At 66.6% G+C, this 56653-nt stretch carries 52 protein-coding genes (2 of these 52 cut by a window edge); 29 read left to right on the top strand and 23 right to left on the bottom strand.

Annotated elements, in window-relative coordinates; all coding sequences use genetic code 11:
* The 6 genes in view from CSC94_RS15105 to CSC94_RS15080 are tightly spaced (at most 52 nt apart) and all read left to right on the top strand, a layout consistent with a single transcriptional unit that may run on beyond the window.
* Positions 1–563: the 3' portion of a carbohydrate ABC transporter permease gene (locus tag CSC94_RS15105; protein ID WP_099307186.1), read on the top strand. Its footprint begins 268 nt before the window's first position; only the last 563 of its 831 coding nucleotides appear in the window; its start codon lies beyond the left edge, outside the window; its stop codon occupies positions 561–563.
* Between the two features lie 13 nt (positions 564–576).
* Positions 577–1575 (top strand): ABC transporter ATP-binding protein, encoded by a 999-nt coding sequence (locus CSC94_RS15100; RefSeq protein ID WP_099307185.1) that lies wholly within the window; start codon positions 577–579, stop codon positions 1573–1575.
* Positions 1572–2348 (top strand): L-iditol 2-dehydrogenase, encoded by a 777-nt coding sequence (locus tag CSC94_RS15095; RefSeq protein ID WP_099307184.1) that lies wholly within the window; start codon positions 1572–1574, stop codon positions 2346–2348. The genes CSC94_RS15100 and CSC94_RS15095 overlap by 4 nt, the downstream gene beginning before the upstream one ends.
* A 1-nt stretch (position 2349) precedes the next feature.
* Complete coding sequence (locus tag CSC94_RS15090) at positions 2350–3816, top strand: mannitol dehydrogenase family protein (protein WP_099307183.1); 1467 nt, start codon at positions 2350–2352, stop codon at positions 3814–3816.
* A gap of 52 nt (positions 3817–3868) precedes the next feature.
* Complete coding sequence (locus CSC94_RS15085; RefSeq protein WP_245408370.1) at positions 3869–4561, top strand: HAD family hydrolase; 693 nt, start codon at positions 3869–3871, stop codon at positions 4559–4561.
* Complete coding sequence (locus CSC94_RS15080) at positions 4558–6147, top strand: FGGY-family carbohydrate kinase (protein ID WP_165784453.1); 1590 nt, start codon at positions 4558–4560, stop codon at positions 6145–6147. The genes CSC94_RS15085 and CSC94_RS15080 overlap by 4 nt, the downstream gene beginning before the upstream one ends.
* Here the strand turns inward: CSC94_RS15080 and xseA are convergent, their stop codons facing one another.
* Entirely contained in the window at positions 6148–7587 is a 1440-nt protein-coding gene (gene xseA / locus CSC94_RS15075) for an exodeoxyribonuclease VII large subunit (RefSeq protein ID WP_099307255.1), read from the bottom strand. It lies immediately after the preceding gene.
* A gap of 41 nt (positions 7588–7628) precedes the next feature.
* Positions 7629–8588, bottom strand: coding sequence for a LysR substrate-binding domain-containing protein (locus CSC94_RS15070; protein ID WP_099307180.1), 960 nt, complete (start codon positions 8586–8588; stop codon positions 7629–7631).
* 181 nt (positions 8589–8769) lie between these two features.
* Between CSC94_RS15070 and CSC94_RS15065 the strand changes: the two genes are divergently transcribed.
* Positions 8770–9063 carry a hypothetical protein gene (locus CSC94_RS15065; RefSeq protein WP_099307179.1) on the top strand — a complete coding sequence of 98 codons (294 nt, stop codon included), beginning with the start codon at positions 8770–8772 and terminating at the stop codon, positions 9061–9063.
* Positions 9064–9526: 463 nt separating this feature from the next.
* Here the strand turns inward: CSC94_RS15065 and CSC94_RS15060 are convergent, their stop codons facing one another.
* From CSC94_RS15060 to CSC94_RS15040, 5 genes are all read right to left on the bottom strand, one after another.
* Positions 9527–10414 (bottom strand): DUF937 domain-containing protein, encoded by an 888-nt coding sequence (locus CSC94_RS15060; protein ID WP_099307178.1) that lies wholly within the window; start codon positions 10412–10414, stop codon positions 9527–9529.
* A gap of 97 nt (positions 10415–10511) precedes the next feature.
* Entirely contained in the window at positions 10512–11885 is a 1374-nt protein-coding gene (locus tag CSC94_RS15055; protein ID WP_099307177.1) for a glutamate--cysteine ligase, read from the bottom strand.
* A gap of 131 nt (positions 11886–12016) precedes the next feature.
* Positions 12017–12754, bottom strand: a complete 738-nt coding sequence (locus CSC94_RS15050) for a 16S rRNA (uracil(1498)-N(3))-methyltransferase (RefSeq protein ID WP_099307254.1) — start codon at positions 12752–12754, stop codon at positions 12017–12019.
* Between the two features lie 49 nt (positions 12755–12803).
* A complete protein-coding gene (locus CSC94_RS15045; RefSeq protein ID WP_099307176.1) occupies positions 12804–13454 on the bottom strand; it encodes a hypothetical protein in 651 nt (216 codons plus the stop codon).
* 3 nt (positions 13455–13457) lie between these two features.
* Positions 13458–14102: a LysE family translocator gene (locus CSC94_RS15040; RefSeq protein WP_099307175.1), complete on the bottom strand. Its 645-nt coding sequence runs from the start codon at positions 14100–14102 to the stop codon at positions 13458–13460.
* A gap of 308 nt (positions 14103–14410) precedes the next feature.
* Here CSC94_RS15040 and CSC94_RS24670 point away from each other — a divergent pair, with 308 nt between their 5' ends.
* Positions 14411–14560 carry a hypothetical protein gene (locus CSC94_RS24670; protein ID WP_099307174.1) on the top strand — a complete coding sequence of 50 codons (150 nt, stop codon included), beginning with the start codon at positions 14411–14413 and terminating at the stop codon, positions 14558–14560.
* A gap of 78 nt (positions 14561–14638) precedes the next feature.
* On the opposite strand, the gene CSC94_RS15030 is transcribed toward CSC94_RS24670, so the two are convergent.
* The 5 genes from CSC94_RS15030 to CSC94_RS15010 are packed head-to-tail and all read right to left on the bottom strand — an operon-like array spanning position 14639 to position 19060.
* Positions 14639–15379 (bottom strand): metallophosphoesterase family protein, encoded by a 741-nt coding sequence (locus CSC94_RS15030; protein WP_342585961.1) that lies wholly within the window; start codon positions 15377–15379, stop codon positions 14639–14641.
* Positions 15376–16056 (bottom strand): LutC/YkgG family protein, encoded by a 681-nt coding sequence (locus tag CSC94_RS15025; protein WP_099307173.1) that lies wholly within the window; start codon positions 16054–16056, stop codon positions 15376–15378. Before CSC94_RS15025 ends, CSC94_RS15030 begins: the two co-directional genes overlap by 4 nt.
* On the bottom strand, positions 16053–17489 hold the full coding sequence (locus CSC94_RS15020; protein WP_099307172.1) for a LutB/LldF family L-lactate oxidation iron-sulfur protein: 1437 nt from the start codon (positions 17487–17489) through the stop codon (positions 16053–16055). Before CSC94_RS15020 ends, CSC94_RS15025 begins: the two co-directional genes overlap by 4 nt.
* A gap of 4 nt (positions 17490–17493) precedes the next feature.
* Positions 17494–18261, bottom strand: a complete 768-nt coding sequence (locus CSC94_RS15015) for a (Fe-S)-binding protein (protein WP_099307171.1) — start codon at positions 18259–18261, stop codon at positions 17494–17496.
* Between the two features lie 16 nt (positions 18262–18277).
* Positions 18278–19060, bottom strand: a complete 783-nt coding sequence (locus CSC94_RS15010) for an FCD domain-containing protein (RefSeq protein ID WP_099307170.1) — start codon at positions 19058–19060, stop codon at positions 18278–18280.
* 227 nt (positions 19061–19287) lie between these two features.
* Between CSC94_RS15010 and CSC94_RS15005 the strand changes: the two genes are divergently transcribed.
* Entirely contained in the window at positions 19288–20592 is a 1305-nt protein-coding gene (locus tag CSC94_RS15005) for a DUF3422 family protein (protein ID WP_099307169.1), read from the top strand.
* Between the two features lie 322 nt (positions 20593–20914).
* Here the strand turns inward: CSC94_RS15005 and CSC94_RS15000 are convergent, their stop codons facing one another.
* Positions 20915–21841 (bottom strand): LysR family transcriptional regulator, encoded by a 927-nt coding sequence (locus tag CSC94_RS15000; protein WP_099307168.1) that lies wholly within the window; start codon positions 21839–21841, stop codon positions 20915–20917.
* A gap of 224 nt (positions 21842–22065) precedes the next feature.
* Here CSC94_RS15000 and CSC94_RS14995 point away from each other — a divergent pair, with 224 nt between their 5' ends.
* The 3 genes from CSC94_RS14995 to glcF are packed head-to-tail and all read left to right on the top strand — an operon-like array spanning position 22066 to position 26076.
* Entirely contained in the window at positions 22066–23520 is a 1455-nt protein-coding gene (locus tag CSC94_RS14995) for an FAD-linked oxidase C-terminal domain-containing protein (RefSeq protein ID WP_099307167.1), read from the top strand.
* On the top strand, positions 23517–24734 hold the full coding sequence (glcE, locus tag CSC94_RS14990) for a glycolate oxidase subunit GlcE (protein WP_099307166.1): 1218 nt from the start codon (positions 23517–23519) through the stop codon (positions 24732–24734). The genes CSC94_RS14995 and glcE overlap by 4 nt, the downstream gene beginning before the upstream one ends.
* A 4-nt stretch (positions 24735–24738) precedes the next feature.
* Entirely contained in the window at positions 24739–26076 is a 1338-nt protein-coding gene (gene glcF / locus CSC94_RS14985) for a glycolate oxidase subunit GlcF (RefSeq protein ID WP_099307165.1), read from the top strand.
* Between the two features lie 158 nt (positions 26077–26234).
* On the opposite strand, the gene CSC94_RS14980 is transcribed toward glcF, so the two are convergent.
* Positions 26235–27125, bottom strand: a complete 891-nt coding sequence (locus tag CSC94_RS14980) for a sensor histidine kinase (RefSeq protein ID WP_099307164.1) — start codon at positions 27123–27125, stop codon at positions 26235–26237.
* Positions 27126–27411: 286 nt separating this feature from the next.
* Positions 27412–28203 carry a L,D-transpeptidase gene (locus CSC94_RS14975; protein ID WP_099307163.1) on the bottom strand — a complete coding sequence of 264 codons (792 nt, stop codon included), beginning with the start codon at positions 28201–28203 and terminating at the stop codon, positions 27412–27414.
* A 237-nt stretch (positions 28204–28440) separates the two neighbouring features.
* Here CSC94_RS14975 and CSC94_RS14970 point away from each other — a divergent pair, with 237 nt between their 5' ends.
* The 6 genes from CSC94_RS14970 (at position 28441) to CSC94_RS14945 (ending at position 33606) form a co-directional block, all read left to right on the top strand.
* On the top strand, positions 28441–29097 hold the full coding sequence (locus CSC94_RS14970; protein ID WP_099307162.1) for a DNA-3-methyladenine glycosylase I: 657 nt from the start codon (positions 28441–28443) through the stop codon (positions 29095–29097).
* Between the two features lie 81 nt (positions 29098–29178).
* On the top strand, positions 29179–29628 hold the full coding sequence (locus CSC94_RS14965) for a BA14K family protein (protein WP_099307161.1): 450 nt from the start codon (positions 29179–29181) through the stop codon (positions 29626–29628).
* 165 nt (positions 29629–29793) lie between these two features.
* Entirely contained in the window at positions 29794–31290 is a 1497-nt protein-coding gene (gene hisS / locus CSC94_RS14960; RefSeq protein ID WP_099307160.1) for a histidine--tRNA ligase, read from the top strand.
* A 1-nt stretch (position 31291) separates the two neighbouring features.
* Positions 31292–32410 carry an ATP phosphoribosyltransferase regulatory subunit gene (locus CSC94_RS14955; protein ID WP_099307159.1) on the top strand — a complete coding sequence of 373 codons (1119 nt, stop codon included), beginning with the start codon at positions 31292–31294 and terminating at the stop codon, positions 32408–32410.
* 3 nt (positions 32411–32413) lie between these two features.
* Positions 32414–33115: an ATP phosphoribosyltransferase gene (gene hisG / locus CSC94_RS14950; protein WP_099307158.1), complete on the top strand. Its 702-nt coding sequence runs from the start codon at positions 32414–32416 to the stop codon at positions 33113–33115.
* Positions 33116–33315: 200 nt separating this feature from the next.
* Positions 33316–33606, top strand: coding sequence for a hypothetical protein (locus tag CSC94_RS14945; RefSeq protein ID WP_099307157.1), 291 nt, complete (start codon positions 33316–33318; stop codon positions 33604–33606).
* A gap of 64 nt (positions 33607–33670) precedes the next feature.
* On the opposite strand, the gene CSC94_RS14940 is transcribed toward CSC94_RS14945, so the two are convergent.
* The 6 genes from CSC94_RS14940 to CSC94_RS14915 all read right to left on the bottom strand — a co-directional run bounded on the left by CSC94_RS14940 (position 33671) and on the right by CSC94_RS14915 (position 41473).
* Positions 33671–34084, bottom strand: a complete 414-nt coding sequence (locus CSC94_RS14940; RefSeq protein WP_099307156.1) for a DoxX family protein — start codon at positions 34082–34084, stop codon at positions 33671–33673.
* A 102-nt stretch (positions 34085–34186) separates the two neighbouring features.
* Positions 34187–35575, bottom strand: a complete 1389-nt coding sequence (gene fumC / locus CSC94_RS14935; protein WP_099307155.1) for a class II fumarate hydratase — start codon at positions 35573–35575, stop codon at positions 34187–34189.
* A 392-nt stretch (positions 35576–35967) separates the two neighbouring features.
* Positions 35968–37602, bottom strand: a complete 1635-nt coding sequence (gene groL / locus CSC94_RS14930; RefSeq protein WP_099307154.1) for a chaperonin GroEL — start codon at positions 37600–37602, stop codon at positions 35968–35970.
* A gap of 65 nt (positions 37603–37667) precedes the next feature.
* Positions 37668–37964 (bottom strand): co-chaperone GroES, encoded by a 297-nt coding sequence (gene groES, locus CSC94_RS14925; protein ID WP_099307153.1) that lies wholly within the window; start codon positions 37962–37964, stop codon positions 37668–37670.
* Positions 37965–38221: 257 nt separating this feature from the next.
* Positions 38222–40093 carry a vWA domain-containing protein gene (locus tag CSC94_RS14920; RefSeq protein WP_133122906.1) on the bottom strand — a complete coding sequence of 624 codons (1872 nt, stop codon included), beginning with the start codon at positions 40091–40093 and terminating at the stop codon, positions 38222–38224.
* Between the two features lie 177 nt (positions 40094–40270).
* The gene (locus tag CSC94_RS14915) at positions 40271–41473 is read right to left on the bottom strand and encodes an EAL domain-containing protein (protein WP_165784446.1); all 1203 of its coding nucleotides are present in this window, start codon (positions 41471–41473) and stop codon (positions 40271–40273) included.
* A 185-nt stretch (positions 41474–41658) separates the two neighbouring features.
* Here CSC94_RS14915 and CSC94_RS14910 point away from each other — a divergent pair, with 185 nt between their 5' ends.
* The 6 genes from CSC94_RS14910 (at position 41659) to CSC94_RS14885 (ending at position 49038) form a co-directional block, all read left to right on the top strand.
* Positions 41659–42522, top strand: a complete 864-nt coding sequence (locus tag CSC94_RS14910) for a TIGR01459 family HAD-type hydrolase (RefSeq protein ID WP_099307150.1) — start codon at positions 41659–41661, stop codon at positions 42520–42522.
* A complete protein-coding gene (locus CSC94_RS14905) occupies positions 42519–43535 on the top strand; it encodes a bifunctional riboflavin kinase/FAD synthetase (RefSeq protein WP_099307149.1) in 1017 nt (338 codons plus the stop codon). Before CSC94_RS14910 ends, CSC94_RS14905 begins: the two co-directional genes overlap by 4 nt.
* Positions 43522–44241, top strand: coding sequence for an SDR family NAD(P)-dependent oxidoreductase (locus CSC94_RS14900; RefSeq protein WP_099307148.1), 720 nt, complete (start codon positions 43522–43524; stop codon positions 44239–44241). Before CSC94_RS14905 ends, CSC94_RS14900 begins: the two co-directional genes overlap by 14 nt.
* On the top strand, positions 44238–45002 hold the full coding sequence (locus CSC94_RS14895) for an SDR family NAD(P)-dependent oxidoreductase (RefSeq protein WP_099307147.1): 765 nt from the start codon (positions 44238–44240) through the stop codon (positions 45000–45002). The genes CSC94_RS14900 and CSC94_RS14895 overlap by 4 nt, the downstream gene beginning before the upstream one ends.
* A gap of 244 nt (positions 45003–45246) precedes the next feature.
* Positions 45247–48156, top strand: coding sequence for an isoleucine--tRNA ligase (gene ileS / locus CSC94_RS14890; RefSeq protein ID WP_099307146.1), 2910 nt, complete (start codon positions 45247–45249; stop codon positions 48154–48156).
* A gap of 156 nt (positions 48157–48312) precedes the next feature.
* Entirely contained in the window at positions 48313–49038 is a 726-nt protein-coding gene (locus tag CSC94_RS14885) for a hypothetical protein (protein ID WP_245408369.1), read from the top strand.
* A gap of 34 nt (positions 49039–49072) precedes the next feature.
* Here CSC94_RS14885 and CSC94_RS14880 read toward each other — a convergent pair whose 3' ends face one another.
* The gene (locus CSC94_RS14880) at positions 49073–49507 is read right to left on the bottom strand and encodes a nucleoside deaminase (RefSeq protein WP_099307251.1); all 435 of its coding nucleotides are present in this window, start codon (positions 49505–49507) and stop codon (positions 49073–49075) included.
* A 201-nt stretch (positions 49508–49708) separates the two neighbouring features.
* Here CSC94_RS14880 and CSC94_RS14875 point away from each other — a divergent pair, with 201 nt between their 5' ends.
* The 5 genes from CSC94_RS14875 to CSC94_RS14855 all read left to right on the top strand — a co-directional run bounded on the left by CSC94_RS14875 (position 49709) and on the right by CSC94_RS14855 (position 55680).
* Entirely contained in the window at positions 49709–51316 is a 1608-nt protein-coding gene (locus CSC94_RS14875; protein ID WP_099307145.1) for a pseudouridine synthase, read from the top strand.
* Positions 51317–51319: 3 nt separating this feature from the next.
* On the top strand, positions 51320–51877 hold the full coding sequence (rsmD, locus tag CSC94_RS14870) for a 16S rRNA (guanine(966)-N(2))-methyltransferase RsmD (protein ID WP_099307144.1): 558 nt from the start codon (positions 51320–51322) through the stop codon (positions 51875–51877).
* 115 nt (positions 51878–51992) lie between these two features.
* Positions 51993–53351 carry a M16 family metallopeptidase gene (locus CSC94_RS14865; RefSeq protein ID WP_165784445.1) on the top strand — a complete coding sequence of 453 codons (1359 nt, stop codon included), beginning with the start codon at positions 51993–51995 and terminating at the stop codon, positions 53349–53351.
* A 5-nt stretch (positions 53352–53356) separates the two neighbouring features.
* Complete coding sequence (locus CSC94_RS14860; protein WP_099307143.1) at positions 53357–54718, top strand: M16 family metallopeptidase; 1362 nt, start codon at positions 53357–53359, stop codon at positions 54716–54718.
* Between the two features lie 29 nt (positions 54719–54747).
* Positions 54748–55680, top strand: a complete 933-nt coding sequence (locus CSC94_RS14855) for a patatin-like phospholipase family protein (protein ID WP_425356524.1) — start codon at positions 54748–54750, stop codon at positions 55678–55680.
* Positions 55681–55707: 27 nt separating this feature from the next.
* Here the strand turns inward: CSC94_RS14855 and CSC94_RS14850 are convergent, their stop codons facing one another.
* Positions 55708–56653, bottom strand: the 3' portion of a protein-coding gene (locus tag CSC94_RS14850; RefSeq protein WP_099307141.1) for a monovalent cation:proton antiporter-2 (CPA2) family protein. 884 nt of this gene lie beyond the right edge of the window; only the last 946 of its 1830 coding nucleotides appear in the window; the start codon falls outside the window, past its right edge; it ends in the stop codon at positions 55708–55710.

The following is a 56653-nucleotide window of genomic DNA, read 5'->3' as shown; positions in this document are numbered from 1 at the left end:
CCATCCCGGCCGCCTGGGCCATGGCGTTCGCGCCCGGCAAGCGCACCAAGGACGTGCTGATGTGGATGCTGTCGACCAAGATGATGCCGGCGGCCGGCGTTCTGGTGCCGATCTACCTCATCTTCCGCGACTTCGGCCTGCTCGACACACGCACCGGTCTCGTCGCCGTCATCATGCTGGTCAATCTGCCCATCATCGTCTGGATGCTCTACACCTATTTCCGCGAGATCCCCGGCGAGATCCTCGAGGCCGCCCGCATGGACGGCGCCAGCCTGCGCGAGGAGATCGTCTACATTCTCACGCCCATGGCCATCCCCGGCATCGCGTCCACGCTGCTGCTCAACATCATCCTGGCCTGGAACGAGGCCTTCTGGACCCTGCGCCTGACGGCGGCCAAGGCAGCACCGCTCACCGCCTTCATCGCCTCCTATTCCTCGCCGGAGGGCCTTTTCTACGCCAAGCTCTCCGCGGCCTCGACCATGGCCATCGCGCCCATCCTGGTCATGGGCTGGTTCAGTCAGAAACAGCTCGTGCGCGGGCTCACCTTCGGCGCCGTCAAGTAAGGACACCGCACCCATGGGAAAGATCACGCTCAACAAGGTCAACAAGACCTTCGGCTCCACCGAGGTCATCCCCGGCATCGACCTGGAGATCGAGGACGGTGAATTCGTCGTCTTCGTCGGTCCCTCCGGCTGCGGCAAGTCCACGCTGCTGCGCCTGATTGCAGGCCTCGAGGATGTCACCTCCGGGACCATCGTCATCGACGGAACCGATGTCACCGATGCGGCGCCCGCCCGCCGCGGGCTCGCCATGGTGTTCCAGTCCTATGCCCTCTATCCGCACATGACCGTGCGCCAGAACATCGCCTTCCCGCTGAAGATGGCCAAGGCGGAAAAATCCGTCATCGACGCCAAGGTGAACGAGGCGGCCCGCGTCCTGAACCTGACCGACTACATGGAGCGCCGCCCGGGCCAGCTGTCCGGCGGCCAGCGCCAGCGCGTCGCCATCGGCCGGGCCATCGTGCGCGAGCCCGAGGCCTTCCTGTTCGACGAGCCGCTGTCCAACCTGGATGCCGCGCTGCGCGGCACCATGCGGTTGGAAATCTCCGAGCTTCACAACCAGCTTGGAACGACGATGATCTATGTCACCCACGACCAGATCGAGGCCATGACCATGGCCGACAAGATCGTCGTTCTCAACCGCGGCAACATCGAGCAGGTCGGCACGCCGCTGGAGCTCTACCGCACCCCGCGCAACCTCTTCGTGGCCGGCTTCATCGGCTCGCCGCGGATGAATTTCCTGACCGGCGAGGAAGCGCGCAGACGCGACGCGGCCACCGTTGGCATCCGCCCTGAACACATCGACCTGTCGACCACCGAGGGCGCCTGGAAGGGCCGGGTCACGGTGTCCGAGCACCTTGGGTCCGACACCATGCTGCATGCCGAAGTCGATGGCCTGGGCACGATCACGGTGCGCGCCGATGGCGAGGTCGGGGCTCATCATGGCGACACGGTCTGGCTGACACCCCAGACTGACAAGATCCATCGCTTCGACGACAAGGGGCTGGCGCTGTGAGCGGACGGCTCAAGGGCAAGGCGGCGCTGATCACCGGTGCCGCGCGGGGCATCGGCCTCGCTTTCGCGAAGGCCTATGTCGCGGAAGGCGCCCGCGTTGCCATCGCCGACATCGACATCGGCCGCGCCCGGCAGGCCGCCGCCGGCATCGGCGACGCCGCCATCGCCGTCGAAATGGACGTGACCCGGCAGGACAGCATCGATGCCGCCGTGGCGCAGACCGTGGACGGGCTCGGCCGCATCGACATCCTCGTCAACAACGCCGCCCTGTTCACCGCCGCGCCCATCGTCGAGATCACGCGCGCCGACTACGACCGCGTGTTCGCGATCAATGTGGCCGGCGTTCTCTTCACGATGCAGGCGGTGGCCCGCCACATGATCGCGCGCGGCGGTGGCGGCAAGATCATCAACATGGCCTCCCAGGCCGGGCGGCGCGGCGAACCTCTGGTCGCCGTCTATTGCGCCACCAAGGCCGCGGTCATCTCGCTCACCCAGTCGGCGGGCCTCAACCTGATCGGCCATGGCATCAACGTGAATGCGATCGCCCCGGGGGTCGTCGACGGCGAACACTGGGACGGCGTCGATGCCTTCTTCGCCAGGTACGAGAACAAGGCGCCGGGCCAGAAGAAGAAGGAAGTGGGAGAGGCCGTGCCCTATGGCCGCATGGGGCGCGCCGAGGACCTGACAGGCATGGCGGTGTTCCTCGCCTCGCCGGAATCCGATTACATCGTCTCCCAGTGCTACAACGTCGACGGCGGACAGTGGATGAGCTGACATGAAACTCTGCAACGCAAATCTCGCCAGGCTTCCGGCCGGTATCCGGGTGCCGTCCTATGACCGGTCGAAACTGACGCCCGGCATCCTGCACATCGGGCTCGGCAATTTTCACCGCGCCCACCAGTCCTGGTACCTGCATCGCCTCTTCGACCAGGGCCTCAATACCGACTGGGCCATCGTCGGCGCCGGCGTGCGGCCCTACGACGAGGAGATGCGGCTCAAGATGAAGGCGCAGGACTACCTCACCACGCTGATCGAGCTGGATCCCTCCGGCACGTCGGCCGAGGTGGTCGGCTCGATGATCGACTACGTGCCCGTGGAAGACGGCAATGGACCGCTGATCGAGCGCATGGCCGATCCGGCGATCCGCATCGTCGCGCTCACCGTCACCGAGGGCGGCTATTACATCGACCCCGCCACCAAGGGGTTCGACACGTCCCATCCCGACATCGTCCACGACGCGCAGAACCCCGACCGCCCGCGCACGGCATTCGGCGCCATCGTTGCCGCGCTGCGCCTGCGCCGGGATCGCGGCGTCGGCCCCTTCACCGGCCAGTGCTGCGACAACCTGCAGAACAACGGCGCCATCCTGCGCCAGACGGTGGTGTCGCTGGCCCGCCTCTCCGATCCCGACCTGGCCGCCTGGATCGATGCGAACTGCACCTTCCCCAATTCCATGGTCGACTGCATCGTGCCGGCGACCGGGCCGAAGGAACGCGCGCTGGCCGACGGATTCGGGATCGAGGATGCCGTGCCGGTGACCCACGAGAATTTCCGCCAATGGGTCATCGAGGACAATTTCTGTGCCGGCCGGCCGGACTGGGACAAGGCGGGTGCCACGTTCTCCGACCATGTCCACGATTTCGAGATCATGAAGATCCGCATCCTCAACGGCGGCCACCAGGTTATTGCCGATGTCGGCGAGATCCTCGGGATCGAGACCATTTCCGGCTGTATGGAGGATGCCCGGGTCCGCGCCCTGTTTCGCAAGGTCGAGCAGGAGGAAATCATGCCGCACGTCAAGCCCGTGCCCGGCATGACGCCGGCCGGATATGTCGACCTGATCGACCGGCGCTTCTCCAACCCGTCGATCGTCGATACCACCCGCCGGGTCGCCTTCGACGGCTCCAGCCGCCAGCCCGGCTTCGTGCTGCCATCCGTCATCGACGGGCTGAAGGCCGGTACGCCGGTGGAGGGCCTGGCGCTCGTCTCCGCGGCCTGGGCGCGCTACTGCCTCGGCACCCGGGAGGATGGCTCGACCGTGGAGCCGAACGACCCGTTCTGGGCCGACCTGACGGCCCGCGCGGCCGCGGCGAAGGACGATCCCGGCGCCTGGCTGGCCATGCGCAACACCTATGGCAGCCTTGCCGATGAGCCGCGCTTCGCCGATGCGTTCAAGCGCTGGCTGGCGCAGATCCACGCCGAGGGCATGGCCGCCGCCCTTGACCGCTATCTGTCGGGCTGACAAACACGGCGCCGGGATCGCGCTCGGCGCGAGGACAGGGAAGGGAAACGGCGTGGCCCACCGGAACGATGGCCTGGTGATTTTCGATTGCGACGGCGTGCTGGTCGACAGCGAGCCGATCTCCATTTCGGTCCTGACGGAAATCATCGCCGAGGCCGGTGGCCGCATCGACCTCGAGGAAGCCTACCGGCGCTTTCTCGGACGCTCGGTCAAGACCATCGTTTCCGACCTGGCCAACGAGAACGGCCTTGCGGTCACCGATCTTCACCTCGAAGCCATGCGCGACCGCCTGTACGCCCGCTTCCGCGACGAGTTGAAACCCATTCCGGGCATCGCCGAGACCCTGGGCCGCCTTGACAGGCCGTTCTGCGTTGCCTCGTCCAGCCAGCCCGAACGGATTCGCCTCTCGCTCGCAGTCACCGGACTGCTCGAGCGGTTCGAGCCTAACGTTTTCAGTTCCACCATGGTCGAGCGCGGCAAGCCCGCCCCGGACCTCTTTCTCCATGCTGCCCGGGCGATGGAGAAACAGCCCGGCCGCTGCATCGTGGTGGAGGACAGCCCGGCCGGCATCACGGCCGCCAAGCGTGCCGGAATGCAGGTGGTGGCCTTCGTCGGAGGCTCCCACGTCGAACCGGCAGGGCTTGCATCTGCCGTCGCGGCGCTGCACCCTGACGCGATCTGCGGCAGCATGACCGAACTGCCGTCGATTCTGGAAGGGCTGGACGGGAGGAATAGGGCGTCCTGATGAGTGAATATGTCTGTGCCGTCGATGTCGGGACAGGCAGTGCGCGGGCGGGAATTGTCTCCACGGCCGGAGCACTGCTGGGTCGTGCCAGCCACCCGATTACCCTGGTCCGCCCGGCCGCCGGCATGGCCGAGCATGATTCCGGGGATATCTGGAACGCGGTCTGCATCAGCGTGCGCGACGCCGTGGCGCAATCCGGAGTCGATGCCGCCGCCATCCGTGCCATCGGCTTCGACGCCACCTGTTCGCTGGTCATTCGCGATGCCGAAGGGCGGCCGGTCGCGGTCTCGCCCGATGGCCCGGACAATCGCGACACCATCTGCTGGATGGATCACCGGGGCAGGGCCGAGGCCGCCGAATGCACGGACAGCGGCCATCGCGTACTGGATTTCATCGGCGGCGTCATGTCGCCGGAAATGGAAACGCCCAAGCTCATGTGGCTCAAGCGCAGGCATCCCACCGGCTGGTCGCGCATGGCCATGGCCTTCGACTTGGCCGACTTCCTGACCTGGAAGGCCACGGGCTCCAATGCCCGCTCCCAGTGCACCCTGACCGCCAAGTGGACCTATCTTGCCCACGATGGCGGCTGGCAGCCGGATTTCTTTGCCGGGCTCGGTCTCGATGATGTTTTCGAACGCACCGGCGCCGACGCCCCGGTCATCGAGCCGGGCAGCGCGGTCGGCCGGCTCAGCGAAGAAGCCGCGCGGGACCTTGGCCTGACGACAGGCTGCACCGTGGCTGCCGGTCTGATCGACGCTTTCGCCGGTGCACTGGGCGCTGTCGGCGGACAGGCTGGCGAGGCCATCGACCGGCACCTGGCGCTGATCGCCGGGACGTCGAGCTGCGTCATGGGCCTGGCACCGGACCAGCGGCCCGCTGCCGGTGTCTGGGGTCCCTATTATGGTGCGGCCATGCCGGGCTACTGGCTGTCGGAGGGCGGCCAGTCGGCCACCGGCGCGCTGCTCGACCACGTGATCACGCAGTTCGGCGGCGGACTGACCGCGAACGCGGCGACCCACGAGCGCATCGGCGCGCGCCTCGCCGACCTGCTGGCAGCCGAGGGGCCGGACCTGGCCGGCGACCTGCACGTGCTGCCGGATTTCCATGGCAACCGCACGCCCTACGCCGACCCGGCGCCGGCCGGCGTGATTTCAGGTCTGTCGCTGGACGACAGTTTCGACGGCCTGTGCCGGCTCTACTGGCGGACCTGCGTGGCGATCGCCCTCGGCGTGCGCGAGATTCTCGATCACATGAACGGTCACGGCTACCGCATCGATACGCTGCACCTGACCGGCGGCCATGCCCGCAGCCCCATCCTGACCGCGCTCTATGCCGATGCAACGGGCTGCAGGCTGTCTATTCCGCAGGGAAACGATGCCGTCCTGCTGGGGTCCGCCATGAATGCTGCCGGCGCGGCCGGACTCTACGGCAGCCTCGCCGATGCCTGCCGCGCCATGATGGGGACCCCGACGACCATCGAGCCCGACCCGGCCCGCAGCCAGGCCTACGACCGGGATTATACCATATTCAGGCGGATGCGCGATCACAGGCGCGAATTGCTGGCGCTGAGATCCGCCCCGGCCTGATCAGAACAACTCGCCCTGCGTTTTCGGCTTCGCCGTCCTGGGCGGCGTCTTCTTTGAAGGCGCCGGTGGAGGAGCCGCGTCCCCCGCAGGGCCAAGCGCTCCGGCGCGGATCTGTCCGTCGAAGAACTCGATCGTCATCGCGTCGCCCGGGCGAATGCCGGCGGCGCGGCCGAGCGGCTGGCCGCTGTCGTTGCGGACAAGGGCGAAGCCGCGCTCCAGCGTGCCCTGGTAGGAAAATGATTTCAGAAGCCGGCCGGCCTGTTCGAGGCGCTCGGCCTTGCGAGCCAACACCTGGCCGGCCAGGCGCGGCAGTGCGGTCTCCAGCCGGCTCAGGTCGCGCCGCGCCTGCAGGACGCGCGCCTCCAGCGCCTGGGGGCGCAGCCGTGCCGAGACCCGCTCGAACCCGGCCTTCTTCCGCTCCACGTGGACACGCAGCATCCGCCCGAGGTTGATCGCGGCCTCGTCGAACCGCCTTCGCGGCATGGCCAGCAACTGGTCGGCCTGGGGCAGGGCGCGTGCGGCCGCGCGCACGGCTTCGCGCTTGCGGTCCATGGCGCGGCGCATGGCGCCGGCGTGCCGCGCCGCCAGGTTGGCGAGCGAGGCTTCCAGGTCGGTCTTCACCGGCACGGCCATTTCGGCTGCTCCGGTCGGCGTTGGCGCGCGAACGTCAGCGGCGAGATCGATCAGCGTCCAGTCGGTCTCGTGGCCGACGGCCGAGATGAGCGGGATTTGCGACGCCGCCGCGGCGCGCACCACCACCTCGTCGTTGAAGCCCCAGAGGTCTTCAAGGCTGCCGCCGCCCCGTGCGACGATGATCAGATCCGGCCGTGGCACCGCGCCGCCCGGTTCCGCCGCGTTGAAGCCGGCGATGGCCCGCGCCACTTCCGGCCCGCAGGTCTCGCCCTGCACGCGGACCGGCCAGACCACGACATGCACCGGGAACCGGTCGGTGATGCGATGGATGATATCGCGGATCACTGCGCCGGTGGGCGAGGTGACGACCCCGATGACGCGCGGCAGCGACGGCAGCAGCTGCTTGCGCCCGGCATCGAACAGGCCTTCGGCCGCAAGCTTGCGCTTGCGTTCCTCCAGCAGCGCCATCAGGGCGCCGGCGCCCGCCGGTTCCAGGCTTTCGATCACGACCTGGTATTTCGACGACCCCGGGTAGGTGGTCAGCTTGCCGGTGGCAATGACCTCCATCCCCTCTTCGGGCTTGAAGCGCAGCTTCTGGAAGACGCCCCGCCAGATCACCGCCTCGATCCGCGCCCGGTCGTCCTTCAGCGCGAAATAGGCATGGCCGGAAGAGTGCGGGCCGCGATAGCCGGAAATCTCGCCGCGGATGCGGACATTGCCGAAGGCGTCTTCGACGACCCGTTTCAGGGCACCGGAAATCTCCGAGACGGTGAACTCGGTCGCGTTGGATCGTGATTCGTCTGCCATGGCCGCATTGGGCTTGCGCAGGTCAGCGGAGTCAAGCTGGCTCACCAGCCGGCCAGGATGTGCCCGGGCCGGAGGCGGGACGTCCGGGCCGTCCCGTTGGAGCCCGGAAGTTCTGCGGAGGCCATGGCCAGCGCGCCGGGAACCGACAGGTTGTCAAGGCTTTCGGCGATATGCTTCGCCAGCGCATCGACCAGGGCAGGGTGGCGGGTGCGCCCGCGCATCACCGCGATGCCCGTTTCGCCGAGCGACAGGAAGCCGTCCGCCTCGCCGAGAACCCGCATGCCAGGCCGCAGCGCGCATTCCGGCAGCAGCGATACGGCCTGGCCGGACAGCACCGCCGCCGCGATGACGGTGGCCGACCAGCTGTTGAAGATGATGCGGTGATCGCGGCCCATGGCGTCCAGCGCTTCCACTGCCCGGCGCCGCCAGGTGCAGGACGGCCGACCGACGGCCAGCGGCAGGACCGGCTCTTCATGGGTCGCATGGGCCGCCGAGGTCACCCAGAGCAGCGGCTCACGCCGCACGATTTCCATCGATCCGTCGGGATCGGTCTGGGAAATGAGCGCGATGTCCAGGTGGCCGCGCTTGATGTGCTCGATCAGCCCGTAGGTCGGTTCGCAGAGCACGGTGAGTTCCACCTTCGGGTTGGTGCGGGTGAACCGTCCGACGATCTCGGGGAGGAACCGCTCGGCATAATCATCCGGCACGCCGATCTGCAGGTGCCCGGCGAGCTGGTTGTCGTCGAAGGCCGCCAGCGTCTCGTTGTTGAGCCGGACGAGGCGGCGCGCAAAGGCGGTCAGCCGTTCGCCATCCTCGGTCAGCCGGTTCATGCGCCCGTCCTTCTCGAACAGCGACTTGCCGACCCGGTCTTCCAGCTTGCGCATCTGCATCGACACGGCGGATTGCGTGCGGTGCACGATCTGTGCCGCTTCGGTGAAGGAGCCGGTCTCGGCAATGGCAAGGAAGGTACGGATCTGGTCCAGGTCGAGCGCAGCGGGCATGGCACGTTCCATCAATGAAGTTGAAAGATGACATTAGAAACATTCGTTCGACTTATCAATTCCCGTGGCGCATTGTGCATTCATTCCGGAAGGCCAGTGACCTGCCGGCTGCCCCCGGGCCTTGGACCGGGGCAGCGGAAGCCTTGCGCCTTGGTTCCGGTCGTCAAAAGGAGATGATGAAATGACCACGTTGCATGAATCCGCAGTTGCCCCCGTTCGCTTCGCCGCTGTCTCGCGCGCCGTTGCGCGCGCTGCGGCCACCGTGGCAACCGTGGTCCGGAACTGGAAACACCGCGCGCGCCTCGTCGACCTCTACCGGCTCAGCGACTCCGAACTGGCGGACATGGGCATTACCCGCGGTGACCTGTTTGATGCCGGCGGTAGCCGCTGGAGCGAGGACCCGACGCGCCGCCTTTCGGTTTTGCGCAACGAGCGCCTGCTGTCAGCCGAGATGGCCGCGCGGCATATCCACTAGGCAATTCCAGTGAAAGCGGGCACCGGTTTCCGCGTCGGGACTTGCGCAAGGAACTCGATCCCACGGCAATTCCGCTGTTTCACCGAAAGGCGGAATTGCCCCGATCATTGAGATCGCTGACCCGCGGGCGCTGCGTGCACCCCATGACCGCAGGCCGGATCCCCTCCGGCAGTCCCGCGAACCTGACCCGGCCGTTCCCCCGCGGCCGGGTCTCTTTCCACGCATTTTGCAGTCAGGTGCTCGCACCTGGCGCAGCACAAATGCGACGCGGAATATCTCGTTTTGCAGTCAGGTGCTCGCACCTGGCGCAGCACAAATGCGACGCGGAATATCTCGTTTTGCAGGCAGGTGCTCGCACCTGGCGCAGCACAAATGCGACGCGGGATATCTCGTTTTGCAGTCAGGTGCTCGCACCTGGCGCAGCACAAATGCGGCCGGAAATGAAACCCCGGCCGCCGGGCCGTCAGCGCGAACGGTCCATTCCCTTCAGGAACTGGTCGAAAATGTTCTCGACGTTCCGCTGGTAGTCGTCGCGTGCGCGCCGCCCGCTTTCGAACATTTCGCCGAAGATGTTGTCGTAGGGGTTGGCCGTCCCGCCCGTCGCCCGTTCCTTGCCGGCAGTGTCGCCCGGCTGTTCGGGTGCCGCCGGGCTTCCGCCCTGCGCACTGCGCAGAAAATCCTCGAAGATGCGGCCAAGCGGATTGTTGGCCATCGGGTTTTGCGGCTGCTGCTGTGGCTGGGCACCGCCTCCGAACATGCCTTCGAGCATCTTGCCGAAGGGATTGTCGAACGGGTTCTGCGGCTCGGCACGCGGCGTGCGCTGTTGCTGCTGCCCGCCGGTCCACATCTCCGTTCCCTGCCGCATCATCTGCTCGATGATGTCGCCGATCGGGTTGCCGGCCGCACCGAAGCTGCCAGCCTGGGAGGCCTGGCCGGTGGATTGCTTGTAGAGCCCGCCCATCACCAGGTTGGCCAGCACGGGCATCATCTGCTTGTAGATTTCCTGGGCAATGCCCGTCGCTGCTTCTGCCTGCCGCGCGATGGCACGGCTCACGTCGGGCGATCCGAACAGGTGGCCGAGGATGCCGTTGCCGTTCTGGATGCCCTGCGGCTGGAAAGCCGCCTGCATGTTCTCCCAGTAGCGGGCATGCTGGCCGGTCGCCAGCGCGTTGAGGAAGTTGGCAACGCCGAAGGGATCCTGCGCATTGCGCTTGAGCCCTTCCGAGAAGGCCGGCATGAGGGCTTCCATCGCCCGGGTGGTCTGCTCCTGCGACAGCTGGAATTGCCGCGCCATCTGCCGCACGGCCTCGCCGTTCTGCATGTTCATCATCATGTCGAGCAACGGCGCCATGGCAAATCCTCCGGCATAGGGTCACATGCCACAAGGCTAGCCGTTTTGCTTCGACACGACAAACGCGAAGATGGCCTGACCGGCGGGCAAGGCCCGATCAATAGGCATATTCCGTGAACAGCGGCTCGACGGAGTGATCCCAACGGGTGTGCCAGGCTGCCAGCATCTCCTGCGCGTCGGTCGTGCCGCGGGCCACGATTTCCTCGAGCGGCGCGAGGAAATGGGCCTCGTCGAAGCCGTCGACGTTGAGGCATTTCCGGTTCTGCAGGCCGAGCCGGGAGATTTCCAGCACGTCGCGCGCCACCGTGTGCAGGGTCCGCCCGCCGATCTCGCTGTCGAGGCCGAGACGCGGCGCGGCATCGCGCAGCATCTGCGTTTCCTCCACCGTCCACGGCTTGACCAGGGCTTCGGCGGCGCCGAGCGCCTCGTCGTCGTAGAGCAGGCCGACCCAGAAGGCGGGCAGCGCGCAGATGCGCCGCCACGGCCCGCCGTCGGCGCCGCGCATTTCCAGGAAACGCTTGAGCCGCACGTCAGGGAACAGGGTGGAGAGATGGTTCGTCCAGTCGCCCATTGTCGGTTCCGGGTTGGGGACCTCGCCCTTCAGCGCGCCGTCCATGAACTGGCGGAACGTCACGTGGGTGGCATCGCGGTAGCGCCCCTCGCGGATGACGAAATACATCGGCACGTCGAGCGCCCATTCGGCATAGTCGGCAAAGCCGAAGTCGTCGGAGAAGACGAAGGGCAGCAGTCCTGCGCGCTGGTTGTCCACGTCGCGCCAGATGTCGCCGCGCCAGCTCTGCAGGCCGTTGGGCTCGCCTTCCGTGAAGGGCGACGAGGCGAACAGCACCGTGGCCAGCGACTGGAGCTTCATCGACACCTGCATCTTGCGCCGCATGTCGGCTTCGCTGTCGAAGTCCAGGTTCACCTGGATGGTGCAGGTGCGGTACATCATGTCCAGGCCCTGGCTGCCGACCTTGGGCATGAAGGCGGTCATGATGTCGTAGCGCGATTTCGGCATGCGCGGGGTGTCGGCCAGCGTCCATTTCGGGCTCGCGCCCATGCCGAGGAACCGGATGCCGAGCGGCTCGGCGATCTCGCGGACCTGCGCCAGGTGCGCATTGCCCTCACGGCACGTCTGGTGGATCGTCGCCAGAGGCGCGCCGGACAGTTCGAACTGCCCGCCGGGCTCCAGGCTGATCGCCCCCTGGCCTGTCGGTTCGACCAGGCCGATGATGTGGCCGGCGTCGATGATCGGTTCCCAGCCGAGCTTCTCGCGCATGCCTTCCAGCAGGGCGCGGATGCCCTTGTCGCCGCCATACGGCACGGGCCGGTTGCCGTCGATGTAGAAGGGAAACTTCTCGTGCTCGGTGCCGATTCGCCACTGGTCGCGGGGCTTGCAGCCCGCTTCCATCCAGCCCACCATGTCATCGAAGCCGCCAAGCGGCCGGTCGTCGGTTGTATCCCGCGCCATGAAACGCAATCCTTCACTCGTGCCGCACGGTCGCGGGCGCGCCGCGTCTTGGCGCGGCATCAATGGACGAGAACTGCCGCACCGATCAAGCGAAAAGTCCTGAACGTGGCGTCAACAGGAATTGATGTGGCTCATCTCCAGTCGCCGCGGGCGGCCTGCAACACGGCCAGCGCGGCCACGGCCGCCGTGTCGGCGCGCAGGATGCGGGGGCCCAGCGGGATGGCGGTCACGAAATCAAGCGCGTGAAGCTGGCGCCGCTCGTCCTCGGAAAAGCCGCCCTCCGGTCCGATCAGCAGGCCCAGCCTGGTTTCGTCGATCGCGGCGAGAATGGGCAGCGGGTTGTCGCTGTCTGCGCCCTCGTCGCAGAACACGAGCCGCCGGCCCGCCTCCCACGTCGCCAGCAGGCGGTCGAGCTTCACCGGTTCGCGCACGTTGGGAATGGCCAGGATGCCGCATTGTTCCGCCGCTTCCATGGCGTTGGCGCGCATGCGGTCCAGCCCAAGCTTGTGGACCTGCGTATGCTGGGTCAGCACCGGTTGCAGCACGCCCGCACCCATCTCGACGGCCTTCTGCACCATGTAGTCCAGGCGGCCGGCCTTCAGCGGCGCGAAACAGTAGACGAGGTCGGCGGCATCGGGCTGCGGCCGGGTCTGGACGGCAATCGTGATGGCAGCCTTCTTCTTGCCCGCGCGGGTGACATGCGCCAGCCACTCGCCTTCGCGACCGTTGAAGACCAGCAGTTCGGCGCCGTCGTCAAGCCGCAGCACGTTCAGAAGGTAGTTCGATTGCTGCGAATCGGCCTCGATCACGATGCCGCCAGCCATGGCGGAGTCGAGGAAGAGGCGGGGAAGCTTGTAATTGGCGCGCATGGCAGAAGGGATGGCCGAGGCCGTCAGAGAGGTCAAGGGGCGGGACGTTTCATGCCGCCGGATCCCCGCGCCAGACCGGCTGGTATCCGTTTCTGAGGGCGGATACCGTCGCGCGCGGCGTGATCAGCGTCACCGGTGCGCGCATCAGGTCCGAGAGTGCGGCCGGCGAGCCGTAACCGTCCGGCCGCCAGGCCAGTGCGCGGCGTTCCCGCAGGGCATAGGCTGTTCCGCCGGCCTCGACCATGGTGCCGTCCGGCAGTCCGGGCAGGTCGATGGGGGAGAGGCGTTGCGGCTCGCCGGCCATCGAAAGCCGCCGTTCCCCGTGCAGGATGGCGTCCATCTCGGGCGCCGGCATTATCTCCTGGCCGCTTCCCTGCGCAAAGGCGGCCTGGAAGGCCTCCGCATCCGCGCGGCGGCAGAAAAAGCAGGGCCGGTGGCCGGCGGCCAGCGCGGTCACCTCGTCGGCGAAGAACAACTCGGTCCAGCCAGCCGCGCCCTCCGGGCCGTTGCGCCCCCAGACGTCCCGCCGCCGGCCCTTGTAGTCGAGGCTGCAGCAGATCCAGGCCTTGGTGGTCCAGCGATTGCCGAGCAGCGTCTTCGTATCCGGATCGTGGATGATCCCGCGGTTGCCGGTGAAAAGCCCGCGCGCCGCATCCGCGAACAGCACGCCGAAAGGGTCGACCCGGTTTTGCAGCGCCATGGATCAGACCGCCCGGCGAACCATCAGCGAGGCAAGCCCGGCCGAGATCAGGAAGCCCGCCCCCGTCCGCGTCGCGGCCCGGAGCACCCGCGGGCGGCGGATGACCTGCCGTGCCGTGCCGGCGAGCGCGGCGTAGGCGGCCGCGTTGACGATACCGAGCGCGGTGAAGACGATCACGAACACCAGGGCCTGGGAGGCGAAGTCGTGCGCCGGCGTGATGAACTGCGGCACGAAGGCGAGAAAGAAGACGATGCCCTTCGGGTTGAACAGGGTGACGAGGAAGGCGTCGCGGAACACCGGCCAGCGGGCCGTTGCGCCCCCCGGTTCTGCCGGTCCGACGAGGACGGGTGACACCGGCGACCGCCACATCTTGATGCCGATCCAGACCAGGTAGGCCGCGCCGATCCACTTGACGATGGTGAACGCCGTGGCCGAGGCGGCCAGGATGGTGCCGACGCCGACGAGAGAAAGGCTGGCGGCGATGAAATCGCCCAGTGCCACCCCGGCGACGCTGGCCAGGGCGACGCGGCGCCCGTGGGCCAGTGCCTGCGCCACCACCATGATGATGGTCGGCCCGGGAATGATGAGCAGGGCCATGGAGGCCGCGCAAAAGGCGGCAAGGACCGGGAGATCGACGGGAAGGGACATGGCGGTGCTCCGGTGCGCGTTTCGAAGTCGAAAGCTAGGCCCGCCGGCCCCGGGCCTGTCAATGCGGTTTCTGGCCGCCGCACTTGGTTAGAAAAAGGTGAAAAGTTGCCGCGATGCAACACGGCGCGCCTTCTGTGTGGAGTCCGTCACAGACAACTGGTAATCGGTCGGTTAATGACATAAGCCAGCCGCGTCGGGGCAGGGAGCGCCTGCCGAAAGAATTTGGAACAAATCTTTAGACCATCGTGTTGTTGTGGCAACCGAATGGTAACCTTGTTTGGCGTACGTATTACGGAAAGCAAATCGAGATGAATCCCGTGAAAGCAACACTTCTTTCCGTCTTTATGCTGACCGCAGTCGCCATGTGGGGCATTGGGTTTTACGCCAGCGATGCCGCGGCCGGACGCATGAACGTCCATGCACACGACGGCTACGGGATCGTCGCGCTCAAGAACTGAACCTCCTGAATTTCGCTGGGCTTTCGACGCGCCATGACACGGCGGCGAAGTCGCTTGCCATTGTCGGCTATGCGCCGATCAGGTCTGCAGGAACCGTATTCCCCGGCCATCGATGGCAACCGCCGTCAGGCGCCCCGTCTTGAAGGCGCCGGTGTCGATGTTGATCCTGTTCGCGCGGCGTTCGGGGTCTTCCCGCGGCGTGTGGCCATGGACGATCACCTTCGGGTGCAGGCCGGTCCAGTCCAGGAATTCGTCGCGAATCCAGATCAGGTCCTGGCGGTCCTGGGCATCCAGCGCGGTACCGGGCCGGATTCCGGCGTGGCAGAAGAAGAAATCTCCGAAGGAAACCGAGAGCGGCAGGTCGAGCAGGAAGCGCGTATGCGCCTCGGGTATGGCGGCCTGGAGCCGGCGCGCGGTCTCGCGTGCCGCCGCGTTGTCGGCGAAGTCGGCCGTCACCCCGTAAGAGGCCGCGGTCGCCGCGCCGCCGTGGCGGGTGAACAGCGTGTTGTGGCGCGGGTCCGACAGGAACCACGGCAGACCGAGATCGTGATTGCCGGCCAGCGCGACAATCCGCCGGTCGGATCCGGTCAGGTCGATCAGGAAATCCAGCACGCCACGGGAATTGGGCCCGCGATCGATGTAATCGCCGAGGTGGATGATGCGCCAGTCCGCTGGCCGGTCATGCTCGATCTCCGCCCGGATCCGGCGATACAGGCCTGAAAGCAGGTCGAGCCGGCCATGAACATCGCCGATCGCATAGAGCCGCATGCCCGGCGGCGCCGCGGCATCGCCTAGCGCCAGTCCGACCGAATCGGTCACTTGGCCTTGCCGACGACGAGAATGTGCAGCGCCTTCGGGCCATGAGCGCCCAGGATGATCTTCTGTTCCACGTCGCCGGACCGCGACGGACCGGTGACCAGGTTGACCGCCCGCGGCATGCCCTTGCGCCTGGACGCCTTGCGCAGCCGGGCAAAGGCATCTTCCAGCGTTCCCTCGACATCGGCGGCATCGACCACCACGATGTGGTGCTCCGGCAGGAAGTTGATCGTCGTCGGATTGTCCGGCCCCGAGGTCAGCATCAGCGTTCCCGTTTCGGCGATGCCGCAAAGGCCGTGACTGACACCCGCCAGGTCGTCGCCGTCGGAAGGGCCGGTCTTGACCTCCAGCGCCTTCTGCTTGTCCCAAGGCATGGCCTTCAGCCGCTTGTCGCCGCCGATCCGGATGGAGGCCGGCAGGTTGCGCGAGCGCAGGTAGGTCGCCACGGCCTTCGGCACGTCATCGCCCGACTTCACGCTCTGCACGGTCGCCTGCACGCCTTCGGCCTTCGCGATGAACAGCTTGACCCGTTCGGCCGGTTCGAGCTGGCCGCGCTGCGGGATGACCCCGTGGGGATGCTTGGCCAGCCGGTCCGCGACGGCTTTCGCCCGGTCGCCGCGGCCGCTGCCGGCCGTGGCCTGGGCGCGGATCCGCTTGAGAATGGCGTCGCGCGCGCTCATGGCCGTGCCTCCTGCTTCAGCGCTTCGCGCTGCGCCCATTGCTGCATGAAGGTCCGCGATTCCGGTGCCGGCAATTCCCGGTGCTTCGTCCAGCCGCCGGCGAGCGGCAGCCAGGAAAAGCGCCGCTTCGCGCCGCCGAAGGCCGACAGGATCGGGATCGCCATCGACGTGGCGAAACGGTAGAGCCGCGGCCGCTTGGCGAAGAACGCCCAGCCCTTCAGGCCATAGCGCTGCGTCGCCGGGTTCAGCCCGCGTTCGAACTCCCGCTCCCGCCAGTGCCGCATCATCTTGGGCAGCGGGATGCGCATCGGGCAGACAGCCTCGCAGCGGCCGCAGAAGGTCGAGGCATTGGGCAGGTGGCCGGACTTGTCGACGCCCACCAGCGACGGCGTCAGCACCGCGCCCATCGGCCCGGGATAGACCCAGCCGTACGCATGGCCGCCGACCGTGTGATAGACGGGGCAGTGGTTCATGCAGGCGCCACAGCGAATGCAGCGCAGCATCTCCTGGAATTCCGTGCCGAGCATGGACGAGCGCCCGTTGTCGAGCAGAACGACGTGGTACTCGTCCGGCCCGTCGGGGTCCTTCTCGCGCCGCGGCCCGGTCGACAGCGTGGTGTAGACGCTCATCTCCTGGCCTGTCGCCGAGCGCGCCAGTACGCGCAGGATCTGCGACACGTCCTCCAGCGTCGGCACCACCTTCTCGATGGAGGCCATGACGATGTGGACCTTGCCCAGCGTCTGGGTCAGGTCGCCGTTGCCCTCGTTGGTCACGATGATCGAGGACCCGGTTTCGGCCACCAGGAAATTGGCGCCCGTGATGCCGACATCGGCCTCGAAATAGCGCGAGCGCAGCACGCGCCGGGCCTCGCCCAGCAGGTCCTCCGGCTCCGACAGGTCGCGGGACGGCGGCAGGTGGGTGTGAACGCGGCGGAAATCCTCTTCCACCTGGTCCTTGTTGACATGCACGGCCGGCGCGATGATGTGGCTCGGATGTTCCCCGCGCAACTGGATGATGTATTCGCCGAGATCCGTTTCGACCGGCTCGATTCCCGAATACTCCAGGAATTCGTTGAGGCCGATCTCCTCGGTGATCATCGACTTGCCCTTGGTCACCGTGCGCGCGCCGGCCCGCCGGCAGATGTCGAGCACGATGCCGCGCGCATCCGCTGCCGTCTGCGCCCAGTGCACCTTGCCGCCGGCTTCGGCCACTGCATTTTCATAAGCTTCCAGGTAGAGGTCGAGATGCGCGAGCGTGTGGTTCTTGATGTCGCGCGCCCGGTCACGCAATTCCTCGAATTCCGGCAGTCCGGCCGCGGCCTGGGCGCGCTTCTCGATGAAGCCGGAGCGCACGTTGCCGAGCGCGCGCTGCAACTGGCGGTCATCCAGCGCCGCGCGGGCGTTCTTCTTGAAGGTCGGAGAGGTGATCTGCATGGGGTCAGCCCTTCCCGGCAATCGGTGGCGTATCGGTCATGCCGGCCAGCACTTCCGCCACGTGGCGCACGTCCACCGCCGCGCCCTCGCGTTTCAGCTTGCCGGCCATGTTCATCAGGCAGCCGAGATCGCCGGCCAGCAGCAGCGAGGCGCCCGTGGATGTGATGTCGGCGGTCTTGCGCTCGACGATGGCGTTGGAAATGTCGGGATACTTGACGCAGAACGTGCCGCCGAAGCCGCAGCAGACGTCCGGGTCGCGCATCTCGCTGACCGTCAGCCCGTCCACGCTGGCCAGCAGCTTGCGCGGCTGCGCCTGGACACCCAGTTCGCGCAGGCCGGAACAGCTGTCATGATAGGTGGCCACCGCGTCCAGCCGGGCCGTCACGCTGTCCAGCCCCAGCACGTCGGTCAGGAAGCTGACCAGTTCGTGGCACTTGGCGGAGAAGGCCGTGGCGCGCTCCTCCCATGCCTTGTCGCCGGCGAAAAGCCCGGGGTAGTGCTTCTTCAGCATGGAGGCGCAGGAACCGGAGGGGGCGACGACGTAGTCGAAGTCCTCGAACGCGCGGATGGTCTGCTCGGCGATGGCACGCGTGTCGGCGCGGTCGCCGGAATTGTAGGCCGGCTGGCCGCAGCAGGTCTGCGCCCGCGGCACGTCCACACGGCAGCCCGCGTCCTCCATCAGCTTGATGGCGGCGAAACCGACGGCGGGCCGGAACAGGTCGACCAGGCAGGTCACGAACAGGCCGACGCGGGGAGGGGAACTCTCGGGCATGAAACGGGCTTTCGGGTTACTCGATGGATGTTTCGGTGCGCTGGCGCAGGCGCAAGCGGGAAATGCGCTGCCAGTCGACGGTGCGCTCCGCGTCGCGCATGGAATGCTCTACATAGGCCATGTGCGCTTCCGCCGCGGCGCGTGCCGCCGCCGGGTCGCCGCTCATCACGGCATCGTAGATCGCCAGGTGCTGTTCCAGCAGCTTCTCCCGTGCGCCGGGAAAATTGTAGATCATGGCGCGGTTGTAGAAAACGCCGTCGAGCAGCAGGCGGTAGCACGAGCGCAGCGTGTGCAGGAGAATGATGTTGTGCGCGCATTCGCCGATGGCATTGTGGAATTCCACGTCGATGGCCGCTTCTTCCTCGAAGTCGTCCTTCTGGTGGGCGGCCTTCATCCGCTCGATGATGCGGGTCAGCAGCGCCTTGTCGTCGTCCGTCGCGCGCCGCGTGGCATATTCGGCTGCCACGCCCTCGATCTCGCGCCGGTACTCCAGGTAGTCCGCCGTTGCCTTGCGGTGCTTTGAAATCAGCTCCATCACCGGCTTGGTGAACACCTGGCCGATGACGTCGGCCACGTAGGTGCCGCCGCCGTGACGCGTCACCAGGAGCCCGCGCGACTCCAGCACCTTCAGCGCGTCGCGCAGGATCGGGCGCGAGACCTCGAACTGTCGCGCCAGTTCCCGTTCGCCCGGCAGCTTGTCGCCCACGCGCAGGATGCCTTCAAGGATCAGGACCTCGATCTGCTCGACGACCTCGTCTGCAGTTCGCGAATGTTCGATCCTGGAAAAGATCTCGTTCAAGGCGCGTTGTCCATCCCTGCGGCATTTTCGCGCGATTCTATCGTCACGTGGCGGAACTGGTCAATTTGTTTATCCAGTTTCCGCCGCTTTTGTCGGCAATCCGCTTTTGCCGTGTCGCGCAGGGGCATGGATTGGGGGCTTGCCAATTCCCGGTTCCCACCCCATGCCTGTCTCAGTCCGGAAACAGACGCCGCCGGACGGGCGGGCCGGCAGGAGGGAAATGGCGAATGACATCTGGCGCTGAGCACCCGCATCGCTCGCTCGCGGCAACCGTTCTGGGCTTCCCGGTGCACCCGGGCCGCGCGGCCGCGCTGGGCGAGGTTCATGCCCGCCCGGCGCCGCTGGTCGAAACGCCGCACTGCCTGATCCAGCTGTCCTTCATGACCGAGGGCGGGACCACGGTCGACCATGCCGTTCTGGCCGAACTGTCGCGCGCCAACGGCGTCGCACCGCCCGATCGCGGCGCCCGCCACCATACGATCCTGCGCGGCAAGGGTGCGCTCCGCTGGGAGCGGCACACCGAGTTCTCCACCTATCTCTGGAATGGTCCGCTGTCGCCTGAAACGGGCCGTCCCGTGGAAGACCCGCCCTTCGGCGCCTCCTTCCCGGCGCCCGGCGTGGCGATCGGCGGTGTCCGCCTCGATATCCGCAAGTGGACCGATACCACGGAGAAACTGGTGGCCGGGTTTGACGCCGCCAGCCTCTGTTTCAGCCTGGTCGAGAACGGCCAGGCAGCCGCGATCACCGATTTCCGCCAGGATGGCGACGGACTGACGCGCATTCTCGTGCTGGACAGGGGGTTGACCCCGGCGCGCGCCGGCGCACTGGCCCAGCGCCTGATCGAGATCGAGACCTACCGCGTGCTGGCCATGCTGGGCCTGCCGCTGGCGCAGGAACTGTCGCCGCGCATCCGCCGCATCGAGGACCGCCTCGCCGACGTGACCAACCGAATGCGGGCCCGCGCCGATGCCGACAGCCAGGCGCTGCTGTCCGAACTGACCGACCTGGCTTCCGAACTGGAGGCCGATGCCGCGGCCAGCCTTTACCGTTTCGGGGCCAGCCGCGCCTATGACGGCATCGTCAATGAGCGCCTGTCGGCGATTGGCGAGCAGCCGGTGCCGGGCTACGACACGTGGACGGCGTTCCTGAAACGGCGGATGGCACCGGCCATGCGCACCTGCCGGTCGGTGGAGGAGCGCCAGGCCAACCTGTCGCGCAAGCTGGCCCGCGCCACGACCCTTCTCAGGAGCTGGGTCGAGGTGGACCTGCAACGCCAGAACAGCGCCCTGCTCAACTCCATGAACAAGCGGGCCCAGTTGCAGCTTCGCCTGCAGCAGACGGTGGAAGGTCTTTCGGTGGCGGCGGTGTCCTACTACGTCGTCGGGCTCATCGGCTATCTCGCCAAGGGCGTCAGCCTGTTCGGCCACGCGCTGAAACCGGAATATGTCACCGCCGCCTGCGTGCCGGTCGTGGTATTCGTCGTCTGGTGGATGGTCCGCCGGATCCGCCGCGCCCATGGTGAGCATGACTAGAGCAGTTTCAGCGGAAGTTGCAGAGGTCCGCGCTAGCGAAACTGCGGCTTGGGAAGAGCAGTTTCAGCGGAAGTTGCAGACGTCCGCGCTCGCGAAACTGCGGCTTGGGAAGAGCAGTTTCAGCGGAAGTTGCAGAGGTCCGCGCTAGCGAAACTGCGGCTTGGGAAGAGCAGTTTCAGCGGAAGTTGCAGACGTCCGCGCTCGCGAAACTGCGGCTTGGGAAGAGCAGTTTCAGCGGAAGTTGCAGAGGTCCGCGCTCGCGAAATTCATGCTTCCAAGGCAGGGAGTCAGCGAACGCCCTTTCCGCTTCCTGCTTTGAGCCTTACTCGGCGGCCAGCGCGCTCGGCGTCGTGCCGTCTTCCCAGTATGGCGATGAGCCGTAGAGCCCGGCCAGGTAGTCGATGAACAGTCGCACCTTCACCGGCAGGAAACGGCGCGACGGGTACACCGCGTAGATGCCGACATTGCGCGAGGCCGAGTAATCCGGCAGCACGCGCCGCAATTCGCCCGATGCCAGTTCCGGCCCGACGTCCCAGGTCGATCGCAGCGCGATGCCGATGCCGGCCAGAACCGCCTGTCGCAGCACTTCCGACGAATTGGTCAGCAGCGGGCCTTCCGGCCGGTAGACGAGGGGCCCGTCGGGGCCTTCCAGACGCCAAGGCTCGTTGTTGTGGGCCGGAAGCACCACGTGGTTCTGCAGGTCGGTGATGGAGGCAGGTTCGCCGTGCTTCTCGATATAGGAGGCCGAGGCCACGAGGAAGCGCTGCACCGGTGCGAGCCGGCGCGCGACAAGGCTGGAATCGGTCAGTTCCGCGATGCGGATGGCAAGGTCGAAGCCGTCGCCGACGATGTCGACGAATTCGTCGGAGAGCACGAGGTTGATTGCGAGGTCCGGGTTGTCGCGCATGAAGGCCTGCAGGTGCGGCGCGACGTGCATGCGCCCGAACGAGGTCGGCGCGGACACCTTCAGCGTGCCCTGGGGCTGTGCGGAACGGCGTGAAACGAAGCTTTCGGCTTCCTCGACGGCGGCGAGAATGGCGACGATACGCTCGTAGAAGCCCTGTCCGGCCTCGGTCAGCGCAATCTGCCGCGTCGTGCGCTGCAGAAGGCGGGTGCCGAGGCTGTCTTCGAGCCGGCGCAGCCGCTTCGAGACCACCGCCGGCGACAAGCCAAGTTCGCGCCCGGCTGCCGAGAGGCTGCCGGCCGAAACGACACGGGCAAAGATTTCATAGTCGGCTATATGGCTCATATGAGACTCACCGGGCATCTGAACCTCACTACGCCCGACGGCGGAGATGGATCACAGGATGCTGAAATTGTTTTTTTGCATGCATCAACTGCAGGCCTGACGCCGGATCGGCCTATTTTGTTCCGTAGAGAAAAATGCCTTTGCCCTGACGGAGGAAATTGCTTCAATTGCACAGCCGTCGGCAAAGTGGTAAAAGATTTTGACCAGTTCTGAGGGAGGTCCGCATGGCGAATATCCGGTTTCATGATCCCGATCCGGCCATTCTGGCGCGTCGCGCCCAGATTGTTGCCGACCTTGCCGATCTCGTGCCGGCGGAATGTTTCGTCAGCGATGAGCGCGAACTCGTGCCCTTCGAGACCGACGCCTTCACCGCCTACCGGCGCGTTCCCCTCGCCGTGGTCCTGCCCGAAACGACCGAGCAGGTCGCCCGGGTCCTGAAATACCTGGCCCGTGAAAAGGTGCCGGTCGTGCCGCGCGGCGCCGGCACCTCGCTGTCCGGCGGGGCCATCCCGCAGGAAGATGCCGTGGTCATCGGCCTGTCGAAGATGAGCCGCATTCTCGAGGTCGACCTGCCGAACCGCATGGCCCGCGTGCAGGCCGGCGTCACCAACATCAACATTTCCAACGCGGTGGATGGCGACGGCTTCTTCTATGCGCCCGATCCCTCGTCCCAGCTTGCCTGCACCATCGGCGGCAACATCGGCATGAATTCCGGTGGGGCGCACTGCCTGAAATACGGCGTGACGACGAACAACCTGCTCGGCGTGCGCCTCGTCACCTTCGACGGCGAGATCCTCGATCTCGGCGCCGGCGAACTGGATGCCGCGGGCTATGACCTGCTCGGCCTGGTCTGCGGCTCGGAGGGCCAGCTCGGCATCGTCACCGAGGCGATCGTGCGCCTCATCGCCAAGCCGGAAGGCGCCCGCCCTGTCCTGTTCGGCTTCGAATCCTCGGAAGTCGCCGGCAATTGCGTCGCCGACATCATCGCCGCCGGCATCGTTCCGGTGGCGATCGAGTTCATGGACAAACAGGCCATCGAGATCTGCGAGGCCTTCGCCCACGCCGGCTATCCGCTCGACGTCGAGGCCCTGCTCATCGTCGAGGTGGAAGGTTCCGATGCCGAGATGAACGACATGCTGGCCCGCATCATCGAGATCGCCCGCCGGCATGGCGTCAGCTCCGTGAAGGAGAGCCAGTCGGCCATGGAGGCGGCGCTGATCTGGAAAGGCCGCAAGTCCGCCTTCGGCGCCACCGGCCGCATCGCGGACTATATCTGCATGGATGGAACAGTGCCGCTCAGCCAGCTGTCCCACGTGCTGCGCGAGACCGACGTGATCGTCAGGAAATACGGATTGCGCGTCGCCAACGTTTTCCACGCCGGCGACGGCAACATGCATCCGCTCATCCTCTACAACGTCAACGACCCGGAAGAAGCGGAGAAGGCCGAGGCAGCGGGCATGGATATCCTGCGCCTGTGCGTCGATGCCGGCGGATGCCTGACCGGCGAGCATGGCGTGGGCATCGAGAAGCGTGATCTCATGCGCCACCAGTACGACGAGGTCGACCTCCTGCAGCAGCTTGCCGTGCGCGATGCCTTCGATCCGTCGCGCATCATGAACCCGTCGAAGGTTTTTCCCCTCGACATGACGAAGGGCCAGACACGAGGCAGGGCCGCATGACGACCATCCATCGCCCGCAGGACGAAAACGAGGCCGCCGGCATCATTCGCGCCGCCTGGGAGACCAGGGCGCCCCTGGCGATCGAGGGGGGCGGCACCCGCGCCGGCATCGGCCGGCCGCTCCAGGCCGCCGCGACCCTTTCGTCCACCGGCCTGAACGGCATCATCGAATACAACCCGGCCGAAATGGTCATCACGGTGGCCGCCGGCACGCCGGTCGCCACCGTCGAGACGGCCCTGGCCGAGGCCGGGCAGCGTTTTGCCTTCGAGCCGGCCGATTACCGCGCCCTGCTGGGATCGACCGGCGAGCCGACCGTCGGCGCCCTGGCCGCGGCCAACATTTCCGGCCCGCGCCGCTTCGTGGCAGGTGCTGCGCGCGATTCCCTCCTTGGCGTGCGCTTCGTCAACGGCCAGGGCGAGATCGTCCGCAACGGCGGCAAGGTGATGAAGAACGTGACCGGCCTCGACCTGGTCAAGCTGATGGCCGGTTCCTGGGGCACGCTGGGCTTCCTGACGCAGGTTACCTTCAAGGTCCAGCCGGTGCCGGAAAGCCGGATGACGCTGGCCATTCGCGGCCTGCTGGAGGAGGACGCGGTCAACGCGCTCGCCCACGCCATGGCGACCAGCGCCGACGTGTCCGGCGCCGCGCATCTGCCGGAACTGGTCGCCGACAAGGTTCTCGACGGCAGGCTCGGATCGGCGCCGGCGACCCTGCTGCGCCTCGAGGGCTTCGAGACGTCGATCCGCATTCGCGCCGAAAGGCTGAAGGCGCTGCTCGGGTCCCTGGGCGAGATCGAGGAGATCGGGGCGGAGCGGTCCGCCGCCCTCTGGACGCAGGTGCGCGACCTGGCGCCCTTCGCCGGCGGGCAGGAAGACAAGCCGGTCTGGCGCATCTCGATGAAGCCGTCCGAGGCGCACAAGGCCGTCATGGCGCTGCGCATGCAGGTGGGCGCCACCGCGTTCTACGACTGGCAGGGCGGGCTCGTCTGGCTGCGCCTGGAAACCGGCGACCCGGAGGACCAGGCTGTGCGCGCGGCGGTCGCCCGCTTCGGCGGCGGTCATGCCACGCTGGTGCGCGCCAGCGGGCCGGTTCGCGCCTCCATCCCCGTCTTCCAGCCGCAGTCGCGCGCCGTGGCGGCACTCTCGCGCCGGGTGAAGGAAACCTTCGATCCGGCGGGCATCCTCAATCCCGGCCGCATGGCGGCGGAGGCCTGATCCCATGCAGACCAGTTTCACACCCGAGCAGTTGCAGGATCCCGGCGTCGCCGAGGCGGAATCCATCCTGCGCAAGTGCGTTCACTGCGGCTTCTGCACCGCCACCTGCCCGACCTACGTGACGCTCGGCAACGAACTGGATTCGCCGCGCGGGCGCATCTACCTCATCAAGGACATGCTGGAGAATAACCGCCCGGCAGACGAGCAGGTGGTCACCCACATCGACCGCTGCCTCTCCTGCCTGGCCTGCATGACCACCTGCCCGTCGGGCGTGGACTACATGCATCTCGTCGACCATGCCCGCGCCCATATCGAGAAGACCTACCGGCGGCCGCTTCTCAACCGCCTGACACGCTCGCTGCTGGCCGCGGTCCTGCCCTACCGAGGCCGCTTTCGCGCCGCCATCGGCCTGGCGAAGATCGGCCGGCCCTTCGCCCCGGTCTTCGAGCGGGTCGGGCCGCTGAAGCCGGTCGCTGCCATGCTTCGCCTGGCCCCGAGGACGCTGGCCGCCGATGCAACGTCGGCCAAGCCGGGGCCGCGTCCTGCGCGCGGACGGAAGCGCGGTCGTGTCGCCATCCTGTCCGGCTGCGCCCAGCCCGTGCTGGACCCGGACATCAACCAGGCCACGATGGACCTTCTGAACCGGCTCGGCATCGAGGTCGTCGTGCCGAAGGGAGAGGGCTGCTGCGGCGCGCTCGTCCACCACATGGGCCGGGAAGAGCAGGCGTTCGGGCAGGCCCGCCGCAACGTCGATGCCTGGTGGCGGCTGATCGAGGACGGCGGCCTCGATGCCATCATCATCACCACGTCCGGCTGCGGCACGACCGTCAAGGACTATGGCCACATGCTGCGCCTCGACGGTGCCTATGCCGAGAAGGCGGCCCGGGTCTCGGCCCTGGCGAAGGATGTCACCGAGTACCTCGCCACGCTGGACCTGCCCGAACCGGTCAACGCGACCGGCCTGACAGTGGCCTATCATTCGGCCTGCTCCATGCAGCACGGGCAGAAGATCACCATGCAGCCGAAGGCCTTGCTGAAGAAGGCCGGCTTCACGGTGAAGGACCCGGCGGAAGGCCACCTGTGCTGCGGTTCGGCCGGCACCTACAACATCATGCAGCCCGATATTGCCGCCACGCTGAAGGAGCGCAAGGTCAGGAACCTGAAGGCGACGAAGGCGGAGGTGATCGCGGCTGGCAACATCGGCTGCATCACCCAGATCGGCGATGCGGCCGGCCTGCCCGTCGTCCACACGGTCAAGCTGCTGAACTGGGCCTGGGGCGGCGACAAACCCGCGGGCGTGCCGCAGGGCCGGGTGAAGAAGGACCTGCTGGCTGCGGAATAAAGCAATTCCAGCGAAAGTGGACGCCGGTTTCGCGTCCGGAATTGCGACTGGCAAGCCCGGATTCCAGCGAAAGTGGACGCCGGTTTCGCGTCCGGGTTCGCTCGGGAACAAGCGGATGAAGCACTGCGGCGAGTGGCGCAGATGCTCCGGACGGAACATCAACCGGCGAAGTTCACCGTGAAGGTCGTGCCGCCCGGACCGGTGGTGCGCTCCACCGTGCCGTTGCCCTGTTGCGCCAGCGCCTCGATCAGTCGCAGGCCGAGGCCGCTCTTGCCGCTCCTCATCGTTTCGTCCGAGATGCCCTGGCCGTCGTCGGCGATCGTCAGGACATGGCCGCCGTTGTCCGGACGGAACTCCACGCTGATGCGCCCCTTGCCCTCGCCGAAGGCATGCTTGATGCTGTTGGTGGCGACCTCGTTGACCAGCAGTCCGATGACGATGGCCTTGTCGCGGTTGATCGCGATGCGGGGCGCCTTGCAGGAAAACCCGACACGCCGGTCGGCTGTCGCCGTGTCTTCCAGCGCCGTGCACAGGTCGCGCAGGTATTCGTCGATATGGACCGAGCCGGTGTCGTCGAAGCGGAAGCGCAGGTAGCCGTAGGCCCGCGCATAGCTCTCGATGCGGCCGAGCGCGCTTTGCAGCAGCGCCTTGGCGTCGGGCGGCGCATCGCGCATCTGCATGCGCATGATCGACGCGATGGAGGCAAAACTGTTCTTGACCCGATGCTCCAGTTCCACCAGCAGCATCTCCCGGTCATGAAGCGCCTTGCGGGCGGCCCGGCGGAAGATCTCCGCCAGCAGCACGGAGATGAAGCCGGCGGCCAGGTTGACGAATACCCGCGGGCCGTCGCTGCTGTCCTCGAAACGGAAGCTGCCGGCAATCGGCAGGATGAAGTACCACGCGTGAAGGCCGGCGAGCGACTGGCAGACCACGCCCGCGATCCAGCCGCCGAACAGCGTGGCGATCAGCACCACCGGCACGGCCAGCGCGAAGGGGCCGGCACCGGGCAGGGAGATATCGGTCAGGGCGCGCAATCCCACCGCCACCACGCTGCAGACGGCGCCGAAAAGCGCCGCGCTGACGGGCGCGGGAAGCGGCTTTGCGATTTCGGTAATGTCGATGCGGGCAAGGCGATGCAGGGTGCGGTCTCCATGGGGCGAGGAACACCATTAGGATAGCAAGCACGGATGAAGTAGCAATATGGCGGCATTTTTCCGGTGGAACCCTGGCCGCGCACGAAAACGGCGCGGCCGTTGTCCAGGGCCGCGCCGTTTCACCGAAGCGGGTCGGCGGCCTGTTCCCCATGCCGCGCGACCCTGTCCCTCTCCGGTCAACTCATTTGACGATCACCCGGGTGCCCACGTCCACGCGGTTGTAGAGATCGATGACGTCTTCGTTGCGCATGCGGATACATCCCGAGGAAACGTTCCCGCCGATCGTCCACGGCGCGTTGGTGCCGTGGATCCGGTAGAGCGTTGAGCCCAGGTACATGGCGCGCGCGCCGAGCGGATTGGCCGGTCCGCCTTCCATGTGAACCGGCAGCACCCGTCCTTCCTGCCGCCGGACGCGCTCGATCATCTCGGCCGGAGGGCGCCAGTCGGGCCATTCCTTCTTCTGGGTGATCTTGTGCGTGCCGGCCCACTCGAACCCCGGCTTGGCCACCCCGACGCCGTAGCGGCGTGCCTGGCCGCCGGACTGGACGAGGTAGAGGAACTTGTTGTCGGTATCGATGATGATCGTGCCCGCCTTTTCCGGGCCGTCATAGGCCACGTCCTGGGGCAGGTAGAGCGGGTTCATCATCCGCTTGGGCTGCGCCGGCAGGGGCCGGACGGCATAACCGGCGGTGCGCACCTGGCGGTCGACCGTCCGGTGCTGCGGCGGCCGCTGGCGGACGATGCGCTTGGGCGGCGGCGCCACGCGGACACCGACGCCGGCCGGGAGGTTCTGGTAACGGCGCGCCCGCGGTGCGTTCACCGGCGCGCGCTGCAGTTGCATCACCCAGGGGGCGGAAAGATCGGGACTGACCACCACGGGTGGCCGGCTGGAATAGCGGCCGTCGGCCTGGGCCTCGCTGGCGGCGATCAGGCCGAGCAGGGCGGCGGACGCCAGGAAAAGCGATTTCAACATCAGACGTACTCTCAATTGGTTCGTCACAGGGGCTCGCCTGCCGGCCGGCCAGGGACGTGCCCGGTCGCAGGTTGACGGCGATCCTGCTCCCGTGTCGGAGTCGGAAAGGTGAATCGATTTTCATAAAATGCGATTCGGGACCGAAACCTTTCGATATGGTTATCCCGCCCTTCAGGGACGTGGTGAATCAGGGATGAATCCGGGCAGGACCCCGGTTAACGGGCAGGAGAGGACAGCATGGACGATGCGGGTGAGGGGCTTCTGGCCGGTCCGGACGGGCAGCCGCGCTGCTTCTGGCACGGCGGGCTGGAGGATTATTGCCGCTACCACGACGAGGAATGGGGCTACCCGGTTTCCGATGATGTCCGCCTGTTCGAGAAGATCTGCCTCGAGGGGTTCCAGGCCGGCCTGTCCTGGCTCACAATCCTGCGCAAGCGGGAGAATTTCCGTTCTGCCTTCGCCGGGTTCGACATCGACAGGGTGGCCCGTTTCGATGACGCCGACATCGCGCGGCTGCTGGCGGACAGCGGCATCGTGCGCCATCGCGGCAAGATCGCATCCACCATCAACAACGCGAAACGCGCGCAGGAAATGCGTGACGAGTTCGGCTCGCTTGCCGCCTTCTTCTGGTCTTTCGAGCCGGACAGGGCCGAACGCCCGGACCGCGTCACCCGCCAGGTCCTTGTGGCCAATCCCGTGACCGCGGCTTCGAAGAGGCTGTCGAAGGACCTGAAGAAGCGGGGCTGGACCTTCGTCGGCCCCACCACGGTTTATGCCTTCATGCAGGCCATGGGGCTGGTGAACGATCACCTCGAAGGCTGCATCTGCCGTGCAAGGGCCGAGGCGGCCCGTCAGGAGTTTGAACGCCCGGCCGCGACGCCAGCCGCATCCTGAGCCGGTCGGCCTGCCTGCTCTCGGAACAATCGCCCGGGTTGCGGATTGACCACCGAGGGACGAGAAGTTCAGGAGAAGACAATGCCGAAAAAGACTGGTTTCATGGCGTCGGCCCTGGCCGCCGCAGCAATGACGTTTGCTCCGATGGCAACGGCCGTCGCCGTCCCGATGACCCCGCAGACCGTGCAGACACAGGTCGGCACGTCCGACGTGATCAAGGTTCAGCGCCGGCATCATCGTCGCGGGTTCCATCGCCGCGGCGGCCGCGGCTTCTACAACGGCCATCGCGGATCGCGCCGCCACCATCGCGGCTGGCGCCGTCACAACGGCTGGTGGTTCCCGCCGGCGGCCTTCGCACTGGGCCTCGCGCTCGGTGCTGACCGGAGCTATGACCCGCCGCGCCGCCGTGGCCGTCATTCCCGCGCCCACTACCGCTGGTGTGACCACAAGTACCGGTCCTACCGGGCCTGGGACAACACCTACCAGCCCTACAACGGGCCGCGCCGCCAGTGCTGGTCGCCGTACGATTGATCGATCGGTTGATTAGCTGAAAACGAAACCCGGCCCGTCGCGGCCGGGTTTTTCATTTTACGCCCCCGAAACGGCCCCGCGGTTAGCCCGTTACCCTTGCCGGTTGAACCCTTGTCGGTTAGGAGAACGTCGATTTTTCCGTTTCCCGCCGCTTGGGGCCGCTCCATGTCTGACAAGAAAAAGAAGAAGCCGCAGAAACTGAAGGCGCGCCTGCCGCGCGGCTTCGTTGACCGCTCGCCGGAGGATATCCGCGCGACAGACGAGATGGTGGCGAAAATCCGCGAGGTCTACGAGCGCTACGGCTTCGACCCGGTCGAGACGCCGATGTTCGAATACACCGATGCGCTCGGCAAGTTCCTGCCCGACAGCGACCGGCCGAACGAAGGCGTGTTCTCGCTGCAGGATGACGACGACCAGTGGCTGAGCCTGCGTTACGATCTGACCGCGCCGCTTGCCCGTCACGTCGCCGAAAACATCAACGAGATCGCGCTGCCCTACCGCAGCTATCGCGCCGGCTGGGTTTTCCGCAACGAGAAGCCCGGCCCCGGCCGCTTCCGCCAGTTCATGCAGTTCGATGCCGACGTCGTCGGTGCCCCGGGCGTCCAGACCGACGCCGAGATGTGCATGATGATGGCCGACGCCATGGAAGCGCTGGGCGTCCAGCGCGGCGATTATGTCATCCGTGTCAACAACCGCAAGGTGCTCGACGGCGTGCTGGAGGCCATCGGCCTTGGCGGCGATGACAACGCGGAACGCCGCCTCACCGTGCTTCGCTCCATCGACAAGCTGGACAAGTTCGGCGTTGACGGTGTGCGCCTGCTGCTCGGCCCGGGCCGCTGGGACGGCGGCAAGGAAGGCGAGGGCGACTTCACCAGGGGCGCCGGGCTGGACGAGGCCCAGATCACGACCGTCCTGAAAGGCATCGGCCTGATCGCCGACGACACGGACGACTATCCCGCGTCCCAGTCCTATGCCCATGGCATGGCGGAACTGCGGATGATCGAAAGTCTGGTCCAGGCGGCCGGCTACGGGCCCGACCGGATCCGGATCGACCCGTCGGTCGTCCGCGGCCTCGAGTATTACACCGGCCCCGTCTACGAGGCGGAACTGACCTTCGACGTCGTCAACGAGAAGGGCGAAACGGTCCAGTTCGGCTCGGTCGGCGGCGGCGGCCGCTACGACGGCCTCGTCAAGCGCTTCACCGGCCAGGACGCGCCCGCGACCGGCTTTTCCATCGGCGTCTCGCGCCTGATGACCGCCCTGAAGAACCTCGGCAAGCTCGGCCGTACGCCGGTTGTCGCGCCGGTCCTGGTGACCGTCATGGACGGCGATACGGAAGCCCTCGGCCGTTACCAGAAGATGGTCCAGGACCTGAGAAATGCCGGTATCCGCGCCGAAATGTACCAGGGCAACTGGAAGAAGTTCGGCAACCAGCTCAAATATGCCGACCGGCGCCATTGCCCCATCGCCATCATCCAGGGCTCCGACGAGCGCGGGAAGGGAATCGTCCAGGTCAAGGACATGATCGAGGGACGTCGACAGGCCGAGGCCATCGCCTCCAACGAGGAATGGCGCGAGGCCCGTCCCGGCCAGTTCGAGATCGCCGAGGCCGACCTGGTGGCCGAGGTGAAGAGACTGCTGGCGGCGCAGGCGGGCGCATGACATGACCCCGCGCTTTCCCTCCAGTGCGCGCGACATCCTCGCCCTGTTCGAAAGGCGCGGCGCCGAGGCCGTGGACGTGCCGGTCATCCAGCCGGCCGATCCCTTTCTCGACATGGCCGGCGAGGACCTTCGCCGTCGCATCTTCCTGACCGAGAGCGAAACCGGCGAAAGCCTGTGCCTGCGCCCCGAGTTCACCATCCCGGTCTGCCGCATGCACATCGAGGCGGCCGAGGCCGGCCATCGCCGCTATGCCTATCTCGGCGAGGTGTTCCGGCAGCGCCGCGAAGGCGGCAACGAGTTCTTCCAGGCCGGCATCGAGGACCTGGGAGACACCGACATCAACAGCGCCGATGCCCGGTCGCTGGCCGATGCGCTGGCGCTGGTGACCATGCTCATGCCGGCCCAGGCGCTGACGGTCTCAATGGGCGACCAGGCGGTCTTCGAGGCCGTGCTCGCCTCGCTTGGCCTGCCGCGCGGCTGGCAGCAGCGCCTTGCCCGCGCCTTCGGGGCGCCAGACCAGATGGCGGCCGCGCTGGAGGCGCTCTCTTCGGGTAGCGGGCAGAAAACCGAGCTCGATGACGCCATTGCCGCGCTTGTCGCCCGGGATGATCGCGCCGAACTGGAAGCCCGTATTGCCGCCCGGATGACGGAGACCGGCATTTCGCCCTCCGCCGGCCGCTCGCCCGCCGAGATCGCGGGCCGATTGATCGACAAGGCCCGGCTGGCGTCCGTCCGGCTGGCGCCGGAAGCCATCGCCGCCCTCCAGGATTTCCTGTCGATCAGCGCGCCGCTGGCCGATGCGTCGAGCACGCTGCAGGGCTTCGCCGCCAGGGCGGGACTGAAGATCGATGCGGCACTGGCGGCCTTCGATGCCCGCGTTGCCGCCATCGCCAATGCCGGGCTCGATCTCGGCTTCATCCGCTATGATGCGGCTTTCGGCCGTCCCCTCGACTATTACACCGGCCTCGTTTTCGAGCTGCATGCCCCCGGGCAGGAACGGCCTGTCGCCGGCGGCGGCCGCTACGATCGCCTCCTGACGCTCCTCGGCGCACCGGCCCCCATATCGGGCGTCGGCTTTTCCGTCTGGCTCGACCGGACCGAGCAGGCAAGGGAGATCTGAGCCATGGCCGTCACCATTGCCCTGCCGTCGAAGGGCCGCCTGAAGGAACAGGCAATCGCCGTTTTCGAGAATGCCGGCTATTCGATCCGCCAGCCGGAGGATGCCCGCCAGTATCGTGCAAGCGTCGACGGTCATGACGGCATCGAGATCGCCTTCCTGTCGGCCTCCGAGATCGCGCGCGAACTGGGTGCGGGCACGGTGGACATGGGCGTTACGGGCGAGGACCTGGTGCGCGAGACGCTGGCCGCCTGGGACGAGAAGGTGGAAATTTCCGCCCGCCTCGGCTTCGGCCATGCCGACGTGATCGTCGCCGTTCCGGAAGTCTGGTTCGACGTCAACACCATGGCCGACCTGAACGATGTCGCGGCGGAATTCCGCATGGGCCATGGCCGGCGCCTTCGCATCGCCACCAAGTACTGGCGGCTGACCCAGCAGTTCTTCTCCCGCGCCCACGGCATCCAGGTCTACCGCATCGTCGAGAGCCTCGGGGCGACCGAGGGCGCACCGGCTGCGGGCTCTGCCGATGTGATCGTGGACATCACCTCCACGGGCTCCACGCTGCGCGCCAACCACCTGAAGATCCTCGACGACGGGGTGATCCTGAAGTCGCAGGCCTGCCTCGTGACGGGCAAGGGTGTGCTGGCCGGTGCCGAGGCCGCCCTGGCCCGCGAGATCGTCGGGCGGATCGGCGATAGCCTCCGCTGAAAGTCGCGCGCGGACCGATTGCTTTTCGCGCGGACTGGGATCAAAATATGAGAGTCGGACGATGTGTCCGGCCCGAACGCGTCCCCCGGCCTGTCCCAAGGGTCTGGTGCGGCTCCGCCAACCACAAAGCCAAAACACATGCGTTCCGTTCATGCGCATTCGCCGGATGGTCCGGCGTAGCGGATTTGCGGAGCTATTTCATGGAAATGACAATTGGACTGGCCGTTTACGGCCTGTCGGTCCTGCTGCTGCTCTGGTTTGCCACCCGGAGCGTCCCGGTGGGGGTCGCCGCCTTGCTCGAAAACGACCTCATGGCCGGCATTGCCTGCGCCTTGCTGACAGCCGGTCTGATTCTCGGCCTGCTGCTGGTCTATTTCGGCACCGAGGCAATCCTCGGCACGCCACGTCTCGCGGCAGCCGCTTCGGTTGGCGCTGTCGTCGCGACAGTCGCTCTCGGGCGGTTGGCGCGGCGCAGCGGCATCGCGGGCTGAAATGGAAAAGACCCGGCCGCCAGGCGGCCGGGTCTCCTGTTCTTCAAGCGACCGGTCGGATTGGTCAGGAGGCCAGCGCCAGCGGGGCCGCCTTGCCACGGCGTGCGTCCACCGACCAGGCACCGGCGCCCGTCACCGCCAGGAAGGCAAAGCCGCCGGCCATGGCGAGGTTCTTCATGAAGTTGATGAACTGCATCTGGTCGGCCGGGTCGAAGTGGAAGACGAAGCCGGTGAAGATGCAGAAGGCCGCCAGGGCCAGCGCCGTGGCGCGGGTCATGAAGCCGGCGAGGATGAACAGGCCTGCGACCAGTTCGAAGATCGCGGCCAGCCAGGCCAGGGCCGTCGAGGCAGGCAGGCCGACGGAGGCAATGTAGCCGGCCGTGCCGTCGATGCCGCCGGCAAGCTTGCCCCAGCCGGCCATGATGAAGATGAAGGCGGCCAGCACGCGGCCGACCAGCACGAGAAGATTGGCGTTCATGGATGATCCCTCGAGGATTGTTTTCGATGCGTGGACAATACTCGCGAAATTGTTCACGAATAGACACGTTATGGGCAACGCAGCGTAAACGTTTTGGAAACGTCAGCCGCCGCTGACCATCGTTTCAGGCCGCACCAGCCGGTCGAAGGTTTCTGCATCGACGTGGCCGCTTTTCAGCGCCTCCTCGCGCAGCGTCGTGCCGTTCGCATGGGCGGACTTGGCGATCGACGCCGCCTTGTCGTAGCCGATCTCCGGCGCCAGGGCCGTCACCAGCATCAGCGACCGGTCCACCAGGTCGGCGATATGCTGCTCGTTGGCCGTGATGCCGTCGACGCAGTTCTCGGCAAAGGATGTCATGGCATCGCCCATGAGGCCGGTCGATTGCAGCACGGCGTGGGCGATCACGGGTTTCATCACGTTGAGTTCGAACTGGCCCTGCGAGGCGGCGAAGGCCACGGTGGTCTCGTTGCCCATCACCTGCGCCGCGACCATGGTCAGCGCCTCGGCCTGCGTCGGGTTCACCTTGCCCGGCATGATCGAGGAGCCCGGTTCGTTTTCCGGCAGCGACAGTTCTCCCAGGCCCGACCGGGGGCCGGAGGCGAGCAGGCGGATGTCGTTGGCGATCTTGAAGAGATCGGCGGCCAGCGACGTCAGCGCACCGTGGAAATGGGCCAGCGCGCCATGGCTGGCCAGCGCCTCGAAACGGTTGCCGGCCGGGCGGAAATCAAGGCCGGTCAGGCCGGAAATCTCCTCGGCGAAGCGGGTCGCGAATCCGTCCGGCGCGTTGAGGCCGGTGCCGACCGCCGTGCCGCCCTGCGCCAGCGCGAGGACGTCCTTCAGGCTGGCCGCGATGCGGTGGCGCGCCAGGTCGATCGCGGCGGCGTAGCCGGAAAACTCCTGGCCGAGCGTCAGCGGCGTGGCATCCTGCGTATGCGTCCGCCCGATCTTCACGATGCCGGAAAACGCCTCCGCCTTCGCCTGGAGAGCCCGGTGCAGGTGGTCGAGGCCCGGAAACAGCCGGTCGCGCGCCTGCATGGCCACCGCCACGTGCATGGCGGTCGGAAACGTGTCATTGGACGACTGGCTGCGGTTGACGTGATCGTTGGGATGGACCGGGCGCTTCGATCCCATTGTCCCGCCGGCCAGTTCGATGGCCCGGTTGGCGATCACCTCATTGGCGTTCATGTTGGTCTGCGTGCCCGATCCGGTCTGCCAGACCACGAGCGGAAACTGATCGTCCAGGGTACCTGCGGCCACTTCGCCGGCCGCCCGCTCGATCAGGTTCGCCAGTTCGCCGTCGAGCGTGCCCAGTGCCGCGTTGGTCCGCGCCGCGGCCTGCTTCACCAGCCCCAGCGCGTGGATCAGGGCAGGGGGCATGCGCTCGCCCCCGATGCGGAAATTCTGCAGGCTGCGCTGGGTCTGCGCACCCCAGTAGGAAGACCCGGGCACCTCGATCGGCCCGAACGTGTCGGATTCGGTGCGTGTCGCCATGGCGTCTGCTCCTCTTGTCCCCTTGAACATATGGGGCCGGAGGGGCGCGAACCAAGACCGGGAAGGACGCTGGTCCGTCGATCGATGCGGCATGGCGGCATGCAAAAAGGGCGGCCCGTGAGAGCCGCCTTTCCTGTAGGTCTCGGATGGAAGTCGGGCCTGGAAGTCCATGCCGCCACGTCCGGCCCGCGCCGGACAGGTATGAAAGCATGGTGGCATGCAAAAAGGGCGGCCCGTGAGAGCCGCCCTTCATGTAGGTCTCGGATGGAAGCCGGGTCTGGAAGTCCATGCCGCCACGTCCGGCCTGCGCCGGACAGGTATGAAAGCATGGCATGCAAAAAGGGCGGCCCGTGAGAGCCGCCCTTCGTGTAGGTCTCGGATGGAAGCCGGACTTAGAAGTCCATGCCGCCCATGCCGCCGCCCGGCATCGCCGGAGCAGCCGATTCCTTCTTCGGAAGTTCGGCGATCATGGCTTCGGTGGTGACCAGCAGGCCGGCCACGGAAGCGGCATCCTGCAGGGCGGTGCGAACCACCTTGACCGGATCGACGATACCCATGGTGATCATGTCGCCATATTCACCGGTCTGGGCGTTGTAGCCGAAGGTCTCCGACGCGTTCTCGAGGATCTTGCCGACCACGATCGAGGCCTCGTCACCGGCGTTGGTGACGATCTGGCGGGCCGGCGACTGCAGGGCGCGGCGCACGATGGCGATACCGGCTTCCTGGTCGGCGTTGGCGCCCTTGACCGAGAGAATGTTGGAGGCGCGCAGCAGGGCGGTGCCGCCACCGGCCACGATGCCTTCCTCGACGGCCGCGCGGGTCGCGTTGAGGGCGTCGTCGACGCGGTCCTTCTTCTCCTTCACTTCCACTTCCGTGGCGCCGCCGACGCGGATGACGGCAACACCGCCAGCCAGCTTGGCAAGACGCTCCTGGAGCTTCTCACGGTCGTAGTCGGAGGTCGTCTCTTCGATCTGGCCCTTGATCTGGGCAACGCGGCCCTCGATCTCGGCCTTCTGGCCGGCGCCGTCGACGATCGTGGTGTTCTCCTTGGAGATCGCCACCTTCTTGGCACGGCCGAGCATGTCGAGCGTGACGTTTTCCAGCTTGATGCCGAGGTCCTCGGAGATCACCTGGCCACCGGTGAGGATGGCGATGTCTTCCAGCATGGCCTTGCGGCGGTCACCGAAGCCCGGAGCCTTGACGGCGGCGATCTTCAGGCCGCCACGCAGCTTGTTGACCACCAGCGTGGCAAGAGCCTCGCCTTCCACGTCCTCGGCGATGATGATCAGCGGCTTGGACGACTGCACGACGGCTTCCAGCACCGGCAGCATGGCCTGCAGGTTGGACAGCTTCTTCTCGTGCAGCAGGATGTAGGCGTCTTCCAGCTCGGCGACCATCTTTTCCGGGTTGGTCACGAAGTAGGGCGACAGGTAGCCGCGGTCGAACTGCATGCCTTCGACGACTTCCAGCTCGGTCTCGGCCGTCTTGGCTTCCTCGACGGTGATGACACCCTCGTTGCCGACCTTCTGCATGGCGCTGGCGATCATGTCGCCGATTTCCTTTTCGCCATTGGCGGAAATCGTGCCGACCTGGGCCACTTCGTCGGAGGTGTTGATCTTCTTGGCCGCAGAAACCAGCTTGGAGGCCACTTCGGCGACGGCGAGATCGATGCCGCGCTTCAGGTCCATCGGGTTCATGCCGGCGGCAACGGCCTTGGCGCCTTCCTTGACGATCGCCTGGGCGAGAACGGTCGCGGTGGTCGTTCCGTCACCGGCGATGTCGTTGGTCTTGGAGGCGACTTCGCGCACCATCTGTGCGCCCATGTTCTCGAACTTGTCTTCCAGTTCGATTTCCTTGGCGACGGAAACGCCGTCCTTGGTGATGCGCGGAGCGCCGAACGCCTTGTCGATGACGACGTTGCGGCCCTTCGGGCCGAGCGTCACCTTGACGGCATCGGCGAGAATGTCCACGCCGCGCAGCATACGCTCGCGCGCGTCACGGCTGAATTTGACTTCCTTGGCTGCCATGTTTCCTTACTCCTGGGCTTGTGCCCCAAATGAGGATTGTTGTTTGAACGTGTGGTTCCCGGCGATCAGCCGATCACGCCCATGATGTCGGCTTCCTTCATGATCAGAAGGTCTTCGCCGTTGAGCTTGACTTCGGTGCCCGACCACTTGCCGAACAGGACGCGGTCGCCAGCCTTGACGGCCATCGGGATCAGCTCGCCGCTGTCCTTGCGCGCGCCTTCGCCGACAGCGACGATTTCGCCTTCCGACGGCTTTTCCTTGGCGGTATCGGGAATGATGATCCCGCCGGCGGTCTTTTCTTCGGACTCAACCCGGCGCACGACAACGCGATCGTGAAGCGGGCGGAAATTCATCTCGGCCATGTCTGTTACCCTTGGGTGAATGAACTTGTGTTCGATCTCTCCGCTATCGCGGCATTAGCACTCGCGTTTGGTGAGTGCTAACGGCGCCGGAGATAATCACGCCGGGCATCGAAGTCAAGAAATCGTCGATGGAAAAATTCGTGCTGGTAAACGGCACCCGGAAGAACCGGCGTCAGGGACGGCAAACGCGGCGGACCCTACAGGCAAAACGCCCCGCCGGGAAGGGCGGGGCGCTCGATGGCAGGCGGGTGGCTTGATCAGCCGACGATGCGCAGGTTCGACAGCTCGTCGGCGATGGCCTTGAAGACGTCCATGAGCTCGCCGCCGGTCGCGTTGTAGAACAGCTTCTCGTAATTGCCGTTGGCATCCTTGCGGAACCGCGATTCCGACGCGCAGCTGCGCAGCTCGCTGATGGTGGAGGAACTCGACGGCAGGTCCAGCGCGATCGAGAAGATCGTGACTCCCTCCGATTTCGCGTTGGTGCACAGCTGCTCCATGTGCTCGTCCATCGCCTTGGTGTAGTTGGCGTCGCTGTAGGACCCGGTGGCGAAGGAGGAACTCAGGCCCTCGTAGAGCCTCGGCTTGCTGCCGCCGTCGTAATTCGTGCCCATGTAGCCGTGCGCAGCATAGGTCGACCGCTTGATGTAGTCCGGGTCGTAATAGGAGCTCGGCAGGTTGGTGTAGGTGTTGGCGCCGTCGGTCAGCACGATGATGACCTTGTCGTTGTTGTTGTCGCTGTCGGCCCGGCCCTGGTCGAAGGGCGGCGACTTGGTCAGCGTGTGCCAGCCCCAGGCCATGCCTTCCGGCACGTTGGTGTTGCCGTTGGCTTCCATGGCGTCAATGGCGTCCTTGACCGTCTTCAGTCCGGCCGAGGTCGTCACGTCCTGCAGCGGCGTGATCGCCGTCGTGGTGCAGGAGAAGTTCGGGCCGGAATCCATCGCCGAGGCATAGCTGCCCGGAAGCGGCTGGAAATACTTCACCATGTCGGTGTGGCGCTTGATGTTGGTGTAGCTGGAAGGCTCGCCCGTGTAGTCGTCGTCGATCCAGTTGTTGTGCCACCATCCTGTCGGACCGTTGTCCGTTTCGTCGTTGGCGAACATCGGCACGATCAGCGACTCCGGCTCGCTGGAATCGGCCAGCACGCCGTTGACGTTGTAGGGATAGGGACGGGCCTCGACGCAGCCCTTCCACGCCTCGGCAGCGCCGTAGATCGGCTCGGTGACCGGCGGAACCCAGACCGACGTGTAGTAGCAGTACTGTGAACCGTAATACCACTTGCAGACCCGTTGGGTCTCGTACTTGCCTGCCTGGATGACGTTTTCGCCGATCTGCTTCTTCATCGAGTTGTAGAGCGTGAAGCGGGTCAGCGGCTGGCCTTCTTCCGCGCCCCACCCGGCACCGGTCTTGATCCAGCGGTTGCCCTGCTTGACGGCCTTCTTGGTGTCGCCCCAGGCGTCCTTGAGCGAATTCCAGTTGAAATTCTCGTGGTGAACCGGGGAGTCGCCGTACTTGTCCATCCAGTCGGCGTCGGCATATTGCGACCCGATGTTCACCGAGGCCGCAAACGGAACGACCGAAAACTGAACCGGCTTGGAAATCTGCTTGATCTTCTTGGCGTCGGCTGCCAGTTCCTCGACCAGGAAGGTGGCCGCTTCCTTGAGCAGCGCCATTCGTTTCTTGCTGGACCCCGAGCCGGTCGAATCCATAGAACCGGAATTGTCCAGCACCAGGGCGATCTCCGCCGTGTTCTTGGTGCGGACCTTCACGGTCTCCTCGAAATTGAAGTGGGAGATGTTGTGGTACATGCTGGAAAGCGCCGGCGTCAGGAACAGCGGCTTGAAGTCCAGCGATGTCGTCAGCTTGATGTCGCCGCCGCTGCCCGCGTCGTTCGGCAGCAGGACCGTCAGCGTGGTCTGCGCCGGGTCGACCGGGCCAAGGTTGGATTCGAAGAACTGCTTGCCGAACGCCTTGAGTTCCTCGCCCTCCATGCCCTGTTCGATCTGACGGCCCATCGCGATGCCGGCGGCTTCCATGGCATAGACGGTCGCATGGCGCTGCCGGAGGATTTCCGTCAGGTCGATGCCGATCCCGACACTGAGAAGGAGCGCGGGAAGCACGAGCGCGGTCATGATGGCAAAATTGCCCGACTCGCTTTTTCTGAAAGAACTGAACACAGCAATGCTCCTGCCAATTGCATCAGCATCGCGTTATATAAAAAATCTATTTAATGAGGTTTTACGGAAATAGTGAATTATTGCAGAATAAGTTTATATCCTGTTTACCATGACTGCTGAGAGCCGGGCGTTTCAGCCGCCGGCGATCACGCCCTTGCCGTGTGGCGGCGTTGCCTTCAACCGTTTCGGGCCGTTGAAACGCTTCCCGGACATCCGGTCGATGCCGATGTCGATCAGGCTGACGGCTTCCTCGTCCGTGGTCACGTCCATGGCGACGAGCTGAAATTCCTTCTCGGCGCAGGCGGAAATGATGCTTTCGGCGTCGAGGTCGCGCGGGCGCAGCTTGTCGCGTCCGAGCAGGCGGTTGGCGCTGAGCCTGACGCAGTGAACGCCGAAGGCGCTCAGCTTGGCGAGCGACTCCTCGCCGCCAAGCCAGCCTTCGACCGCGAATTGCGCGCCGGCGCCGCGCAGGCGTTCGAGGGCCGGCCCGCATTTCCGGTTGGCGCCGATCATCAGGTGTACCGGCACGACGGGGATCAGCGACAGCGCGAGGTCGGGTTCGTTCCGGTAGAGCGTGGCCACGTTTCCCACCGCGTCTTCGTTTTGCAGCAGGCTGGCGGAAACGGGAACGTAGAGCGGCATGTCCGCCGCGCTGTCGCCGAGCTGGCGCCGCGCCACCGCCGCTGCCTGTCGCATCATCGAGGCTTCGAAGGCGAGCCGGCAACCGGGGCGCGGTTCGTGGGTCATCCGCGAAATGAACGCGTCCTGCGCCCCCACGGCGGCGTGAACGCTGAACCCGACGGCGCGCGAATCCGAGATCGAGAGAACCGGCTCCAGCGCCAGGTCGAAACGCCCTTCGCACAGCGCGGTTTCCGTTTCGTCGGCCGCTTGCGCGGCGGCGTCGCTCCCGGCGCTCTCGCTTTGCCGCGCGGCTTTCTTCACCTCGTCGGTGAGCCGGATGACGTTGGCCGCCGGTTCGTCCTCCGGTACCGCCTCATCCGCCGTGTCCTCGGCGTCTAACCGTCCCGGCAGCGTTTCGAGCTCCTGGCGCGCGGCCGCGGCCATGTCGACCAGCGCCCGCAGGTCGGTCTCGCTTCGCAGCGCCTGGTCGGCGAGCGAGCGTTCCACCATGGCGATCAGCCGCCGCTGCTCGCTGGCCGCCCGCCGTTGCAGGCCAAGCGCCAGGAAACCGGCAACGAAGCCCGCGATCGCCAGCGCCAGGGAAACGCCGATACCCGTGACCAGGAGCCCGTCCTGCAACGCCGCGTGGGCCGGGACAGCACCGGCGAGCAGCGCGCAGGGGGTGCCGGAAAACAAGGCGCTACGGCTGGACATGAGGTCGAAAGCTCCCTGGCGCGTTGCGCCAAATTCATCAGCAAGGTCTATTTTTCGCATGAGCACCCGCCGGTGTCAGCCGAAAGCTGGTGACAGGGTGAACGCCTTGGGTTAATTCCGGTCCAGTCACCCCCGGGCCGGTCCGCCGGCCTGCCGCGATGCCAATCACCAGGACCGGACACCCGATGACTGCCAGCCCCGCCATGATCGACCGACTGGATGACCTGGCCGGATCCTATGGCGCGATCCTGTGCGATGTCTGGGGCGTCATTCATAACGGCGTGCGCGCCTTTCCGCAGGCCTGCGCCGCGCTTGGGCGCATGCGCGCCGCGGGGCTGCCCGTCGTGCTCCTGACCAATGCGCCGCGCCTGTCGTCCGGCGTCATCACGCAGATCCGCGGCCTCGGCGTGCCCGACGACGCCTGGGACGCGGTCGTCACGTCGGGCGACGTGACCCGCGACCTGATCGCCGAGGGACCGCGCCGCGTCTTTCACCTTGGCCCCGATCGGGACCTGCAGCTCTTCGATGGCCTCGAGGTCGACCTGGTCGAGGAGTTCGAGGCGTCGGCGGTGGTCTGCACCGGCCTGTTCGACGACGAGACCGAAACACCGGACGACTATCGCGAGATGCTGCAGCGTCTGCGCTCCCGCGACCTGCCGATGATCTGCGCCAATCCGGACATCGTCGTCGAACGCGGCGACCGCATGATCTGGTGTTCCGGCGCCCTGGCGCGCGACTACGGCCAGCTGGGCGGACGCACGCTGATATCGGGCAAGCCACATGCCCCGATCTATCGCGCCGCCATGGCGAAACTGGCGGAGCTGAGCGACCGCCCGCTGGAGCGCGGCGAGGTTCTGGCCATCGGCGATGGCATGCTGACCGATATCAAGGGCGCCGTGAACGCTGGCATCGATGCGCTCTATGTTTCCGGCGGCATCCATTTCCGCGATTACGGCGATAGCGCGGACACGCCGGATCCGGTCAGGCTCGGCGAATTTTTTGAAAGGCACGCCCTGGCCCCCGTCGCCTCGATCACGAGGCTGGCATGACCGGCGCGGCGGAGAAAAAGCTGCTTCGTTTGTCCGACCCGGTTCACCTGCCGGCCGGCCTGCGCGGCGGCGTCGTTGCCATCGGCAATTTCGACGGTGTCCACCGTGGCCATCTGGCAGTGCTGGAGAAGGCGCTCGGCATGGCCCGAGAGCGCGGCGTGCCCGCGCTCGTTCTCACCTTCGAGCCACACCCGCGAACGGTCTTCCGCCCCGACCGGCCGGTCTTTCGGCTGACGCCTGCACCCATGCGGGCCCGCCTGCTCGGCGCGCTCGGCTTCGACGCGGTGATCGAGCAGCCCTTCAGCCGCGATTTCGCCGCCACAGAGCCGGTGGAGTTCGTCCGGGGCATCCTCTGTGATGGCCTCGGCATTACCCACGTGGTGACCGGCTTCGACTTCCATTTCGGCCGCAACCGTGCCGGCGGCCCGGCCTATCTCATGGCCGCTGGCGAGGAGCACGGCTTCGGCGTCACGCTGGTCGATGCCTTCCGCGACGAGGGAGCAGACGTGATCTCCTCCAGCCGCATCCGCGAGTGCCTGCAGCAGGGCGAGGTCAGCGAGGCGGCCGGCCTGCTGGGCTATCGCTACACGGTCGAGGCCGAGGTCGTGCGCGGCAAGCAACTCGGGCGAACGCTCGGCTATCCGACCGCCAACATGGCGTTGCCCGAAGACAACGGTCTCGCCCACGGCATCTATGCCGTCCGCTTCACCCGCGCCGACGGATCGGTGCATGATGGCGTCGCGAGCTTCGGCCGCCGTCCGACCGTCGACAGCGATGGCGCGGCTCTCCTGGAAACCGTCCTGTTCGATTTCTCCGGTGACCTGTACGGCGAGACGTGCCGCGTCTCCCTGTTCGGCTTCCTGCGCGGCGAGGTGAAGTTCGACGGCCTCGATCCGCTGGTGGCCCAGATGAAACGCGACGAGCAGGAGGCGCGCGCGCTCCTCGCCGGGGTGGAGCCGCTGTCGCCGCTCGACGGCGCGATCGCGTTCGGGGACCGGGATGACCCCCGGTGAGCGGCGCCGGATCCTGATCACGGGTGGCACTGCCGGTCTGGGTCTTGCGCTGGCGCGCCACCTCGCACCCCGTCACGATGTCATGGTCACCGGGCGCCAGGCGTCCGCCGCCGTCTCCGCGAACCTGCCCGCGACCTGCCGCTATGTCGAAGCCGATCTTGCCGCGCCGGTGGACGCCGCCGCCGCCGTGGAGGCGGCGCTCGAACAGGCCGGCTGGGACGGCCTCGACCACGCCGTGTTGAATGCCGCGACCGGCCATTCGCCGGCAGGCGGCCTCGAGGATGCCGCCACGATTCGCCGGACGCTCGATGTCAACCTGGTCTCGACGCTGCTTCTGGCGCGGATGCTTCATCCGCACCTGTCCGTGCGCAAGGGCCTGCTGACCCTTGTCGGTTCGGTGGCCCGCCGGGGAACCGCGCTGTTCCCTGCCTACGCGGCGTCGAAGGCGGGTCTGCACGGGTTCGGGCGCGCCCTGCGCAGCGAATGGCGCGGCAGCGTCGGTGTCCAGGTCATCCATCCGGGGCCCATGCGTACCGGCATGCACGAGAAGGCCGGCCACGATCCGGGCCCTCTCGGCCGTTTCTTTCTCGATCCCGCCGACGCCGCGGCCATGATGGCGCATGACCTGGCGACCCGCCGATCGCCGGTTACGCTCGGCTGGCTGCGTTATTTGTCCGGCGCCACGTTCTGGAGGCCAAGGCTGTGAGCGAACGCGAAAAGTGCGCCCTTGTCACGGGCGCTTCGTCCGGTCTCGGCGCGGCGCTGACGGACCGGCTGCTGGCCCGCGGCTATCGCGTCGTCACCGTCGACCACCGGGCGCCGCCAGGGTCTCCGGACCGACAGCGGCTTCAGGTCACCTGCGACCTGGCCGACCGGACCGCTCTGGACCGCACCTTGCCGGTGCTTCTGGACGCCGGGCCCTATGACGTCGTGCTGCTGAATGCCGGCATCAGCGCCACCGGGCGCTTCGAGGCGATGCCGCCTGCCGTGCTCGAGCGCGTCGTCCGCGTCGACGCCGAGGCACCCATGGTCATGGCCGCTGCGCTGCTGCAGGCCGAATCGCTCGCCCCCGGCGCGCGACTCGGCTTCGTCTCGTCGCTCTCCCATTTCACCGGCTATCCCGGTGCGGCTGCCTATGCCGCGGCGAAGGACGCGCTGGCCGTCTACGCCCGCTCGATCCGCAAGGCCGCGTCGCGGCGCGGCGTGACGGTCTCCACCATCTTTCCCGGCCCGCTCGATACCGCCATGGCGCGCCGCCACGCGCCGGCCGATGCCAGTGCGGAGAAGCGCCTGCCGCCATCGCAGGCCGCCCGCCTCGTTCTCGAGGGCCTGGAGAAACGCCGCCGTGTCATCGTTCCCGGCCGGGTGCCGCTGGTCTATGCCGGGCTTGGCCGGCTGTTCCCCGGTGCGGCCACGGCGCTGATGCGCCGCCTCGTCTTCGAGAAGCTGGACCGGGAAACCTGGTAACGGGAGAACGCGCTGCCCCGCCCACTTTTCAAGCCCGGCAAAAAGGACTAAGACCCGCGCCCATGGAAACCGTGAGAAACACGATATCCCGGCGAATTATTGGCCCGGCCTTCCGGGGCGCCTGACAGGGTGCGGGAAGGTCCGGGACATCTGCCGCGCGCCTCGAATTCTGCCGGCGGCGCGGCCTTCCGTTTCACGTCCGAATGACAGCCCGGCCGCCACTGGCCGCACGATTGGCAAGACAATGACCGACACGCCCGAAAAGCTCGACTACTCCAAGACCCTCTACCTGCCGCAGACGGAATTTCCCATGCGCGCCGGCCTTCCGAAGAAGGAGCCGGAAATCGTCGCCCGCTGGGAAGGGGTGAACCTCTACCGCAAGCTGCGCGAGAGCGCCGCCGGCCGGCCGCTCTACGTGCTGCATGACGGCCCGCCCTATGCCAACGGCAACATCCACATCGGCCATGCGCTCAACAAGATCCTGAAGGACGTCATCACCCGGTCCTTCCAGATGCGCGGCCGCGATTCCAACTACGTCCCCGGCTGGGATTGCCACGGCCTGCCGATCGAGTGGAAGATCGAGGAACAGTATCGCGCCAAGGGCAAGAACAAGGACGAGGTGCCGGTCAACGAGTTCCGCCAGGAATGCCGCGACTTCGCCAGCCACTGGATCGAGGTCCAGTCGGCCGAGTTCAAGCGGCTCGGCGTCGTCGGCGATTTCGACAATCCCTACACGACGATGAATTTCCACGCCGAGAGCCGCATCGCCGGCGAACTGCTGAAATTCGCCATGTCGGACCAGCTCTACCGCGGGTCCAAGCCGGTCATGTGGTCGGTCGTCGAGCGCACGGCCCTGGCCGAGGCCGAGGTCGAGTACCAGGACTACGAGTCCGACACGATCTGGGTGAAGTTCCCGGTCGCCGCCGGCGGCGACCTCGATGGCGCCTTCGTCGTCATCTGGACGACCACGCCCTGGACCATCCCCGGCAACCGCGCCATCTCCTATTCCCCGCGCATCGCCTATGGTCTCTACGAGGTGACGGCCACGGAAAACGATTTCGGCCCGCAACCCGGCGAGAAACTCGTTTTCGCCGACGCGCTGGCCGGGGAAAGTTTTGCCAAGGGCAAGCTGGAATACTGCCGCCTGCGCGATGTTTCCGCCGGTGACCTGGCCGCCATCACCTGCGCCCACCCGCTCAAGGGCCTCGCTGGCGGCTACGAGTTTGCCGTGCCGCTGCTGGAAGGCGATCACGTCACCGACGACGCCGGCACCGGCTTCGTCCACACCGCGCCCGGCCACGGCCGCGAGGACTTTGACGCCTGGATGCACCATGCCCGCGACCTGGAAGCGCGCGGCATCTCCAGCCAGATCCCCTTCACGGTCGACGATGCCGGTTTCCTGACCAGGGACGCGCCGGGCTTCGGCCCGGACCGCGAAGGCGGGGCGGTGCGCGTCATCGATGACAAGGGCAAGAAGGGCGACGCGAACCAGGCCGTCATCACCGCGCTGATCCAGGCTGACCGCCTGTTCGCACGCGGCCGGCTGAAGCATACCTATCCGCATTCCTGGCGCTCCAAGAAGCCGGTCATTTTCCGCAACACGCCGCAGTGGTTCGTCCACATGGACAAGACGCTGGACGACGGCACCACGCTGCGCGACCGGGCGCTCAAGGCAATCGACGCCACGCGCTTCGTGCCATCCGCCGGCCAGACCCGCCTGCGGGCCATGATCGCCGACCGGCCCGACTGGGTGCTCTCGCGCCAGCGTGCCTGGGGCGTGCCGATCTGCGTCTTCGCCGACGAGGACGGCAAGGTGCTGAAGGACGAAGCCGTCAACAAGCGCATTCTCGATGCCTTCGAGGACGAGGGCGCCGATGCCTGGTTTGCCGAGGGCGCGCGGGAGCGCTTCCTGGGCGAACGTGCAGGCGAACCGTGGAAGCAGGTCCGCGACATTCTCGACGTCTGGTTCGATTCCGGCTCCACCCACACCTTCACGCTGGAAGACCGGCCGGACCTGAAATGGCCCGCCGATGTCTACCTGGAAGGTTCCGACCAGCATCGCGGCTGGTTCCATTCCTCGCTGCTGGAAAGCTGCGGCACCCGCGGCCGCGCGCCCTACGACACGGTCATCACCCACGGCTTCACCATGGCCGAGGACGGCCGCAAGATGTCGAAGTCGCTCGGCAACACGGTCACCCCGCAGGACGTCATGAAGGATGCCGGCGCCGATATCCTGCGGCTCTGGGTCATGACGACCGACTACTGGGAGGATCAGCGTCTCGGCAAGTCGATCATCCAGACCAACATCGACGCCTACCGCAAGATGCGCAACACCATCCGCTGGATGCTCGGGACGCTGGCCCACGACGAGGGCGAGATCGTGCCGCTGGCCGACATGCCGGAACTGGAGCGGCTCATGCTGCACCGGCTGGTGGAACTCAACCGCGTCGTCAACGAAGGCTATGACAACTTCGACTTCAAGCGTATCGCCCGCGCCCTGATCGATTTCATGGTCATCGACCTTTCCGCCTTCTACTTCGACATCCGCAAGGATGCGCTCTACTGCGACGCGCCGTCGAGCATCCGCCGCAAGGCCGCCCTCCAGGTGGTCCGTACGGTCTTCGACGCGGTCGTCAAGTGGCTGGCGCCCATGTTGCCCTTCACCACGGAAGAGGCCTGGCTGGAAATGAACCCGGACGCCGTCTCGGTGCACCTGGAGCAGTTCCCGGACGTCCCCGCCGAGTGGAAGGACGACCGTCTGGCAGCGAAGTGGAAGAAGGTCCGCCAGGTCCGCCGCGTCGTCACCGGCGCGCTGGAGATCGAGCGCCGCGAAAAGCGCATCGGTTCCTCGCTGGAGGCCGCACCCTTCGTCCACATCACCGATCCCGCGCTGCGCGAGGCGATCGAGGGTCTCGACATGGCCGAGATCTGCATCACCTCCGGCACGTCGGTCTCCGACAAGGAAGCCCCCGCCGGGGCCTTCACGCTCGACGAGGTGAAGGGCGTGGCCGTGGTTCCGGCAATGGCCCGGGGCACCAAGTGCGCCCGGTCGTGGCGGGTTACCGATGACGTCGGTTCCGACCCGGAATTCCCGGACGTATCGGCCCGCGATGCCGCGGCCCTGCGCGAATTGCGGGACCTCGGGCGGATCTGAGACCGGCCGTGCGGGCGCGTTTCGCGCCCGCGTTGCCGATTGGGCACGGTTGCGCTAAAAGAAGCGCGGCCGATGAATGGTCATGATCTTGCCGGATTGTGCCTTCATCGCACGGACGGCTTTATGTACACAGGCGCAGGACGCCGGGGGAAGACGATGAAGGGCGCGCACCGCGACATGGTTCGAAATACGCGAAACGGCCAGAGCCTTGCGTTTGCCATCTTGGCTGCGCTTTCCGCGACATCGCTCGCCGGCTGCATGAGTTCTCCGACCTACGGCACCGACAAGACGGCCAACGAACAGCTCGTGGACGACCTCAGCGGCATGCTGTCGCTGGCCCCGAAAAAGGGCCCCAGGATCGACTACGAGCCGCGTCCCGAACTGGTCAAGCCGGCTGACACCAACCAGCTGCCGCAGCCGCAGGAAGATATCGTCTCGGCGCGCGAAGCCACCGGTCAGTGGCCGGAGTCGCCCGAGGAACGCCGCGCCCGTTACCGCAAGTATGCCACGGAAAACCGCGACAATCCGGATTTCGAGCCGATCGTCACCAGCGGCCGTGAGGCTGATCCGAACGAGCCGATGATCACATCGGGTGCGGCGGCCCAGCGCGGCCAGTACCGCCACCTCGACCCGAGCCAGACGCCGGTCTTCGGCAAGCGCGACTCGCAGGCGGAATTCCGCCGCCGCCGCGCCGAGAACATGCAGGGCAGCCCCGCGTCCCGCAAATACCTGTCCGAGCCGCCGCTGAAATACCGCGTTCCGGCCGCCACTGCGCCGGCCGGCGAGTTCGGCGAGGACGAGGCGGACAAGGAGCGCCGTCTGAAGGCGGAATCCCGCAAGAAGGCGGGCAAGACGAGCTGGCGGGACATGCTGCCCTGGTAAGCGGGGGGCTTGGCGGCAAGGCGCGATCCGCCGGTCAGTCGCCGCGCCGGTCCTGGAAGAATTGCCTCAACAGCCGCGCTGCCTCGCGTTCGCCGATGCCGGGATAGACCTCCGGCGAATGGTGACAGGTCGGCTGGCCGAAGAACCGGCCGCCATGGATCACCGCGCCGCCTTTCGGGTCTTCTGCGCCGAAATAGAGGCGGCGCAGCCGGGCAAAGGAAATCGCGCCGGTGCACATGGTGCAGGGCTCCAGCGTGACATGCAGGTCGAGGCCTGTCAGGCGTTCCTGGCCCAGCACCCGGCACGCCTCGCGGATCGCCAGGATTTCCGCGTGTGCGGTCGGATCGTTGAGTTCCCGGGTCCGGTTGCCGGCCCGTGCGATAATCGCCCCGTCGCGGGTGACGACCGCACCGACCGGGACCTCGCCGCGTGCCTCTGCGGCGCGCGCCTCGTCCAGGGCGATTTCCATCGGGCTTGGGTCAGGGACTGTCTTTTCGGCCATGCCTGATTTTCACTCGCAAGACGTTTCCGGGTTTGCTAGAGCAATTCCAGCGACAGTGGGAACCGGTTTCGCGTCCGGAATTGGTAAAAAACAAAGAGATAGAGCATTGGCGCGATTCATTGAATGGCGAAAATGCCCGACGTAGCCCCACCACGAAAGAATGACCAGATGACCGACGACAGGAAAGACAAGCCCCGGGGCCCGCGCAAACCGTTTGGTGACCGGAAGACAGCGCCCGCGGGCGGCCGCGGCAAGCCGGCGGGAAAGCCGCCGCGCCGTTTCGACCGCGAGCCGGAGGCGGAAGCCGCGCCGGCCGGTGAGCGGATCGCCAAGCGGCTGGCGCGCGCCGGTGTCTCCTCGCGCCGCGAGGCCGAGGCGCTGATCGCCGACGGCCGCATCTCGGTCAACGGCAAGGTCATCGAAAGCCCCGCGCTCAATGTCACCCGCGAGGATCGCATCGCCATCGACGGCAAGCCGATCCCCGAGATCGAGCGAACCCGTCTCTGGCTGTTCCACAAGCCTTCCGGTCTGGTCACCACCAACCGCGATCCCGAGGGACGCAAGACCGTGTTCGAGGCGCTGCCCGAAGGCATGCCGCGCGTTGTCTCCGTCGGCCGCCTCGACATCAACACCGAGGGCCTGCTGCTGCTGACCAATGACGGTGGCCTCGCCCGCGTGCTGGAACTGCCGTCCACCGGCTGGCTGCGCCGCTACCGCGTCCGCGTGCACGGCGAGATCGACCAGGCCCGCCTCGACGAGCTGAAAAATGGCATTGCCGTGGATGGCGTCTTCTACGGTGCCATGGAGGCCGTGCTGGACCGTGAACAGGGCTCGAATTCCTGGCTCACCATCTCGTTCCGCGAAGGCAAGAACCGCGAGGTCAAGAACGTCATGGGCGCGCTCGGCCTGGAGGTCACGCGCCTGATCCGCGTTTCCTACGGTCCGTTCCAACTCGGCGACCTGCCGGAGGGCGCCGTGCGCGAGATGCGCGGCCGGGCGCTGCGCGACCAGTTGGGCGAGGCGTTGATCGAGGAGGCCGGTGCCGATTTCGATGCACCGGTGCTCAACGAGTTTTCCAACAAGCCCGTCCGCAAGGGCGAGGAACCGGAGAAGCGGTCGACCTCAAGGCCGCGCCGGGACCGCGACGAGTGGCGTGCCGATGCGTTGGATCGCCTGCAGACGCGCCCCGCTCGCGAGGAATTGCGCGAGGAGGAAGGCGGTCTGATCCGCCGCCGGGGCCGCCATCCCGGTGGCCCGCGCCGCGACGATCGCTCCGGCGAAGACCGTCCGCGCCGTGACCGCGAAGGGGACCGCCCGCGCCGGTTTGGCAACGAGGACCGCCCGCACCGCGACCGTGACGACGACCGCCCCCGCCGTGACCGCGAGGACCGGCCGCCGCGCGATCGCGCAGCACCGCGTGACGGCGCCGGGCGCGATGGCGACCGTCCGCAGCAGAAGCGTTTCGGCGAGGAAAGCCGAGGCGCCCACGTCTGGCGCGCCCCGGGCGCCCGCCCGGCATCGGCCAAATCTGCGCCTGCCGCGAAGAAGGATGGCCCGGCAAGGCCTGCCGGCAAGCCGGCTGGCAAGGCCGGCTACCGTGGCAAGGCGGAAGGCGGCCCGAAGGGCAGGCCGGAAGGCTCCGGCGGCGGCAGGTTCGCGCGTGGTCCGGGCAGGAGCGAAGGCCCCGGACAGGGCAGGGGCCCTGATCGTGGCGGCCCGTCGAAGGGACGGCCCGGCGGCAAGCCGCGGGGGCCGCGCGGCGGCAGGGACGGCTGATCCATGCGCATCGTCGGCGGGGAGATGAAGGGGCGGGCGCTTGCCACGCCGAAATCGAATGCCATCCGTCCGACCACGGACCGTACCCGCGAGGCACTGTTCAACATCCTGGCCCACGGTCACGGCGAGGTGCTGCAGGGCGCGCGCGTGCTCGACCTGTTCTCCGGCACAGGCGCGCTGGGGCTGGAAGCCCTGTCCCGCGGCGCGTCCTTCGCCCTCTTCGTCGAGCAGTCCGCCGAGGGCAGGGGGCTGTTGCGCTCCAACATCGAGGCGCTCGGCCTGCAGGGCCGCGCCCGCATCTTCCGCCGTGACGCCGCCTCGCTCGGTGACATCGGCACCATGCTCCCCTTCACGCTGCTGTTCGCCGATCCGCCCTATGGCAAGGGCCTGGCGACCCGGGCTCTGGCGGCCGCGCGCACTGGCGGATGGCTGACGCCCGAGGCGCTCTGCGTTGTCGAGGAAGCTGCGGATGCGCCCTTCGAATGGCCCGGTTTCGACCTCGTCGATGAGCGCCGGTGGGGCGACACGGTCATGCGATTCCTGCGCCCGCAGCCAGCCTGACCGGCGGTTTCATTACGAAGATTTCATCTCCGTCGCATTTCTTGTGCCTTCACTTGGCCCTATCTTGGTGCTTGGTCTTCGCACGTCCGATTTGCTTCAGGGAGATATTCTTGCCATGGCGGTTCTTCGCAAAACCATGCTGGCGCTCGTCACGGGCGGCGCAGTCCTGCTGTCCGGTTCGGCCTTCGCAGATGCCAGAAAGCCCGAGATCACGGACTTCCGGCTGAAGAACGGCATGGAGGTCGTGGTCATCCCGGATCACCGCGCCCCCGTCGTCACCCACATGGTCTGGTACAGGATCGGCAGCGCCGACGAGGCGCCCGGCAAGTCCGGAATCGCCCATTTCTTCGAGCACCTGATGTTCAAGGGCACCAGCAACCATGGTCCGGGCGAGTTTTCCGGCGCCGTTGCCGCCATCGGCGGCCAGGAGAACGCCTTCACCTCGGACGACTACACCGCCTATTTTCAGAAGGTCTCGCCGGACGCGCTGGGCACGATGATGTCCTTCGAGGCCGACCGGATGCACAATCTCATCCTGACTGACGACGTCATCGGCCCCGAGCGCGACGTGATCCTGGAGGAACGCGCCATGCGCGTCGACAACGACCCGGCGTCGCTGCTGTCGGAGGAACTCGACGCCACGCTCTACCAGAACCATCCCTATCGCATCCCCGTCATCGGCTGGAAGCGCGAGATCGAGCAGCTCAACCGCACCGACGCGGTCGATTTCTATACCCGCTTCTACGCCCCCAACAATGCCATCCTCGTGGTCGCGGGCGACGTCACCGCCGACCAGGTGCGCAAGCTGGCCGAGGACACCTATGGCAAGGTCCCGCGCGGTCCCGACCTGCCGCCGCGTGTCCGCCCGCAGGAGCCCGAGCAGAACACCTCGCGCATCGTCACCATGCGCGACCCGCGCGTCACCGTGCCGACCTACCAGGTCAACTGGGTCGTCCCGTCCTACCACTCCGGCAACGATCTCCAGGCCGAAGCGCTCGATCTCCTGGCCGAGATCCTCGGCGGCGGCACGCGCTCGCGCCTTTACCAGGAACTGGTCGTCAAGCAGGGCATCGCGGCAAATGTCGGCGCCTGGTACCAGGGCACGGCGCTCGACCCGTCCCGCTTCTCCGTGTACGGCTCGCCGCGCGGCAAGGCCACGGTTGATGACGTCCAGAAGGCCATTCTCGCCGAGATCGCCAGGATCGCCGACAAGGGCGTCACCGCCGACGAACTCGAAAAGGCCCGCAACCGCTTTATCCGCGACATGATCTTCTCGCGCGATGACCAGGCCGGCATGGCACGCATGTATGGCAGCGTGCTGGCAACGGGCGGCACGGTCCAAAGCATCGCTGAATGGCCGGACCGTCTGCGCAAGGTGACACCCGAACAGATACAGGAGGCGGCCAGCCAGTGGTTGAAGGATTCCGATTCCGTTACCGGTCTGCTGCTGCCGTCCAAGGAGAACCGGTCGTGAGGAACATGACGATGATGACCCCCGTTCGCGCCATGGCCGGCCTGGCCACCGCCCTCTTGATCCTCGTGGCTGCCGCCCTCCCGGCGAGCGCCGAGATGAAAATCCAGCAGGTGGTATCCGACAAGGGCATCAAGGCCTGGCTGGTGGAAGACTATTCCGTTCCCATCATCACGCTCCAGATGGCCTTCAAGGGCGGATCGACCCAGGATCCGGCCGGCAAGGAAGGCATGGCCAACCTCATCACCGGTCTTCTCGACGAAGGCGCGGGCGATCTCGACAGCGATGCCTTCCAGGACAGGCTGGACACCTCCGGTGCGGAGATGAGCTTTTCGGAAGGCACCGACGCCATTTCCGGCAGCATGCGCATGCTCGCCGACAAGAAGGACGAGGCATTCAACCTGCTGCACATGGCGATCACCAGCCCGCGCTTCGACCAGGCGCCGGTCGATCGCATCCGGGAGCAGATCATCGCCGGTATCCAGTCCGACGAGCGTGACCCGCGCACCATCGCCGGCATCGAGTGGAACAAGGGCGTCTATGGCGATCATCCCTATGGCCGCCGCGGCGAGGGAACGCCGGCGACGCTGCGCACCATCACGCCGGACGACCTGAAGGCCTTCCACAAGCGCGAGTTCGCCCGCGACAATCTCTATGTCGGCGTTGTCGGCGCCATTGATGCCGAAACGCTCAAGACCGAACTCGACAAGCTGTTCGGTGATCTCCCGGCCAAGGCGGACCAGAAGGATGTCGGCCCGGCCAGCCCGAAGTTCGGCCAGCGCATGGAGGTCGACTACGATCTGCCGCAGACCTCCATCCGGCTCGCCTATCCGGGCGTGAAGCGTGACAACCCGGATTTCTACGCCGCCTACGTCATGACCCACATCCTCGGTGGCGGCACCTTCTCGTCCCGCCTCTATGACGAGGTCCGCGAAAAGCGTGGCCTGGCCTACGGCATCGGCGCCTGGCTCTCGCCGCGCGACTATTCCGCCGAGCTTCAGATATCGACGGCGACGCGGTCCGACCGTGCCGGCGAGACCCTGTCGGTCATCCTCGACCAGGTGCACAGGATGGCCAAGGAGGGTCCCACCAAGGCCGAGCTCGAGTCCGCCAAGAAGTACATTATCGGCTCCTATGCCATCTCCAACTTCGACAATTCCTCCGATATCGCCCGCACCCTCGTCGCCATCCAGCAGGAGGACCTTGGGATCGACTACATCAGCAGGCGGACCGGTTTCATCAACGCCGTTACCCTGGATGAGGTGAAGAAGCAGGCAGCCAAGCTGCTCTCGGCCGAGCCCGTCATCATGATGGTCGGTCCGAAGGAGGCCATAGCCGATGCGGCACCGGCCCTGAAGAGCGGGGGATAAGGGAAATGACCGGGGGCAAGGGTAAACCCGTGAAGAAGACAAGGCCGGCCGGCCCTGCCGGCAAGGCCGCGGACGGGATCGATCTGCCGCGTATCGGCATCGCCTTCGGCGGTGGCGGCGCGCGGGGCCTGGCCCATATTCACGTCATCAAGGAGCTCGACGCGCTCGGCATTCGCCCGGCCGCGATTTCCGGTTCCTCGATCGGCGCCATTATCGGCGCGGCCATGGCCGCCGGCATGAGCGGCGAGGAGATCGAAGCCCACGCCATGGCGGTGCTGGCCGATCGCAGCGAGGCGGCGGCCCGGCTCTGGCGGGCACGGCCCACCGGTATCGGCGCGATGATGGAAACCGGCATCCGGTTTTCCCAGTTCAACATCGAGAGCATTCTGAAGTCCTTCCTGCCGGAAGCGATACCCGCGCATTTCGAGGACCTGGAGATCCCGCTGACCGTGACGGCGACCGACTATTTCGGCCACCGGCTCTGCCTTTTCTCCGAGGGCGACCTGCGCAACGCGGTCGCGGCATCGGCGGCGATCCCGGCAGTGTTCCGGCCGGTCAGGCGCGACGGCATGACGCTGATCGACGGCGGCATCTACAACCCGCTGCCCTTCGACATTTTCGGCGATGCCGTCGACATGGTGATCGCCATCGACGTCGTCGGGGGGCCTGAGGATTCGGGTCGCAATCCGTCCTCGATCGACTTCATGTTCGGCGCGACGCAACTGATGATGCAGTCCATCATTGCCTCCCGTCAGAAGACCCATCCGCCGGCCATCATGATCCGGCCGCCGGTCTCGCGCTTCCGCGTGCTCGATTTTCTCAAGATCCGCCGGGTCCTCTCCGTGACCGAGCCGGTGCGCAGCCAGATCCGCGGTGCCATCGTGGAAAAGCTGCCGCAACTGGCTGCCCGCGCAGCCGCGCTGCAGGAGCCGGAAACGCCGGATCCGGCGCTGCCTGCGTGAGCTTTCGCCGACCGCGAAGCCGGTCTGTCACCCGTTGGCGCCGATGGCGTGTTCGCTGCCGTCGCGCCCGTCCGGGTCGTGGTCGAGGCGCCGCCCTTCGCGCGTCGGCTTGATCAGCGGCTCCGGCGTCACCGGCCGGGTGTGCAGCTTGTCGCGGCCGGCATAGATGCCTTCCACCTGCTGGATCGCCAGGCGTTCCTCGTCGCGCTTGCGCACGTCGGCCTGGATGTCCAGCGCCTCCGCTTCGTCCACACCCAGCGCCTCGATTGTCTTGCGCCCGAACAGCAGGCCGGATTCGAAGGTTTCGCGCGCTTCGTAATCGACCCCGCGTGCCCTCAGCGCCAGCGTGTGGGTTCGGTCATAGGCGCGTGCGAAGATCTTCGCGTTGGGATATTCCGACTGGATGAGTTCGATGATCCGGTCGGTGATCTCGCGCTTGTGGGTACACACCGCGACGATCTTGGCCCGCCGGATTCCGGCTGCCTCCAGCACATCCTTGCGCGTGCCGTCACCGAAGTAGATCCGGAAACCGAACTTCTGGGCGGCGCGGACGCGATCGGCCGAGTGATCGATGATGGTCACATCGCGCCCGCTGGCCAGCAGCACCTGCGACGCGATCTGGCCGAAGCGGGAAAAGCCGACCATCAGCACGTCGGCCCCGGCGCCGTCGAAATCCTCGTCCATTTCCTCCGCCGGGGCGGTGCGGACCAGGCGTCGCGCCAGCATCATGGAAACCGGCGTGAGCGCCATCGACAGCGTGACGATGGCGATCAGGATCGACGCGGTCGACGTCGTGAACAGGCCGCTGCCCGCGGCGATCGAGAACAGCACGAACCCGAACTCACCGCCCTGAGGGATCAGCAGCGACACGCGGATGGCGTCGTTGTAGTCGGCGCCGAACAGGCTGCACAGGATGAAGTTGACCCCGGCCTTGAGCACCATCAGGGCCAGGGTTGCCCCGGCGATCAGCACC

It is taken from the genome of Zhengella mangrovi (assembly GCF_002727065.1).
Classification (GTDB): Bacteria; Pseudomonadota; Alphaproteobacteria; order Rhizobiales; family Rhizobiaceae; genus Zhengella; species Zhengella mangrovi.
Note: the sequence above shows the minus strand (reverse complement) of the source record. Positions and strands in the feature narration are given on the sequence as shown.

Excerpts from the sequence above, each read along its gene's own strand:
- CSC94_RS15100 (WP_099307185.1), top strand. The coding sequence starts at position 577 with ATGGGAAAGATCACGCTCAACAAGGTCAACAAGACCTTCGGCTCCACC.
- CSC94_RS15090 (WP_099307183.1), top strand. The coding sequence starts at position 2,350 with ATGAAACTCTGCAACGCAAATCTCGCCAGGCTTCCGGCCGGTATCCGG.
- xseA (WP_099307255.1), bottom strand. The coding sequence starts at position 7,587 with ATGGCAGACGAATCACGATCCAACGCGACCGAGTTCACCGTCTCGGAG.
- CSC94_RS15070 (WP_099307180.1), bottom strand. The coding sequence starts at position 8,588 with ATGCCCGCTGCGCTCGACCTGGACCAGATCCGTACCTTCCTTGCCATT.
- CSC94_RS15065 (WP_099307179.1), top strand. The coding sequence starts at position 8,770 with ATGACCACGTTGCATGAATCCGCAGTTGCCCCCGTTCGCTTCGCCGCT.
- CSC94_RS15060 (WP_099307178.1), bottom strand. The coding sequence starts at position 10,414 with ATGGCGCCGTTGCTCGACATGATGATGAACATGCAGAACGGCGAGGCC.
- CSC94_RS15055 (WP_099307177.1), bottom strand. The coding sequence starts at position 11,885 with ATGGCGCGGGATACAACCGACGACCGGCCGCTTGGCGGCTTCGATGAC.
- CSC94_RS15050 (WP_099307254.1), bottom strand. The coding sequence starts at position 12,754 with ATGCGCGCCAATTACAAGCTTCCCCGCCTCTTCCTCGACTCCGCCATG.
- CSC94_RS15045 (WP_099307176.1), bottom strand. The coding sequence starts at position 13,454 with ATGGCGCTGCAAAACCGGGTCGACCCTTTCGGCGTGCTGTTCGCGGAT.
- CSC94_RS15040 (WP_099307175.1), bottom strand. The coding sequence starts at position 14,102 with ATGTCCCTTCCCGTCGATCTCCCGGTCCTTGCCGCCTTTTGCGCGGCC.
- CSC94_RS24670 (WP_099307174.1), top strand. The coding sequence starts at position 14,411 with ATGAATCCCGTGAAAGCAACACTTCTTTCCGTCTTTATGCTGACCGCA.
- CSC94_RS15025 (WP_099307173.1), bottom strand. The coding sequence starts at position 16,056 with ATGAGCGCGCGCGACGCCATTCTCAAGCGGATCCGCGCCCAGGCCACG.
- CSC94_RS15020 (WP_099307172.1), bottom strand. The coding sequence starts at position 17,489 with ATGCAGATCACCTCTCCGACCTTCAAGAAGAACGCCCGCGCGGCGCTG.
- CSC94_RS15015 (WP_099307171.1), bottom strand. The coding sequence starts at position 18,261 with ATGCCCGAGAGTTCCCCTCCCCGCGTCGGCCTGTTCGTGACCTGCCTG.
- CSC94_RS15005 (WP_099307169.1), top strand. The coding sequence starts at position 19,288 with ATGACATCTGGCGCTGAGCACCCGCATCGCTCGCTCGCGGCAACCGTT.
- CSC94_RS15000 (WP_099307168.1), bottom strand. The coding sequence starts at position 21,841 with ATGAGCCATATAGCCGACTATGAAATCTTTGCCCGTGTCGTTTCGGCC.
- CSC94_RS14995 (WP_099307167.1), top strand. The coding sequence starts at position 22,066 with ATGGCGAATATCCGGTTTCATGATCCCGATCCGGCCATTCTGGCGCGT.
- glcE (WP_099307166.1), top strand. The coding sequence starts at position 23,517 with ATGACGACCATCCATCGCCCGCAGGACGAAAACGAGGCCGCCGGCATC.
- glcF (WP_099307165.1), top strand. The coding sequence starts at position 24,739 with ATGCAGACCAGTTTCACACCCGAGCAGTTGCAGGATCCCGGCGTCGCC.
- CSC94_RS14975 (WP_099307163.1), bottom strand. The coding sequence starts at position 28,203 with ATGTTGAAATCGCTTTTCCTGGCGTCCGCCGCCCTGCTCGGCCTGATC.
- CSC94_RS14970 (WP_099307162.1), top strand. The coding sequence starts at position 28,441 with ATGGACGATGCGGGTGAGGGGCTTCTGGCCGGTCCGGACGGGCAGCCG.
- CSC94_RS14965 (WP_099307161.1), top strand. The coding sequence starts at position 29,179 with ATGCCGAAAAAGACTGGTTTCATGGCGTCGGCCCTGGCCGCCGCAGCA.
- hisS (WP_099307160.1), top strand. The coding sequence starts at position 29,794 with ATGTCTGACAAGAAAAAGAAGAAGCCGCAGAAACTGAAGGCGCGCCTG.
- CSC94_RS14955 (WP_099307159.1), top strand. The coding sequence starts at position 31,292 with ATGACCCCGCGCTTTCCCTCCAGTGCGCGCGACATCCTCGCCCTGTTC.
- hisG (WP_099307158.1), top strand. The coding sequence starts at position 32,414 with ATGGCCGTCACCATTGCCCTGCCGTCGAAGGGCCGCCTGAAGGAACAG.
- CSC94_RS14945 (WP_099307157.1), top strand. The coding sequence starts at position 33,316 with ATGGAAATGACAATTGGACTGGCCGTTTACGGCCTGTCGGTCCTGCTG.
- CSC94_RS14940 (WP_099307156.1), bottom strand. The coding sequence starts at position 34,084 with ATGAACGCCAATCTTCTCGTGCTGGTCGGCCGCGTGCTGGCCGCCTTC.
- fumC (WP_099307155.1), bottom strand. The coding sequence starts at position 35,575 with ATGGCGACACGCACCGAATCCGACACGTTCGGGCCGATCGAGGTGCCC.
- groL (WP_099307154.1), bottom strand. The coding sequence starts at position 37,602 with ATGGCAGCCAAGGAAGTCAAATTCAGCCGTGACGCGCGCGAGCGTATG.
- groES (WP_099307153.1), bottom strand. The coding sequence starts at position 37,964 with ATGGCCGAGATGAATTTCCGCCCGCTTCACGATCGCGTTGTCGTGCGC.
- CSC94_RS14920 (WP_133122906.1), bottom strand. The coding sequence starts at position 40,093 with ATGACCGCGCTCGTGCTTCCCGCGCTCCTTCTCAGTGTCGGGATCGGC.
- CSC94_RS14915 (WP_165784446.1), bottom strand. The coding sequence starts at position 41,473 with ATGTCCAGCCGTAGCGCCTTGTTTTCCGGCACCCCCTGCGCGCTGCTC.
- CSC94_RS14910 (WP_099307150.1), top strand. The coding sequence starts at position 41,659 with ATGACTGCCAGCCCCGCCATGATCGACCGACTGGATGACCTGGCCGGA.
- CSC94_RS14905 (WP_099307149.1), top strand. The coding sequence starts at position 42,519 with ATGACCGGCGCGGCGGAGAAAAAGCTGCTTCGTTTGTCCGACCCGGTT.
- CSC94_RS14900 (WP_099307148.1), top strand. The coding sequence starts at position 43,522 with ATGACCCCCGGTGAGCGGCGCCGGATCCTGATCACGGGTGGCACTGCC.
- ileS (WP_099307146.1), top strand. The coding sequence starts at position 45,247 with ATGACCGACACGCCCGAAAAGCTCGACTACTCCAAGACCCTCTACCTG.
- CSC94_RS14885 (WP_245408369.1), top strand. The coding sequence starts at position 48,313 with ATGAAGGGCGCGCACCGCGACATGGTTCGAAATACGCGAAACGGCCAG.
- CSC94_RS14880 (WP_099307251.1), bottom strand. The coding sequence starts at position 49,507 with ATGGAAATCGCCCTGGACGAGGCGCGCGCCGCAGAGGCACGCGGCGAG.
- CSC94_RS14875 (WP_099307145.1), top strand. The coding sequence starts at position 49,709 with ATGACCGACGACAGGAAAGACAAGCCCCGGGGCCCGCGCAAACCGTTT.
- rsmD (WP_099307144.1), top strand. The coding sequence starts at position 51,320 with ATGCGCATCGTCGGCGGGGAGATGAAGGGGCGGGCGCTTGCCACGCCG.
- CSC94_RS14865 (WP_165784445.1), top strand. The coding sequence starts at position 51,993 with ATGGCGGTTCTTCGCAAAACCATGCTGGCGCTCGTCACGGGCGGCGCA.
- CSC94_RS14860 (WP_099307143.1), top strand. The coding sequence starts at position 53,357 with ATGACGATGATGACCCCCGTTCGCGCCATGGCCGGCCTGGCCACCGCC.